General features: G+C 36.2%; 53 protein-coding genes, 2 pseudogenes and 1 riboswitch (1 of these 56 running past the window's edge). Of the genes and pseudogenes, 42 read left to right on the forward strand and 13 right to left on the reverse strand.

All coding sequences use genetic code 11. From position 1 onward, the window contains the following. Nucleotides 1-1,375: 1,375 nt before the first annotated feature. The 5 genes from OWO01_RS06135 to OWO01_RS06155 all read left to right on the forward strand — a co-directional run bounded on the left by OWO01_RS06135 (nucleotide 1,376) and on the right by OWO01_RS06155 (nucleotide 7,639). Nucleotides 1,376-1,525 carry a hypothetical protein gene (locus tag OWO01_RS06135; RefSeq protein WP_268779556.1) on the forward strand — a complete coding sequence of 50 codons (150 nt, stop codon included), beginning with the start codon at nucleotides 1,376-1,378 and terminating at the stop codon, nucleotides 1,523-1,525. A 264-nt stretch (nucleotides 1,526-1,789) separates the two neighbouring features. Next, nucleotides 1,790-2,851, forward strand: a complete 1,062-nt coding sequence (locus OWO01_RS06140; protein ID WP_268779557.1) for a site-2 protease family protein — start codon at nucleotides 1,790-1,792, stop codon at nucleotides 2,849-2,851. 311 nt (nucleotides 2,852-3,162) lie between these two features. Beyond that, nucleotides 3,163-4,659: a hypothetical protein gene (locus tag OWO01_RS06145; RefSeq protein WP_268779558.1), complete on the forward strand. Its 1,497-nt coding sequence runs from the start codon at nucleotides 3,163-3,165 to the stop codon at nucleotides 4,657-4,659. Then, complete coding sequence (locus OWO01_RS06150) at nucleotides 4,646-5,308, forward strand: ATP-binding cassette domain-containing protein (RefSeq protein ID WP_268779559.1); 663 nt, start codon at nucleotides 4,646-4,648, stop codon at nucleotides 5,306-5,308. Before OWO01_RS06145 ends, OWO01_RS06150 begins: the two co-directional genes overlap by 14 nt. 1,764 nt (nucleotides 5,309-7,072) lie before the next feature. Further along, nucleotides 7,073-7,639 (forward strand): DUF6944 family repetitive protein, encoded by a 567-nt coding sequence (locus tag OWO01_RS06155; RefSeq protein ID WP_268779560.1) that lies wholly within the window; start codon nucleotides 7,073-7,075, stop codon nucleotides 7,637-7,639. Between the two features lie 107 nt (nucleotides 7,640-7,746). Here the strand turns inward: OWO01_RS06155 and OWO01_RS06160 are convergent, their stop codons facing one another. Together OWO01_RS06160 and OWO01_RS06165 are read right to left on the reverse strand one after the other, a co-directional pair. Beyond that, nucleotides 7,747-8,643, reverse strand: coding sequence for a manganese catalase family protein (locus OWO01_RS06160; protein ID WP_268779561.1), 897 nt, complete (start codon nucleotides 8,641-8,643; stop codon nucleotides 7,747-7,749). Nucleotides 8,644-8,656: 13 nt separating this feature from the next. Then, nucleotides 8,657-8,875: a YuzF family protein gene (locus tag OWO01_RS06165; protein ID WP_268779562.1), complete on the reverse strand. Its 219-nt coding sequence runs from the start codon at nucleotides 8,873-8,875 to the stop codon at nucleotides 8,657-8,659. Nucleotides 8,876-9,109: 234 nt separating this feature from the next. Here OWO01_RS06165 and OWO01_RS06170 point away from each other — a divergent pair, with 234 nt between their 5' ends. The 16 genes and pseudogenes from OWO01_RS06170 (at nucleotide 9,110) to OWO01_RS06240 (ending at nucleotide 22,015) form a co-directional block, all read left to right on the forward strand. Next, entirely contained in the window at nucleotides 9,110-10,003 is an 894-nt protein-coding gene (locus OWO01_RS06170; RefSeq protein ID WP_268779563.1) for a patatin-like phospholipase family protein, read from the forward strand. Between the two features lie 104 nt (nucleotides 10,004-10,107). Further along, nucleotides 10,108-10,299, forward strand: a complete 192-nt coding sequence (locus OWO01_RS06175; RefSeq protein WP_268779564.1) for a YwbE family protein — start codon at nucleotides 10,108-10,110, stop codon at nucleotides 10,297-10,299. A 211-nt stretch (nucleotides 10,300-10,510) separates the two neighbouring features. Continuing rightward, entirely contained in the window at nucleotides 10,511-11,971 is a 1,461-nt protein-coding gene (locus tag OWO01_RS06180) for a menaquinone biosynthesis decarboxylase (RefSeq protein WP_268779565.1), read from the forward strand. Then, nucleotides 11,922-12,815: a UbiA-like polyprenyltransferase gene (locus OWO01_RS06185; RefSeq protein WP_268779566.1), complete on the forward strand. Its 894-nt coding sequence runs from the start codon at nucleotides 11,922-11,924 to the stop codon at nucleotides 12,813-12,815. Before OWO01_RS06180 ends, OWO01_RS06185 begins: the two co-directional genes overlap by 50 nt. A gap of 9 nt (nucleotides 12,816-12,824) precedes the next feature. Continuing rightward, nucleotides 12,825-12,878 (forward strand): annotated as a pseudogene (locus OWO01_RS16135) (hypothetical protein); the annotation flags it as partial. Beyond that, nucleotides 12,859-13,422: pseudogene (locus OWO01_RS06190) on the forward strand (UbiX family flavin prenyltransferase); the annotation flags it as partial. The pseudogenes OWO01_RS16135 and OWO01_RS06190, both read left to right, overlap by 20 nt. Further along, on the forward strand, nucleotides 13,423-14,352 hold the full coding sequence (locus OWO01_RS06195) for an ABC transporter substrate-binding protein (RefSeq protein ID WP_268779568.1): 930 nt from the start codon (nucleotides 13,423-13,425) through the stop codon (nucleotides 14,350-14,352). Nucleotides 14,353-14,476: 124 nt separating this feature from the next. Continuing rightward, entirely contained in the window at nucleotides 14,477-14,638 is a 162-nt protein-coding gene (locus OWO01_RS06200) for a YfhD family protein (RefSeq protein WP_268779569.1), read from the forward strand. 129 nt (nucleotides 14,639-14,767) lie between these two features. Next, nucleotides 14,768-15,526 carry a class I SAM-dependent methyltransferase gene (locus tag OWO01_RS06205; protein WP_268779570.1) on the forward strand — a complete coding sequence of 253 codons (759 nt, stop codon included), beginning with the start codon at nucleotides 14,768-14,770 and terminating at the stop codon, nucleotides 15,524-15,526. Beyond that, nucleotides 15,519-16,013, forward strand: a complete 495-nt coding sequence (locus OWO01_RS06210; RefSeq protein ID WP_268779571.1) for a DinB family protein — start codon at nucleotides 15,519-15,521, stop codon at nucleotides 16,011-16,013. Before OWO01_RS06205 ends, OWO01_RS06210 begins: the two co-directional genes overlap by 8 nt. Nucleotides 16,014-16,133: 120 nt before the next feature. Further along, nucleotides 16,134-16,343 carry a hypothetical protein gene (locus OWO01_RS06215; RefSeq protein WP_268779572.1) on the forward strand — a complete coding sequence of 70 codons (210 nt, stop codon included), beginning with the start codon at nucleotides 16,134-16,136 and terminating at the stop codon, nucleotides 16,341-16,343. A 90-nt stretch (nucleotides 16,344-16,433) separates the two neighbouring features. Then, nucleotides 16,434-16,898 carry a hypothetical protein gene (locus OWO01_RS06220; protein WP_268779573.1) on the forward strand — a complete coding sequence of 155 codons (465 nt, stop codon included), beginning with the start codon at nucleotides 16,434-16,436 and terminating at the stop codon, nucleotides 16,896-16,898. 18 nt (nucleotides 16,899-16,916) lie between these two features. Next, on the forward strand, nucleotides 16,917-17,771 hold the full coding sequence (locus OWO01_RS16060) for a S66 family peptidase (RefSeq protein ID WP_268779574.1): 855 nt from the start codon (nucleotides 16,917-16,919) through the stop codon (nucleotides 17,769-17,771). A 153-nt stretch (nucleotides 17,772-17,924) separates the two neighbouring features. Further along, a complete protein-coding gene (locus OWO01_RS06230) occupies nucleotides 17,925-18,380 on the forward strand; it encodes a MarR family winged helix-turn-helix transcriptional regulator (protein ID WP_268779575.1) in 456 nt (151 codons plus the stop codon). A gap of 1 nt (nucleotide 18,381) precedes the next feature. Then, nucleotides 18,382-20,121, forward strand: coding sequence for an ABC transporter ATP-binding protein (locus tag OWO01_RS06235; protein ID WP_268779576.1), 1,740 nt, complete (start codon nucleotides 18,382-18,384; stop codon nucleotides 20,119-20,121). Continuing rightward, a complete protein-coding gene (locus tag OWO01_RS06240) occupies nucleotides 20,114-22,015 on the forward strand; it encodes an ABC transporter ATP-binding protein (RefSeq protein ID WP_268779577.1) in 1,902 nt (633 codons plus the stop codon). Before OWO01_RS06235 ends, OWO01_RS06240 begins: the two co-directional genes overlap by 8 nt. Before the next feature lie 149 nt (nucleotides 22,016-22,164). Here OWO01_RS06240 and OWO01_RS06245 read toward each other — a convergent pair whose 3' ends face one another. Further along, nucleotides 22,165-22,680, reverse strand: coding sequence for a YobA family protein (locus OWO01_RS06245; protein WP_268779578.1), 516 nt, complete (start codon nucleotides 22,678-22,680; stop codon nucleotides 22,165-22,167). A gap of 212 nt (nucleotides 22,681-22,892) precedes the next feature. Between OWO01_RS06245 and OWO01_RS06250 the strand changes: the two genes are divergently transcribed. From OWO01_RS06250 to OWO01_RS06270, 5 genes are read left to right on the forward strand one after another with little or no spacing between them, the layout of a single operon-like run. After that, the gene (locus OWO01_RS06250; protein ID WP_268779579.1) at nucleotides 22,893-23,819 is read left to right on the forward strand and encodes a hypothetical protein; all 927 of its coding nucleotides are present in this window, start codon (nucleotides 22,893-22,895) and stop codon (nucleotides 23,817-23,819) included. A 14-nt stretch (nucleotides 23,820-23,833) separates the two neighbouring features. After that, on the forward strand, nucleotides 23,834-24,493 hold the full coding sequence (locus tag OWO01_RS06255) for a DUF4129 domain-containing protein (RefSeq protein ID WP_268779580.1): 660 nt from the start codon (nucleotides 23,834-23,836) through the stop codon (nucleotides 24,491-24,493). Nucleotides 24,494-24,498: 5 nt separating this feature from the next. Next, a complete protein-coding gene (locus OWO01_RS06260) occupies nucleotides 24,499-25,614 on the forward strand; it encodes a DUF4350 domain-containing protein (protein WP_268779581.1) in 1,116 nt (371 codons plus the stop codon). Beyond that, on the forward strand, nucleotides 25,611-26,540 hold the full coding sequence (locus tag OWO01_RS06265; RefSeq protein WP_268779582.1) for an AAA family ATPase: 930 nt from the start codon (nucleotides 25,611-25,613) through the stop codon (nucleotides 26,538-26,540). The genes OWO01_RS06260 and OWO01_RS06265 overlap by 4 nt, the downstream gene beginning before the upstream one ends. Then, entirely contained in the window at nucleotides 26,494-27,849 is a 1,356-nt protein-coding gene (locus tag OWO01_RS06270) for a DUF58 domain-containing protein (RefSeq protein WP_268779649.1), read from the forward strand. Before OWO01_RS06265 ends, OWO01_RS06270 begins: the two co-directional genes overlap by 47 nt. Here the strand turns inward: OWO01_RS06270 and OWO01_RS06275 are convergent. After that, complete coding sequence (locus OWO01_RS06275; protein WP_268779583.1) at nucleotides 27,800-28,816, reverse strand: stage II sporulation protein M; 1,017 nt, start codon at nucleotides 28,814-28,816, stop codon at nucleotides 27,800-27,802. The two genes, OWO01_RS06270 and OWO01_RS06275, sit on opposite strands and share 50 nt — an antisense overlap. Nucleotides 28,817-28,893: 77 nt before the next feature. Between OWO01_RS06275 and OWO01_RS06280 the strand changes: the two genes are divergently transcribed. Beyond that, a complete protein-coding gene (locus tag OWO01_RS06280) occupies nucleotides 28,894-29,697 on the forward strand; it encodes an RDD family protein (RefSeq protein ID WP_268779584.1) in 804 nt (267 codons plus the stop codon). Between the two features lie 142 nt (nucleotides 29,698-29,839). On the opposite strand, the gene OWO01_RS06285 is transcribed toward OWO01_RS06280, so the two are convergent. Together OWO01_RS06285 and OWO01_RS06290 are read right to left on the reverse strand one after the other, a co-directional pair. After that, nucleotides 29,840-31,201 carry a PFL family protein gene (locus OWO01_RS06285; protein ID WP_268779585.1) on the reverse strand — a complete coding sequence of 454 codons (1,362 nt, stop codon included), beginning with the start codon at nucleotides 31,199-31,201 and terminating at the stop codon, nucleotides 29,840-29,842. Between the two features lie 15 nt (nucleotides 31,202-31,216). Then, entirely contained in the window at nucleotides 31,217-31,489 is a 273-nt protein-coding gene (locus tag OWO01_RS06290; RefSeq protein WP_268779586.1) for an ACT domain-containing protein, read from the reverse strand. 100 nt (nucleotides 31,490-31,589) lie between these two features. Continuing rightward, nucleotides 31,590-31,665: riboswitch (glycine riboswitch) on the reverse strand. A gap of 990 nt (nucleotides 31,666-32,655) precedes the next feature. Here OWO01_RS06290 and gndA point away from each other — a divergent pair. After that, nucleotides 32,656-34,074 (forward strand): NADP-dependent phosphogluconate dehydrogenase, encoded by a 1,419-nt coding sequence (gene gndA, locus OWO01_RS06295; RefSeq protein ID WP_268779587.1) that lies wholly within the window; start codon nucleotides 32,656-32,658, stop codon nucleotides 34,072-34,074. 573 nt (nucleotides 34,075-34,647) lie between these two features. Here the strand turns inward: gndA and zwf are convergent. Beyond that, nucleotides 34,648-36,123: a glucose-6-phosphate dehydrogenase gene (zwf, locus tag OWO01_RS06300; protein WP_268779588.1), complete on the reverse strand. Its 1,476-nt coding sequence runs from the start codon at nucleotides 36,121-36,123 to the stop codon at nucleotides 34,648-34,650. A gap of 203 nt (nucleotides 36,124-36,326) precedes the next feature. On the opposite strand from zwf, the gene OWO01_RS06305 reads away from it, so the two are divergent. The 3 genes from OWO01_RS06305 to OWO01_RS06315 all read left to right on the forward strand — a co-directional run bounded on the left by OWO01_RS06305 (nucleotide 36,327) and on the right by OWO01_RS06315 (nucleotide 37,910). Further along, on the forward strand, nucleotides 36,327-37,094 hold the full coding sequence (locus OWO01_RS06305) for a TIGR01457 family HAD-type hydrolase (RefSeq protein ID WP_268779589.1): 768 nt from the start codon (nucleotides 36,327-36,329) through the stop codon (nucleotides 37,092-37,094). Nucleotides 37,095-37,112: 18 nt separating this feature from the next. Beyond that, on the forward strand, nucleotides 37,113-37,346 hold the full coding sequence (locus tag OWO01_RS06310) for a YdbC family protein (RefSeq protein ID WP_268779590.1): 234 nt from the start codon (nucleotides 37,113-37,115) through the stop codon (nucleotides 37,344-37,346). A gap of 72 nt (nucleotides 37,347-37,418) precedes the next feature. Continuing rightward, complete coding sequence (locus OWO01_RS06315; RefSeq protein ID WP_268779591.1) at nucleotides 37,419-37,910, forward strand: PTS sugar transporter subunit IIA; 492 nt, start codon at nucleotides 37,419-37,421, stop codon at nucleotides 37,908-37,910. A 64-nt stretch (nucleotides 37,911-37,974) separates the two neighbouring features. On the opposite strand, the gene mreBH is transcribed toward OWO01_RS06315, so the two are convergent. After that, nucleotides 37,975-38,991: a rod-share determining protein MreBH gene (mreBH, locus tag OWO01_RS06320; protein ID WP_268779592.1), complete on the reverse strand. Its 1,017-nt coding sequence runs from the start codon at nucleotides 38,989-38,991 to the stop codon at nucleotides 37,975-37,977. 322 nt (nucleotides 38,992-39,313) lie between these two features. Here mreBH and OWO01_RS06325 point away from each other — a divergent pair, with 322 nt between their 5' ends. The 5 genes from OWO01_RS06325 to OWO01_RS06345 all read left to right on the forward strand — a co-directional run bounded on the left by OWO01_RS06325 (nucleotide 39,314) and on the right by OWO01_RS06345 (nucleotide 44,373). After that, nucleotides 39,314-40,036: a lysophospholipid acyltransferase family protein gene (locus OWO01_RS06325; protein ID WP_268779593.1), complete on the forward strand. Its 723-nt coding sequence runs from the start codon at nucleotides 39,314-39,316 to the stop codon at nucleotides 40,034-40,036. Nucleotides 40,037-40,161: 125 nt separating this feature from the next. Continuing rightward, entirely contained in the window at nucleotides 40,162-42,330 is a 2,169-nt protein-coding gene (locus OWO01_RS06330) for a sensor domain-containing protein (protein ID WP_268779594.1), read from the forward strand. A gap of 309 nt (nucleotides 42,331-42,639) precedes the next feature. Next, nucleotides 42,640-43,125, forward strand: coding sequence for a low molecular weight protein-tyrosine-phosphatase (locus OWO01_RS06335; RefSeq protein WP_268779595.1), 486 nt, complete (start codon nucleotides 42,640-42,642; stop codon nucleotides 43,123-43,125). A gap of 4 nt (nucleotides 43,126-43,129) precedes the next feature. After that, on the forward strand, nucleotides 43,130-43,423 hold the full coding sequence (locus OWO01_RS06340) for a hypothetical protein (RefSeq protein WP_268779596.1): 294 nt from the start codon (nucleotides 43,130-43,132) through the stop codon (nucleotides 43,421-43,423). 110 nt (nucleotides 43,424-43,533) lie between these two features. Beyond that, nucleotides 43,534-44,373 (forward strand): YihY/virulence factor BrkB family protein, encoded by an 840-nt coding sequence (locus tag OWO01_RS06345; protein WP_268779597.1) that lies wholly within the window; start codon nucleotides 43,534-43,536, stop codon nucleotides 44,371-44,373. 314 nt (nucleotides 44,374-44,687) lie between these two features. Here the strand turns inward: OWO01_RS06345 and OWO01_RS06350 are convergent, their stop codons facing one another. Next, nucleotides 44,688-46,631 (reverse strand): heavy metal translocating P-type ATPase, encoded by a 1,944-nt coding sequence (locus tag OWO01_RS06350; RefSeq protein WP_268779598.1) that lies wholly within the window; start codon nucleotides 46,629-46,631, stop codon nucleotides 44,688-44,690. A 307-nt stretch (nucleotides 46,632-46,938) separates the two neighbouring features. On the opposite strand from OWO01_RS06350, the gene OWO01_RS06355 reads away from it, so the two are divergent. Beyond that, complete coding sequence (locus tag OWO01_RS06355) at nucleotides 46,939-47,838, forward strand: transporter substrate-binding domain-containing protein (protein ID WP_268779599.1); 900 nt, start codon at nucleotides 46,939-46,941, stop codon at nucleotides 47,836-47,838. Between the two features lie 18 nt (nucleotides 47,839-47,856). Continuing rightward, the gene (locus OWO01_RS06360; protein WP_268779600.1) at nucleotides 47,857-48,522 is read left to right on the forward strand and encodes an amino acid ABC transporter permease; all 666 of its coding nucleotides are present in this window, start codon (nucleotides 47,857-47,859) and stop codon (nucleotides 48,520-48,522) included. Between the two features lie 347 nt (nucleotides 48,523-48,869). On the opposite strand, the gene OWO01_RS06365 is transcribed toward OWO01_RS06360, so the two are convergent. Continuing rightward, on the reverse strand, nucleotides 48,870-50,048 hold the full coding sequence (locus OWO01_RS06365) for an MFS transporter (RefSeq protein ID WP_268779601.1): 1,179 nt from the start codon (nucleotides 50,046-50,048) through the stop codon (nucleotides 48,870-48,872). A 252-nt stretch (nucleotides 50,049-50,300) separates the two neighbouring features. Between OWO01_RS06365 and OWO01_RS06370 the strand changes: the two genes are divergently transcribed. After that, entirely contained in the window at nucleotides 50,301-51,092 is a 792-nt protein-coding gene (locus tag OWO01_RS06370) for a YfkD family protein (protein WP_268779602.1), read from the forward strand. 106 nt (nucleotides 51,093-51,198) lie between these two features. Here the strand turns inward: OWO01_RS06370 and OWO01_RS06375 are convergent, their stop codons facing one another. Beyond that, on the reverse strand, nucleotides 51,199-52,068 hold the full coding sequence (locus OWO01_RS06375) for a mechanosensitive ion channel family protein (protein WP_268779603.1): 870 nt from the start codon (nucleotides 52,066-52,068) through the stop codon (nucleotides 51,199-51,201). A 199-nt stretch (nucleotides 52,069-52,267) separates the two neighbouring features. On the opposite strand from OWO01_RS06375, the gene OWO01_RS06380 reads away from it, so the two are divergent. The 3 genes from OWO01_RS06380 to pdaA all read left to right on the forward strand — a co-directional run bounded on the left by OWO01_RS06380 (nucleotide 52,268) and on the right by pdaA (nucleotide 54,674). Then, nucleotides 52,268-52,423, forward strand: coding sequence for an SE1561 family protein (locus OWO01_RS06380; protein ID WP_268779604.1), 156 nt, complete (start codon nucleotides 52,268-52,270; stop codon nucleotides 52,421-52,423). Nucleotides 52,424-52,537: 114 nt separating this feature from the next. Continuing rightward, nucleotides 52,538-53,833 (forward strand): Na+/H+ antiporter family protein, encoded by a 1,296-nt coding sequence (locus OWO01_RS06385; RefSeq protein WP_268779650.1) that lies wholly within the window; start codon nucleotides 52,538-52,540, stop codon nucleotides 53,831-53,833. Between the two features lie 58 nt (nucleotides 53,834-53,891). Then, the gene (pdaA, locus tag OWO01_RS06390) at nucleotides 53,892-54,674 is read left to right on the forward strand and encodes a delta-lactam-biosynthetic de-N-acetylase (RefSeq protein ID WP_268779605.1); all 783 of its coding nucleotides are present in this window, start codon (nucleotides 53,892-53,894) and stop codon (nucleotides 54,672-54,674) included. A 133-nt stretch (nucleotides 54,675-54,807) separates the two neighbouring features. On the opposite strand, the gene OWO01_RS06395 is transcribed toward pdaA, so the two are convergent. After that, nucleotides 54,808-56,916: an RNA degradosome polyphosphate kinase gene (locus OWO01_RS06395; RefSeq protein ID WP_268779606.1), complete on the reverse strand. Its 2,109-nt coding sequence runs from the start codon at nucleotides 56,914-56,916 to the stop codon at nucleotides 54,808-54,810. Between the two features lie 67 nt (nucleotides 56,917-56,983). Next, nucleotides 56,984-57,671, reverse strand: the final stretch of a protein-coding gene (locus OWO01_RS06400; protein WP_268779607.1) for a Ppx/GppA family phosphatase. The gene runs 842 nt beyond the window's last position; 688 of the gene's 1,530 nt are visible here — the last part of the coding sequence; its start codon lies beyond the right edge, outside the window — the gene reads right to left on this strand; the stop codon is at nucleotides 56,984-56,986.

The following is a 57,671-nucleotide window of genomic DNA, read 5'->3' on the forward strand; positions in this document are numbered from 1 at the left end:
CTAGTGAAAAGCCTCTTAGGTGTCCAAATCCATCTACTTGAGCAGGTGGTCGTTTAAAGGGTATATTAATAGCTTTTCTGAGTTAATAACGTATCCTCTTTTAACAATCTTTTCTTATAGTACGTGCTTTAATGATTTTGAGAAGTTATTAGTCAAAAAGCATGTAGAATATCAACTGATGAAAATTACGAAATTGTAAAAAGTATATTATTCTACTTAAAGAAAGAGGGAAATTAATAATTATTGCTGCTCATGGATTATCTAAAGGAGAGTATAATTTATTTGATGAAATCATTACGTTAAGCAATGGGACAGTATAAGATATTACTTTATTAAACAATACAAATGATGATTGATGAAAGAAGGATCTAGGTGTATGCATGACAAATTTAAGCGTTTGAAATTTTACCAAAAGTTAATCTGTATCATTTATTTAGCCGGGTTCATCTATATGTTAGGAGTTATAGAATTGTAATGCTGATATTATTATACACACTTATATATATTGTTAGCATTCAAGTATTAGGGGGTGAAAATTTTTACTTAGATGGAGTTTGGTTTATTCCTATAGCGATTCGGGCGTTCAATGGATTAAGCTTTAATCCATTGAATTTTGTAAATTTTTTCTACCGAAATTTTTCAATGAATAATCTGCTTGAGTTATTAGCTGCTAGTCTATCGATTCTCTATTTTTACATTTTTAAAGGTTATATTAACAGCTTTCCTGAGTTAATAACGTATCCTATTTTAACATTCTTTTTTTATAGTACGTGCTTTATTGATATAGAGGAGGTATTAGTGAAAAAGCATGTAAATATAAAGAATAGTTTTAAAAAAGAATAAGGGATTCGCTTTACTAAAAACAAAAAGCATATAGAGTATCAACTATTCGTAAAGACCGTAAAAACGATTTGGTTGGTATTGTATAGTAGAAGGTTCCATCATTTGATGAAACAAATATTAAGTTTGCATGCCTTTTATATGCATGTTTATATAAGAAGTGTAGAGAAGTTTCTCAATTGAAGTAAACACGCCAGTGCCATTTTACATCTTAACTATGAACGTGTAACTGATTATTATGGTCTTGCTTTTCACAAAAAAATTTTGCACATATTCAAGATAATGGAATAATGGGCAGGGTGGTGAATATCATAAAAGGCAGAATATAATACTATATGTAGTATTACTAATTATCAATTTTATCGTATATATCTCGCTAAGGAGTCTATCAGATATCATAAGAGGTTTTATTTTTGTTAGTGGACTGAGTGTTATCGTATATATTCATAGTAAGTTTTCCAGTAAAGAAAAGACTTAGCAAGTGATGAATTGAACATCTCCTACCATTGCTAATTGTAAAGGGTCAGCCCTTACGGTGGACAAATTGAGACGTTTGTCTTTAATAGCTAAAGCAACTGCAGATGTAGGATTAATATATATTGGTAATGGCCGATATGCAGAAGCTGGTTGGGGAAATGCATTCGATTTTGCAGGATCACAAATATATCAAAGGCCAACTTGGTAAATGAGGGGGCTTAAATGAAAAGAGCTACTGTTTTAAATGTTGGAATGGAATACTAATTTTATAGGTATATTGGCATTGTTTATTCATGAAAATAATAGATTTTTAAATGGGTAACTACTGCTGCTATTGCGTTAAAAGCCAACCCTTTTACAGTTGGTTAGGTGCAAGTTTAAAACATTTATAGGGGAGATTATCATAAAAAAAATTTCAGCAATTAAGGATGTTTTTATTTTAGTTTTACCAATTTTAATTGGTGGCTCTGCTATGTATTACATATTGGAAATGCGGTCCGACTATTCTTTAATTGGAACAATAGAAATAATTTTAAGTTTAATTGCTTGTTACTATATTACAATTTTCATTCATGAATTAGGACATATAATTGGATTTAAAGTTTACGGTTACCAAATAATTTTAGCCGCTGTGGGTCCTATTATCTATACAAACTATAAAAAGAAAATTATAAAGTTTAAAATAAGCAATTTTTTAATTGGAGGGGGTATAGTACCAAAAATCAGTAAAATAGAAAATGAATATGAACTAAAAAAGTTTATTAGATCTTATCAGTTATCTTTAGTATTGGGTCCTATCATGAATTTAATATTAGTATTTTTGTGTATATTATTATTTAAAGCTGAAATAATTAATGAATATCCTCTTTTCCTAATTATAACAAGTCTCCTATTGTTTATATATAGCTTTGTTAAAGCGATGGGAGTAGAGGGGGATATATATATTTATTGGAAACATAAAGCGGATAATAATCTTGCCCTTTACGGTATATTTGAATTTAGCTTGTTAAACGACACATGTAACACCTTTTTGGAAAATAAAATCAAAAAAATAATCTCTATAAATAGTATGGATGATCTAAATTATAAAACGATAACTCTGATAGGGGAATATATTGACTACTGTACGGTCAATTCAAAGAAAGCACCTATTCAAATTGATGTAATTATTGAAACGTGGATAAAAAAATATAACCCTTTAATTAACGATAAGTTCAAATTTAACAGAGAGCATATGATCATTTTGTGTAAACTTATGAAAAATAAAATCGTAACAAACAGTGATATAGGATTTTATAAAAAATTTTATGAGAAGCATATACAAGATTATGAGTCAAATCATGCGTTATTACAATTTTACAAAAATAAAACAGATTTTATTTTACAATTAAGTGAAAGTAATAATTACTTAAAAGATGTTCAAATATTTTATAATGAAATGATATTGGAATACTTAATTGGTAAGCATACCTATATAAATAGGTTGCTTGAGTTTGATGAAAAAGCACAACAACCCTTAAGAATGAAGGAATGAAAGAGATGAGAAAAAAAGGATAATAGTTTTCTTTGTAGCACTATTTATAGTAGCGTAGCTTGGTCATACTGTACTGGGGTAACTAAAATTGTTGGTAAAGTTACACCCGGAATTGGTAGGCTAGCTTCAATGATCAGTGGTCCGATTGGTATAGTGTTAGGTGCAGCGGCTGGTTTAGGTACTGCAGCTTTAATTAGATGGATGAGTACAATACAAGATTTTCTTGATTATGGTATTATTTAACTAGTAAATATAGAAGTACAATAATCGGTATGATGATTATTGTACTTCTATAAATAGGGAGGAAAGAAATGCTGAATCGCGTGTTAACTATGGAGTTGGGGAATGACAAAGGTCTACGATCAACAAGAAACTTACTAAAGCTGTTTTATACATTTATTTTACCAAATATAACAGCTATTCAGTTCGCCTATGTCATTCATTCGATTCCTTTTATTGATCATAAGTTAATGTTAATTTTTGTGTTGTATCTGAATTTGTTAGTCATCACCATTATTCAATACAGTGCACAGAAGAAAATTTTTAGTAGCTTGGAAAAAGAAGTACTTTTAAAATTTATTCCTAATAAAACAAAGCTATTTATTAAGTATCGCCTCTTTTTCTTAATTATCAAATTCAATTTGCCCATGCTATTATTTAGTTCTTTTTATTTCGAAACTTTCATCCGTGCCCACACTCTATTGTTCACTGTATTTGCGTTATTTTCTATTCTAGTTATCATGATTTTTCAAATGTATCTAGCGATTATCATTCGTTATTGGACGAATACAATGCGAGCAGTTTATCTTCAAGGCTTGCAGATCCTCATTTTTCTTTTGTTCGTTGTGCTTCTTTCGGGAGTATCTTTTACACCCGTATTATTTTTAGCAATGCTTGATAGATACTGGGGAGAAACAATATCCACACTATTTTACATAAATGCTTTACCGATTATTATAACCGTGGCATTGCTTGCTTTTATTAGTATTAGCTTGATCATCCTTGCCAAGCAAATAAATATGCGTGTATTAGTCCTTAATCGAAACCTTAGTTTTAACCTAAATACAGCTACGTTGGAAAAAATTCAAGCAAAAGTATATGGACTTGACTTATCGAGGCTCCAAAAATTATTGTTCGTTAAGGATATTAAATATGTTTTTAGAAATAGCAAGGTGCAAATTACACTCATGGGAGTGTATCATCTCATATTGCTGTTTTCTATCATCTTTTTCTTTTTGGATATATCTGAAAATGAAATGGGTATTTTTATGGCGAAGTTTTATTTAGCTTTGACAATTGGACAGCTAATCTTGAGTTATATATTAGGTGTTAGCTTTAATGATGTTCTTGACTTTAAGAATGACCTCAGTGTAGTGGGTAATTATCATATAAAATTATCAGAAACTAATCTGATCAGGGAAAAAATAAAAATATTAAGGGCCTTTGTTTTTCCTAAATTAACGATAACTCATATTATCTTTATTCTAACGCTATTGTTATTAAATCAGTACATGCTGGCGCTAGTCTACCTTTTAAATTACTTGATTTGTTTTTGGGGAAGAAAAGCACTAGAACTTTTCAGAGTCAAGACTGCTAATCAATTAAATAGTGAGCGTGGGTTTTTAGAGTTTGTTAATTTCATCATTATAATGGTAATTGCATTTCTATTAATGCAGTTACTAAATAGTTCTGATGATAACATATATTTTTTCCAACTACTGTCATTAGGTTCGGTTTTGATCCTTTACTTTTATCATTTATTTGTATTTAAAAAGAAGAAGGAAGTGAACGTGCATGTGGGAAGTTAACCAATTGACTTTTGCTTATGATGATAAGAAGACTGTGCTTGATCAGGTTTCATTTAAGATAGAGACTGGTAAGATCTATTGTTTGTTAGGTGTTAATGGTTCTGGTAAGACAACGTTATTTAATTGTTTGAGTGGATTCCTAAAGAGTAATTATTCATTAGATAAATATTTTATTGATAACAAATTGCTTTATATTCAAGATGAGATGCACTTTTATAAAAATCTCTCTGGTCTAGAATTTACTGAGCTTATTTTTTCTTTGAAGGATAAAAAATTCGATTTAGCTGAATTTGATCGGTTGTTGTCTAAACTAAAGATGAATGATTATAAGAACGAGCGGATTTCTGCTTATTCACTAGGGACGAAGCAGAAACTAGTGTTAATAATCGGAATTTTATTAAATTATCAATATATTATTATGGATGAGCCATTTGCGGCGATTGATTTTATAGCAGCAGAAGTAATTAACGACGTTCTGAAAGAGTTGAAAGAGCAAGGAAAAGCTATCATTGTTTCTACACATCAATTGGATATTGCTCAAGAACTAGCGGATGAGATTTTATTTTTAAACGATGGAAAGGTAAACCAAATCATAAATAACTTTCAAACACCAAGGGAATTGAAAAATTATATAAGATTATATATTTAGTTTAGTATTTTTCCTGTTCATTACTGTGGAATAGTTAAGTGAAAAATTTGGCCATTGAGATATCGGCATTAGGGTCAGAGTGTTCGGATGAGCATAGCAGAGAAGGACATGAGTTGTACCCCGTAAGTTGATGATTCATAGAAAAGAGACTTTTCAAAGTTCAAAAAATTAGTGAAAAGCCTCTTTAACTATTAAAATTAAAATGGCATTGACAGCAAGCTCCTAAACCGCGAAACCAAGACCAAGTAGGATCTATTATAAATATAGTCATATCCTGATACCAGGAAAGCATAGAATTAGCTGGAGATAGGAGGGGTATTTTGGGATTTATATTAGGGAATATGCTAATTTTATTAATAGTGTTATTTTTGTATGCAATTTTAGATAATGTAGCAAAAGGAATTTTCACACGAGGTATATTCAAGTATATTACAATGATACTATTAATAATTTTTGCTGTACTTGCTTCACAAAAATATACTAATTTTTGAAAATTAAATATGAATTATAAAGAAAAAGTTTCTGTTTTTTAAGGGAGATCCAGAAACTATGAATGGTAGAATTATTCGTAGCTTAGGGATATGAATTGATATTAAACTTTTTATAATTATTTTACAATATGTGTAAACGTCGCATCGAGTCAAGTGATTTTAATAAAAGTGTGGAGTTTATGTTATTTACAACAGCAACCATTCAGTTAGAGACAGCCCAACTAATAAGTAATCTGATGATGTCATTGATCTCGTCCGTTCCATGCCAGAAGAAGCATGTATCGTTTAGCAAGAGAAATCTCTATTTAGAGTGGATACATAATCTATTAAACTTGAAATCTAGTTAATATTACAGCCAATGGATTTTAATAAAAAAAATTAGGAGTGAGAAAAATGGAAATGGTATCACCAGTAAGTTATAAATCTAAGTCTCGGAGTATGTTTGGGTTTGATGCTCAACTAGTCGGAAAAGGATGAAGAAATTAGTTGAATCGTCATGGTTTTATTTTATTTTAGGGTTCTTTCTATTAATTGCTGACAATATATTTATACCTGAGAGCCATCATTGGAATAGTGATTATCCTATAATGGTTTTGATTATCAGTTACGGTACCCTTATCTTATCGATACCCTTATTTTATCTATCTTTTAAAGTGGATTGTGAGAAAAAAGGATCGAAAAGTATTCTACCTGCTACATTTGGCAGGAAAATATTATATATATTCCTCTTTGTTTGCTTTGGAGTTCTTTTGAATTTCATACTAGTTTTTTTATCCCGGAGCAACCGTCCGTAAGACTCCCACTTCAAAACAAGGAGAATACCAAGTTGTTTAAGTGGGAGTAACGGACGCTAGCACCCCGAATGGTTCAATTAACAATCAGTGGGGGAATACCTAAAACCCCCACTGATTGAAGTTTCACTTTATTCAAGTAAGTAACTTAAAGTTTTAGATATGAAGGGAAGCCCCCCATCGCGACAAACAAATTAAGAATTTAATCTTTTGTATGAAAGACGAATAGTGAGTTACTATGATAAACAATAGTAGCTCTTTTTTTTCTTTAAAGTGCAGAGCCTCTTTCTGGGCATTACGGTAAGAAAGTGCGGCCGAGCATAGGTCGTAACATATAATGGGTGGATTCTTGTTGTGTAAGTAATAACAATCGTTGAATAATCTAACGTCATGTTGTCTAGGTTTCCAGTATCTGTGCATATGACTTCGCATTTTCTTAGTGATTGAATAGAATAGTTATAGGAACAGAGGTGGTGAGTTAGATGACGGATAACGAACGGCTTCTACTTGGGTCGTGGATTGATGCAATTGGTACAGATATCTCCGCCATTGCAGAAATTCGAAATTTAGCGGGTATCAATACGATTAATAATAAACTTGTCGCCATTGGTGAAGGATTGCAAGCGGTTGGCTCTTTCTTAATTGGTACCGTTACAACGGATGATCCACTAAATTTTGCGGGGAACTGGATTGATGGAATTGGTGCTGCAACAAGTTCCTACGGTGCCTATCTTCAATTTTTGGATGAAGAAGATGGAGAGGATAATGTTCGAATTGAGATTTTAGGTGACTCATTTCAGTCGATCGGATCTGCGATTAGCGCATATGCGGATCACCGAATCGGGGAACGAGATTATGCGCTTGGTAATGTGTTACAAAGTTTAGGTGCTGGATTAGAAGCGATTGGCGCTTTATTTGAACTGAATGGTCAAGAAAGAATAGGACAATGGATTGGGACGAAAGGTGCAATTGTTCAGTCTATGGGTTCTAACTATAACGCGATCGTTACTACCAAAGAAATCATGGAAGAAGAAAGGGGAAATCCGTAACAGATACAGAATTTGTCTCATGACGAAAAAAAGAGATGGAATGCATCCATCTCAGTGAGTGTTTAAACATACATTTGTAGAAAAATCTTGCCTTTAGAATTTTCCCTTTATATATTTTCCATTAGACGTTTAGCGATTCGTTCATAATCATCCCGGTCGATACCAGGAGCGAACTGTTCCGGTAATTCTTCGAGGTTAGGAATAGGAGCCCCCTTTGGAGATCCTTCTTTTACAATTAATTTCGCTCCACTCTCTGGATTTTGTCCTTTCCAAATTTGTCTAATATCGACATAGTCTCCAACATCATTCCACGTATATAAAACATTACTCAATCCTTGTTCCTCGAATTTTTTCGCATGATCGAATTTGGTATTTGATAGATCTGGCACGGGTACTAGCTTCTTCACATCAACCCCAGTCGCTATTTCTAGTGCCTTTGCGTACGCTAATACGTGTGTTCCCCCTCGGACCAATAAGTATCCGATCATTTCACGAGCAGTCTCGTGCTCGGTCATTTCATAAACACGCATTTTATGTGTACGAGCACCTATTTCTAAGAAAAAGTTATGAAGTAAATCTAACACTAAGTTACCACTACTAAAAACATTATCTCCACGCCAAGCATTTCCCATCGAATCTCCAGCCAATGCTGTTTGGGCAGTGGCGATAAATTGATAAGTATTTCTAGCATCTTTTCCTTCTCGTAAAGGGGTTACATCTGGATCTCCAGTATAAAAAGTGTTGTCTTTGGATAATAAATTGATGGCATTGCTAACTAATTCTACATGACCAAATTCTTCTGCTGTTATACTTGCAACAAGATCATAGAACGGTTTTAGTTTATCTTTTCGGCGAAAGTTAAAGGATTGAAACATGTAATTGTTTAATGTGGACATCTCACCAAATTTACCGCCCAGCAGTTCTTGAACGGCGGCAGCGGCATTTGGATCGCCATGTTCTGGAATTGGTAAAGGGATAAGCATGCGGTTTTCCCGTTTGAACATTACAAAATCCTCCTTATTTTCTTGGAATCACCCAAACAATTTGTTCTGTACGAATAAAGTAAGGAGAACCTCCCGATTCAACGATAATATGGTCTGGCATAACCGTTGTTAAATGTCCTGTTACGGTTCCTTTTGTTGTTTGAACAACGATTGTAGCTTGGAGAAGCCCTTGTAACGATTGATACAGATACGTATCAATCGAACTTACAAAAGATGGTGTCTGATGACTCATGATGTTGTATCCTCCTTTGTTAGTGACCTAAACAGTTCATTGTATGTAAATCATCTGTGAAATATGTAGGAAATCACAATAGCTCTCTGAATACAAAGACTTCTAAGTTGTTTTGATGGCATAGAGGAATCAAGTCAGTTATAATAATATTGGCAAACGATATCCATATAATTGGTGTAATTAGCAACTTATCTCATGATGACATTATATTCTAAAAGTTTGGAAGGTGTTTCGATGGAAAAAGTTGGTTTAGTATTAGAAGGTGGAGGTATGCGAGGAGTATATACTTCAGGTGTATTGGATTATTTTATGGAGCAAGACTTATATTTTCCTTATATTATCGGTGTCTCTGCAGGAGCTTGTAATGCCCTTTCTTACTTATCACGTCAAGTCGGTAGAAGTAGAGAAGTAAATGTTAATTATGCAAGCGACAAGAGGTATATCAATTATCGAAATCTATTAAAAGGCAAAGGAATCTTTAATATGGATTTTCTATTTAATGATATTCCTAATCGTCTCGTTCCATTTGATTATGAAGCGTTTCATGCAGCCCAAGAAAGATTAGTGATTCCTACAACAGATTGCCAAACTGGACAGGCTCACTATTTTGAAAAAGAAGATAGAAGTGAAAAGGTAATTTCAGCGGTAAAAGCATCAAGTAGCCTACCGCTCGTTGGGAAAATGGTTGAACTGGATGGGAAAGAGCTTTTAGACGGTGGAATAGCTGATCCTATTCCCATTAAGAAATCTGTAGAAGATGGCAACGAAAAGCACGTGATTATTTTAACGAGACCAAAAGGATATCAGAAAAAACCTTTTCGGGCTAAGGTTACAGCTAATCTCGTTTATTCGAATCATAAGAATTTGGTGAGCGCATTAGACAAACGACATGAAATATATAATCAGTCATTACAATATATTGAAGAGTTAGAGGCCGCTGGAAAAGCTTATGTGATTCGTCCGCAGGAAAACGAGGTAGTAAAACGAACGGAAAAAGACCCAGAAAAACTGCAAGAACTTTATTTGAGAGGGTATAATGCTGCTATCTCACACGCGGATTCTTTAAAGCGTTGGCTTTATAAAAATGCTGCGAAAGATACTCAAGCTAAAGTTGAGACTATTTACTAAATTATTTTTGAAAGAGCAGATGAGTTGGATCGATGATAACCAGATTATCGGGTATAATTGAAAAGGAAGGGTAGCTCGTTTTTGAAAGAACTGGGGGTAAAGTAGTGGACGGAACAAAGAGAAGCCAAATCAACATAGGAAGCAAGGTACTTGTTGTCCAAAAACAACATCAACGAACGGGTGAGTTAACCGAAGGGGTAGTGAAGCGTATATTGACGAACTCGGCACAACATCCTCATGGAATTAAAGTAATGTTGGAAAACGACATTGTTGGTCGTGTGAAAGAAGTAAAATAGTAGGTTTTAAAAGCGATGATCTCGTATAGATTATCGCTTTTTATATTTATTTTTTCCAAAAAAGACTCTGGTTTTAATTAGCCGAATACTCCCAATAATTGAAGGATCATTTTTAGAAAATAACAATATTGTCATTAAATTAACTAAAAAAACCAAATATATATGATAAAATGTAAAAAAAGTAAGATTCATCAAAAGGAGGAGAAGGTTATTGAGTTATAAAGATCTGCAAGATTTTATTTTGACCTTAGAGAAAAAGAATGAATTAGTTCGAATTAAAACAGAAGTAGATTCGGAGTTGGAAATAACAGAAATTACCGATCGGATCTCTAAATTGTATGGTCCGGCAATGTTGTTTGAAAATGTCAAAGGATCTGAGTTTCCAGTTCTTATCAATGCGATGGGATCTTATGAAAGAATGAGTATGGCGTTAGGTGTAGAAGCGTTAGACGATATTGCAGATGGAATTGGTGAATTTATCGATATGTCCAACTATCTAGGGCTAATGAAAAAAATCAAATCGCTTCCACGCTTGAGTCGGCTGGCAAGTGTTTTCCCTCTAAAAGTTCCTACAAAGGGCGATTGTCAGGAAGTCATTGATCGTGATCCTGATCTATCTAAGTTACCGATTTTGAAATGTTGGCCAGGCGATGCAGGGAGATTTATTACATTGCCGTTAGTTATGACGAAAGATCCGGAGACTGGAATTCAAAATACAGGAATGTATCGTCTGCAAATTTTTGATAAAAAAACAACGGGAATGCATTGGCACTTACATAAAGATGGTCGGGAGATTTATGAGAAGTATCGGGAACGTGGTGGGAAAATGCCCGTATCTATTGCTTTAGGTTGTGATCCTGCTATTACCTATGCGGCTACTGCGCCATTACCGAAGATGATTGACGAAATGATGTTTGCAGGGTATTTACGAAAAAAACCAGTTAAACTTGTGAAGTCGATAACAAACGATATTTATGTGCCCGCTAATGCGGAGTTCATTATTGAAGGCTATGTAGACGTGAATGAGCCGCTAAGAACAGAGGGTCCTTTTGGTGATCATACAGGATATTACTCTTTAGCAGATCTTTATCCTTCTTTTCATGTGAAATGCATCACAAGTAAAAAGAACCCAGTATACCCAACAACGATTGTTGGGAAACCACCAATGGAAGATTGTTACATGGGAAAAGCGACAGAAAGAATTTTTTTACCTTTATTGAAAATGCAGTTTCCTGAGATTGTTGATCATCATTTTCCTTTAGAAGGTGTTTTTCATAATTGTGTGATTGTTTCAATTAAAAAACGTTATCCAGGTCATGCAAAGAAAATTATGAATTCTCTCTGGGGATTCGGTCAAATGATGTATACGAAGATGATTATTGTTGTTGATGAACAGATAAAACCGAGTGATGTGTCGACGGTTGCGTGGAAAGTTTTTAACAATATTGATGCAAAGAGAGATATCGTTATCTCAGAAGGCCCATTAGATGCACTAGATCATGCCTCGAATCTGCCTCATCTGGGACATCGCCTTGGTATTGATGCAACGAAAAAATGGCCAAGCGAAGGTTATACAAGAGATTGGCCAGACGATATTGAAATGTCAGAGGATGTGAAAAACCTTGTTACAAGCAGATGGAGTGAGTACGGCTTGGATAAATTTACGAAATAAAATGAAAGATTACGGAGCATTAGTCATGTTTTCTCACACGATTTTTTCTTTATCATTTGCGATTATATCGATGTTGCTAGCGAATAATGGCATCCCAGGTTTTTATACTGTATTTTGGATTTTAGTCGCTTTTTTAGCAGCACGAACTGGTGCGAACGCTTTAAATCGTGTAATTGATGCAGAGATTGATGCAAAAAATCCACGAACAGCAACTAGACAATTACCACAAGGATTGTTAAATAAAAAGGAAGTACTATTATTCGCTATTTGCTGCTTTGGTATTATGTTATTTGCAGCAGCGATGTTAAACCCACTATGTTTATACCTTTCACCGATAGCGTTATTTTTTATGGTGATTTATTCGTATACAAAGCGTTTCACTTTTCTCTGTCATATTATTTTAGGAATTAGTTGTGCGGCGGCTCCGGTGGGTGCGTGGATTGCTGTTACAGGAGAAATGACTTGGGTAGCTTTTTTTATGGGAGCCGCAAACACAGCCTGGGTTGCAGGTTTTGATACGATTTATGGAGCGCAAGATTATCAATTTGATCGTGAAAATGGATTGCATTCTATCCCAGCTACTTTTGGTTTGCGATATGGGCTGTATATAGCAGGATTGCTTCATATAGCTACAATTGTATTTCTTGTATTTGTTGGGATGTTAAGTGAGCAGATTCACTTGTTTTATTATATTGGGCTTGGGGTTGTTACCATCTTATTTTTTATTCAGCATAGCCTCGTTTCACCCTCAAACTTAAAGAATGTGAGTATAGCTTCTTATAGTATAAATCAGCTGGTTAGTGTGATTTTCTTATTCTTTGGTTTGATCGACATTATTTGGTAAAAGAATTTTTTGTTAATTAGGAGCGTTTTTTATGAAAAAAGTTGTTGTAGGTATTACAGGAGCGAGTGGGAGCATTTATGCAAAAACACTGATAGATGAATTACTAAAACACGAAATACATACCCATGTTATTTTTACTGAAACAGGAAAAAAAGTGATGGAATATGAAACAGAATCATTGGTAGATTCGTGGATTGAATCATTAGAAAAAAATTTTCGGCATTTTACACTGGAAGATAATAATAATCTTTTTTCTGGTGTTGCTAGTGGTTCCTATTCTTTTGATGCAGCAATAATTCTACCTTGTTCAATGGGGACGTTGGCGGAAATTAGTCAAGGATTAGCAAAAAATCTTTTGTGTCGTGTTGCAGATGTGGCAATGAAAGAAAATCGTAAATTAGTGATTGTGCCTAGAGAGACACCGTTAAACGCGATCCATTTAGAGAATATGTTAAAACTATCTCGACTAGGAGTATCCATTTTACCGGCAATGCCAGGTTTTTATCATCGACCTACCTCGATGGAAGACCTCATTGATTTTGTTGTAGGGAAAATTTTTGATCATATTGGCATTGAAAATAATTTATTTGATAGGTGGGGAAATTAGATGAAAAGATATTTATTTTTATTTTTTTGTAGCATATTATTGGTTGCTTGCAATACAGATCCAGCTGCTTCTACAGAAGCGTTGCAAGAGTTGAATTTTGGTGCAATTGGTTCTGTGGATGTTTTACCAATTGTAATCGCAGAAGAAAATGGTTATTTTTCTGATGAGAATCTTATTGTAAATTTTGAGAGCTTTACAAGCGCAAATGATCGAGATGCTGCATTTATTAGTGGTAATTTAGATGGGATTGTAGGCGATGTAGTTGCGATAAGTCTTTATCAGAATGGCGGAACAGATGTGAAAATTACTGGTATTACTGATGGGGACTTTACATTAGTTGCTAGACAAAATGCAGGAATTGATCAAGTTGAAGATCTAGTTGCTCAACAAATTGCTATTTCGAATAATACATTAATTGAGTATTCTTTGGACAAAATTATCGAAAAATATAATGTATCAGAAGATGCAATTATCAAGACAATCGTTCCAGCTTTACCTGTACGTTTAGAAATGTTACGGAATGATCAAGTAGATGCGGCATTATTACCAGAACCATTCTCAACTTTAGCAATTAATGAAGGTGCTGTGGTGCTGGGTAGTGCTAATGAGGAAGGGTATAATCCGTCTGTGTCAGCATTTTTACAAGAAGCTATTGAAAAGAAACCGGAAGAAATAAAAAGTTTTTATCGTGCTTACAATAAAGCGGTTGATTTTCTAAACCAGGCTTCCATTGATGAGTTTGAAGGTCTAATCATCGAAACAGTAGGCTATCCAGAAGATATGAGAGGTTCAATCGAATTACCGACATTCAGGAAGAACGCCTTACCATCTGATAAGGAAGTTCAAGATGTAATTGATTGGGTTAACCAAAAAGAATTGATTGATAAAGAATTGACGCCAAATGATTTGATGGATGACATAGGGATTTAACAAGGAACTACTAAGATAATAAAAAGAAGTGAATAAAAAGTACCTTTGAATTGGTATAATCGGTTTCTTATAATATTCCACAATAAATCCATACTATAACCAAACAAATGAAAGAGGTGATAGTATGGATAGAAAAGCTCAAAATCGAAATGTAAACATAGCCAACAATCGAGTTAGTGACGGGCGCGATGTGGAATTTTCTGAAGAATTAGCAGATCATGAAGATATAGAAGCACAAGCAAGAGCTAAGGCCGCAGATAGACGAGCACATCAAAGAGAAGAGTAAAAGAAGAAGGCACTTATCATTTTCGATTTGTGCCTTCTTCTTTTTGGATACTTGATTACTGTTGTTAAATTTTACTAACAAGTTATAATAAATACATAGAATATGTAAAGGTGTGTGATGGAAGTGGTTATGGATTGGAAAAAAATTTGGTTAAAAGAAGAACAACAACCTTTTGAGGGATGGGATTTTGAATATCTCAATGGGCGTTGGGAAAGTGAACCATTGCCCTGGGATTATCGAAAAATAGTCAAGGATCACTTAAAGCCAACAGATTTTCTGCTCGACATGGGAACAGGTGGGGGAGAGATGCTCTTATCTTTTCAACACCCATACCAGCAAACCAGCGCGACAGAAGGCTATCTACCAAACTATCAACTTTGTTTAAAAACATTAAGTGAGCTTGGGATAAATGTGAAATTTGTTGCTGAAGATGACCAATTAGATTTTCCTGATCAAAGTTTTGACCTAGTTATGAATCGTCATGAATCATTCGATGCAGCAGAAGTGTGGCGTGTATTGAAACCGAATGGGATATTTATTACTCAACAAGTTGGTGGATCAAATAATCGCGATTTAGCAAGAAAACTAATAGGAGATGAAAATTTAGATTTTAAGCATGATTTACAAGAAAATATAGCGTTATTGAAGAAAGAAAGTTTTCATATTCTTCAGCGACAAGAAGCATATCCTATCTTGAAATTTTATGATGTTGGTGCGCTGGTATATTTTGCAAAAATTATTCAGTGGGAATTTCCCAACTTTAGTGTGGAAGATAATTTTGCTCAGTTACTTGCATGCCAGCAAGAAGTAGATCAGAATGGATTTGTAAGCAGTACAGAACATCGATTTATTATCGTTGCAAAAAAAGGAGGAATGAAAGATGAGTGAATATAGAAATTTACTGATATCATTCGAAACATTTATTCCTTGGCTAGAAAATTTAAACGACGTTGAAGAAACTTTGTTTTTCAAACCGGTCAAAGAAGGGAAATGGTCAACAGCAGAAATTATAGCACATATTATGTTTTGGGATAAATATATTATGCAAGAGGTAATTCCGCAAATGCACGAAGGTGCTGAGGTGTTGACAGAGGAAGATTTTCAAGTGATCAATGAACAAGCAGCTAATTATGTGAAATCATCGAATAAGAACAAAAATCAATTAATCGATGAATGTATTGTTGCGCGAGGTGAACTCATGTCTTTCCTGAAGAATAAGTCAGAAGAAGATTTCTTTTCGCGTTTTACATTGAATGGTGAAACAGTTGATCAGTATACCGGCTACCCGCATACTCTATTTAATTATATCGCTTGTTTTGTTTGGCATGATAATCATCATAAAGAACAGGTGGAGAAGTTCTTAGCAGCTAGTTGATTCGGAATATATGGTGAGAAGATAGGTGGAAATCCGGAGATTGCGTATACATCCAGAAAGTCGCGAGCAAATCATGGAGAATGCGAATAAATCAGAAAAGATGCGAATAAATCAGAAAAGATGCGAATAAATCGCGGAGAATGCGAACAAATCAGAAAAGATGCGAATAAATCGCGGAGAATGCGAACAAATCAGAAAAGATGCGAACAAATCCCGGAGAATGCGAACAAATCAGAAAAGATGCGAACAAATCGCGGAGAATGCGAACAAATCAGAAAAGATGCGAACAAATCGCGGAGAATGCGAACAAATCAGAAAAGATGCGAATAAATCGCGGAGAATGCGAACAAATCAGGAAAGATGCGAACAAATCATGGAGAATGCGAACAAATCGGAAAAGATGCGAACAAATCGCGGAGAATGCGAACAAATCAGAAAAGATGCGAACAAATCATGGAGAATGCGAACAAATCAGAAAAGATGCGAACAAATCGCGGAGAATGCGAACAAATCAGAAAAGATGCGAACAAATCATGGAGAATGCGAACAAATCAGAAAAGATGCGAACAAATCGCAGAGAATGCGAACAAATCAGAAAAGATGCGAATAAATCGCGGAGAATGCGAACAAATCAGGAAAGATGCGAACAAATCGCGGAGAATGCGAACAAATCAGAAAAGATGCGAACAAATCGCGGAGAATGCGAACAAATCAGAAAAGATGCGAACAAATCGCGGAGAATGCGAACAAATCAGAAAAGATGCGAATAAATCGCGGAGAATGCGAACAAATCAGGAAAGATGCGAACAAATCCCGGAGAATGCGAATAAACCGGAAAAGATGCGAACAAATCCCGGAACACGCAATCACACCAAAAAATTTTAATCAAAGGAGGCGTTTCTAGTGCTAAACCCTGGTGATACGATTGGGATTATTGCTTGTTCAGATGGAAGGCCGTTATCGATGAAGAGTAAAATCGACATGTTAACAAGAGTGTTAACAGGCTTTGGTTTATCGGTTTTGCAAGCAGACACCATTTATCAAAAAAACAATACACTCTTTAGTGGATCACCAAAAGAACGTGGACGGGCATTAATGGAACTGTTCACCAACCCGAAAGTAAAAGCGATCTTTGATATTTCAGGTGGAGATAGCGCGAATCTAGTACTTCCAGAGCTAGATTATCAACAAATTAAACAGAACCCCAAACCTTTTTTTGGTCATAGCGATTTATCAGTGATATTAAATACCTTATATACAAAAGCTGACTTGCCTACTTACCATTATCAAATCCTTCATCTGGTAGGGACCAATGCCGAAGAACAACAGGAACGATTTCAAAATCTTATCACCCAAAACCACCCTAACAATCTAACGTTTGATTATCATTGGATCCGTGGGCAACAAATGGGTGGAGTAGTAATTGGTGGTAATATTCGCTGTTTTTTAAAATTAGCTGGGACAACTTATCTGCCGAACCCGGCAGGTAAAATTCTGTTTTTAGAAAGTCTGGGCGGGGATGTGAATCGGGTTGCTTCACTACTAGCCCAACTTGATCAAATCGGTTATCTTAATCAATGTACGGGTATTCTATTGGGTACCTTTACTGAGCTGGAGAAAAAGAATGAATTGGTTGCACTGACTGATATCGTTAAAGAAGTGACAAATAAATATCAAATGCCTATCGCTAAAACGCAAGACCTTGGCCACGGACCAAACAGTCATTGCATCCCAATTGGAAAAAGAATAGAATTTTAAACGAAAATAGTGCCCAACAAACACTTATTTGTTGGGCTTTTTCCCGTGCGAAAATCCCTCCAGTAATCAAATTTCCTCAAAACAATTGACAAGTAACACAAGAAAAACGATAATATATAGCATGCTATATAATCCGTGTTTGGAGGTGTTTGGATGACGGATGATATTATCTTACTCATTCGATTTTTGTATTTTGCACTAGATCGAGAAAAGAATCTATATTTTGAACAACATAACTTAACCGCATCTCAAGTAGATGTACTGTTTTTTGTTGCTGGTAGTAAAATTCATAACAAAGAAGTAAATCAACGCGATATTGAAACACATCTTCACTTAACGAACCCCACGGTGACCGGGATTTTAAAACGTTTGGAAGAAAAAGAGTTTATTTCCCGTGTGAAAAGTGAAGCGGATGGTCGGAATAAATTAATCCAACTAACCACGCAAAGTGAAGCATTGCTTGACCAGTTTATGCAGTATAAAAACAAAATTGAATCGATGCTTCTCTCTGATATGAATGAAGAAGATATCACACAGTTACGTTCGTTGTTAAAGAAAGCTCTACATAATATGCAATGTAACGATAAAAATAAAAAGGGAGGTTACTAGAATGATGAAAAAACTAGCTCCATACGTTGGAGAACATAGGCTTTATGCTATTCTAACACCATTAATGATTATTGGTGAAGTTGCTCTTGAATTAATGATTCCACTAATGATGGCTGGCATTGTTGATTTTGGTATTCAAGGAGATGGTGGAATAGCCTATACAGTTCGAATGGGAGTTTTGATGATTCTTATGTCGATCGTCGCCTTAATCTTTGGGGCGTTGGGTGGTAAATTCGCAGCAATGGCTGGAATGGGATTTGCTAAAAATCTTCGAGAAGGGTTATTCGACAAAGTGCAGGAATTTTCTTTTGGAAATGTTGATAAATTTACGACTGCATCGTTAGTTACTCGCTTAACCACCGATGTTACCAATACACAAAATGCATTTATGATGATCTTACGGATGGCAATTCGTGCACCGATCATGTTAATTGGTGCAACAATCATGGCTATTGCGATCAATCCACAATTGTCGTTGATCTTCTTGATTGCCATACCAGTATTATCAATCACACTATACTTAATTGGAAGCAAGGCACACCCCCGTTTTCTAGAATTGCTAGAACGTTATGATAAGTTAAATGCGAAAGTACAAGATTTCATTGTTAACATTCGCGTAGTCAAAGCTTTTGTTCGGGAAAAACATGAAGAAGATAAGTTCGTAGAAAGTGCAGAAAGTGTTCGAAAAGCACAAGTGAATGCGGAAAAACTAATCATTCTCAATATGCCAATTATGCAGTTTACGATTTTCTCTAGCATTATCGCAATTCTTTGGTTTGGTGGAAACATGGTTATTGATGGCACCTTCTATATCGGTCAGTTATCTAGTTTTATCATGTACATTATGCAAGTATTGATCTCCTTAATGTTAATCTCAATGATTTTTATTATGGTCATTATCTCAAGAGCTTCCGTTACACGTATTGTTGAAGTATTGGATGAAAAACCTTTGTTAGATGATGAGGATGGCAATCAAGAATTGGAACTACAAGATGGCAGCATCGTCTTTGAAGATGTTGATTTTAGTTACAATGAAGATCCAGACAATTTAGTGTTGAAAAATATTAATCTCAAAATCTACTCGGGAGAAACAATTGGAATTATTGGGGGAACTGGTTCTGCTAAAACAACTTTAGTGCAACTAATTCCACGCCTTTATGATGTCTTGCACGGGAAAGTAGCTGTTGGCGGGCACCATGTGCAAGAGTATAAATTAGAAACATTGCGTGATCAAGTTGCAATGGTATTACAAAACAATGTCTTATTTACTGGTACGATTAAAGAGAACTTGAAATGGGGAAATCAACACGCCACAGATCAGGAAGTTGAAGAGGCTGCCCAAGCTGCACAGGCACATCAATTTATTCAATCTTTTCCAAATGGTTATGAGACTGTTTTAGGTCAAGGTGGTGTTAACGTCTCTGGTGGTCAAAAGCAACGTTTGTGTATTGCGAGAGCATTATTAAAGAAACCGAAAATTGTTATTTTAGATGATTCCACAAGTGCGGTCGATACAGCAACAGATACGGCAATTCGTACTGCTTTTAAAGAAAAACTGCAAGATGTTACTACACTAATCATCGCGCAACGCATTACATCTGTGTCCGATGCCGATCGGATTATTGTTCTTGATGATGGAAAAATCAATGGATTTGATACACATGAAAATCTATTGAAATCCAATCAAATTTATCAAGAAATCCATCAATCACAAGGGAAAGGGGTGAACATTAATGAGTAAACCAAAACCGATCATGCGAGGACAAATGCCAATGGCTAAGCCGAATAATCTAGGAAACACGGTGAAACGTGTAGGTAGTTATATGAAGGAATACAAATGGTTACTAGTCATTGTGTTCATTGCTATTATCAGTAGTGCTTTAGCTAATGTTATTGGAATCTCTTTTTTACAAGTGATCATTGATGATTATCTAGAACCATTAATTGGAAATTATAATGAAACATTGATGCGAGGATTTGTAACAGTCATCGGGGTGATGGCACTTATCTATTTCACGGGTGCTTTGTCAACCTATATTTTTCAACGGGTAATGTTACATGTTTCAACGAAAACATTATACAAGATTCGAATAGATCTATTTACCAAAATGGAAGCTTTACCGATTAAGTATTATGACACGAATACACACGGGGATCTGATGAGTCATTACACAAATGATATTGATACATTGCGTGAGGTTTTGTCTAATGGTGTAGCGAACTTTATCTCAGCTATGATTACTGTCGTCGGTGTGTTTGCAATGATGATCTATTTTAGTTGGGAACTAACAATCATTGTTCTACTCATGTTGTTTTTGATGCTGTTTGCGGTAGCGACTATTGGTGGAAAAAGTGCAGGATATTTTGTTCAGCAACAGCAGCACCTTGGGAAAGTGAATGGTTATATAGAAGAAATGATTGAAGGACAAAAAGTAATCAAAGTTTTTTCACGGCAAGAACAAGTAGTAGAAGACTTTAAAGTATACAATGAAGAATTGCGTGAGAATGCGACAAAAGCAAATACTTTTGCTAACATACTAATGCCTGTAATGGGGAATTTATCGTATATCCTTTATGCAATTGTTGCGATGACAGGAGGGGTATTTGCGATTTATGAGCGACTTACGTTAGGTACAGTTGTCGCATTTTTACAATTTACGAGAACATTCTCGCAACCAATTGCCCAGCTTTCTCAACAATTAAATGCTGTGTTAACAGCACTTGCGGGTGCGGAGCGGATATTTAAAGTAATTGATCATGATCCTGAAGAAGATGAAGGTCATATAACCCTTGTACCCGTTCAAGTAGATGATCACGGGGAGATAACTGAAGTTACTGAATCCACAGGGGTTTTTGCTTGGAAAGAATTAAAACAAGATGATACTCCAACATATACTCTCGTACGTGGGAACGTAGTATTTAATGAAGTGGTATTTGGTTATGAGCCAGATGAAACGGTACTGAAAGGTATTTCCTTATATGCAAAACCAGGACAAAAAATTGCCTTTGTCGGATCAACAGGTGCAGGAAAAACTACGATTACAAATCTGATTAATCGATTTTACGACGTACCAGCAGGAAATATTAGTTACGATGGCATTGAAATCAATAAAATTAAGAAATCAGATTTACGTCGTTCGTTATCCATGGTATTGCAAGATACTCATCTATTCACAGGAACGGTGATGGAAAATATTCGCTATGGACGTTTAGACGCTACAGATGAAGAGGTATACGCTGCAGCTCAGTTAGCCAATGCTGATTCATTCATTCAACTCTTACCTGAAGGATACGAGACCGTATTAACATCAGATGGAGGAAATTTATCACAAGGACAGCGTCAATTATTAGCGATTGCTCGTGCTGCTATTGCGGATGCACCAGTCTTAATTTTAGATGAAGCAACGTCTTCTATTGATACGCGTACGGAGGCTTTGATTCAAAAGGGAATGGATCGTTTGATGAAAGGAAAGACATCTTTTATTATTGCCCATCGGCTATCAACGGTTCGAAATGCGGATGCCATTATGGTGTTAGAACAAGGTGAGATCATTGAACGGGGAAATCATGATCAGTTAATTGAAGAGAAAGGAAAGTACTATCAACTATCAGCTGGAATGTTTGAGTTATCTTAGTGTTCAAACAGTCATCATATGATAAGTAGATCATTTCCGGTTCTCAATAAGAGGAAGGATTGCTCTTCCTTTTAAAAACTAGGGCAACTCGATCTCATATACTCTAAAATAAAAAACTTGTTATGTCAGTCTACATAACAAGTTTTTTATTAGATTTCTTCTTGGATTTCATGACTGAAAACCTCTTCACTCCAGATGTCTTTTAGCTCAACCAGCCAAGTTGCGGTATGTTCGATAAAGTCGATCGAACGAACAGCAAAATCCTGACTCGGATGATTTGATTGTTGATCTAAAGCTTTTTTAAGAGCATCTGTTTTAGAGTATGTTGCACCTGAAGGGGCTGTAGCATCAATGATTTCATATTTTTTTACGGAAGATTGGGCGGGATATGATTCTTGGAGGGAATCGTACCATACGCTTACCTTGTCACCCAATTCAACTGTATCAGGTGCATTAGAAAACCAAATCATTTGGTAAAATTCATTCACACCACCGTTATCACTTAAATCTTGGGCTTCACTACTAGTCACTAGCATTCTTGTGTCCGTGATATCAGTTACATAGCCGGTAATTCCAGGTTCACTATCTCGAAAACTACACCCGAACAGGAAAAAAATAAGGAAAAGAAAAAGAAGATTGCAGCGATACCATGAACGAGTTCGCATTTGTATTCACTCCTAATGGTTTCTTCAACTAATAAGACGATTCCCTTATCAATAAAGTTACAAACCTAGTGGAGAGGAAAATCAAAATATTGCTAAAACCAACTGCAAAACCATCCAATTAATGCTAAAATAGAAGAGAATAAATTGAACTTATACACAATAAAGTTGATAGAGAACTAAATTTGTGTAGTATTTCTGACAGGAGGACTATCATGAATAAGATTTTTGCACGACCAAAAAAGTTTGGGGAAATTTTAGATTTAACGTTCCAACTATGTAAGCAACATTTTTCAAGTTTATTTCTAATTTTATTTGTTTTTGTAGGACCACTTATTGTTATCCAAGCGGTTGTTCAATTGTTATCAGGGCGTAGTTTTGTTCGGGAGGTTGCTAGTGGAGAATCCTTTATCGAACAGTTTATCAATACATATGACCAGTCCGCGATTAATATGTCTGGCGCTGAAATAGGGGGAAATCTATTTATCGGTCTATTACAGATGCTTTTTTATCCTGTAGCAGTCGCTGCAATTATTTTGCTTGTTAAACGCGTCAAAGACCAAGATAGTTATACGGTGAAATCTTTAATTAAGCAAGCATTCTCCCGCTTTTGGCCATTGTTTTGGAGTACGGTATTGTTATCTATCATTTTTCTTGGTATTCTTTTCTTTCCATTGCTTATTGTTGGCGGGATCGGAGCTATAGTCACGATTGGATCTCCACCAGTTGGTATTTTATTTATCCTGTTATCCTTTATTGGTGTATTATTTGGTGTGGGGCTATTAATGTCGAGATGGAGCTTTTATCTACCATCATCACTATTTGACCGAATTGCACCAGGAATGACAAAAAGTTGGCAATTAACACAAGGTAGATCATGGATGACTTTTTGGCTTTACGTTACGCTTACCATTATCGTGGCATTTATTGGTTTAACGGTCGAATTTCTAGCGATGTTTTTAGGAACGAGTGTACTTTACCACATTATTGTAAATATTGTATCAATGTTTACGATGTTAATCTTTTTTGTTGGTTATGCAGTCATGTATTTTGATCTAGAAGTTCGTCAATCTGCGGATGACTTGAAAGATATGATTAGTGATTATCAGGTCGATGACAATCATGATGAAACAATCAGATAGGGTGAGTAATTACGATGGCTAATATAAAAGAAGCAGAACAAACATTAGCTGAAATATTAGCACAAAGAGAATACCAGATTTATTATGAGGACAACCGAAATATTCTGCAAATCTGGTGGGATCGTTTTTGGGAGTGGATTGGAGATTTGTTTTCTCGTTGGTTCCAGGCTTTTGAACCAACGAGCACGGTCAGTGATATGATCATTGCGATTCTCATACTTGTTGGTATTATTCTTGTGCTCGTATTACTTTTTTTATTAATAAGTAATGTGACCAAAAAAAGACGCTTACGTTCGCTACAACCTTTACAATCTAGTGTGCAGAGTAACTGGGGTAGCAAGCAACACCTAACGGAAGCTTCGCGTCTAGAGGAACAAGGTGATTATCAACACGCAACGCGACATCTCTTTTTGGCGTTGCTATTACGCTTGCATGAAGAAGAAAGGCTTGTTGCTCAAAAGTGGAAAACAAATTGGGAATACTATCAAGAGTTGTTTCGATCGAACCGTGAATATGCGGAAGATTTTTATCAATTTGCCTTCTTTTTTGAAGAAGTTACTTATGGAGAGAAACAAATCGATTCCAATGCCTATCAAGCTTATCAAACAAAAATAGTGCGATGGTTGGATGAAATAGATCAGTCAACTGCTAGTGATGAAAAGGTGGAGGGGTAGAAGCGATGAAACAGAAGAATACATGGTTGGCATTGCTTGCTGCACTCATTCTATTTATTCTAGCAAGCTACTTTTTGATTCGAGAAGAACCAGAACAATATCCCCCATATGTAGTAGAATCACCTGCGCCGATGGGGACAAAAGGATTTTATGAATGGTTGGACCAGACAGATGTTTCTGTTGGAAAATGGTCTGCACATCCTTCACAGTTAACCGATGAATACCAGAACGAATTGTTGGTGATGATTGAGCCACCGATTATATCGGAACAAGCAGAGGTGGATGCGTATTTTGATTATATTGCAGCAGGTAATACGGTATTCATTGCCAAACGTAATCCGACTGATTTATTACAAATAGAAACAGAGCACTTGGGTGGGATCTTTGAGAATCCGAATGTTATTCGTGGTAATGAAAACTTTGAAGTGATCAGTCACTCTCCTGTTCGCCTCCAACCAGAGCAAGGTGCTGTACTATTTGAAGATAATTACGGAGTTGTTGCATGGGAGCAAGATTATGGAGAGGGTAAACTGATTGTTGTCATCGAGCCTGATTGGTTTACGAATCAATTGATTTTGGAGCATGACCATCTGGCTGCTATTTTTTCGCTTGTTGATCTGGGAACATATCAAAGGATTTATTTTGATACATATAGTCATCAATCGCAACTTAATCGTTCGATATTTACTATCTATCCAGATTATTTACTTGTTTTCTCATTCGGTCTTTTATTTATTACGGTATTATTTTTATGGATGAAAGGAAAGCGTTTTGGTCCAGTTATCCAACCGAGAATAGAGACTGTTCGTTTTAGCGATGAACGATTAACAGCATTAGCTAATTGGTATTTGAGAGGGAGAAATTATCAGGAAGCTCTTAACATTCAGACCGAGTTCTTAAAGCAGGTGATTCATGAGAAATCAGGAGCACCAATGCGTGTCAGTTGGGAAGAACGCTTGCCTACACTGCAACGATTGTTGTCCAATCGATCAGAAAAATCAGTACGTGATTTTGTTGATGGATTAGAAAAGGTTTTACATTCAGATAAGGTATCCAAGCAGGCATTTGTTGCTTGGTCGAAACAGATAGAGCAAATTCGAAAAGAGGTGGAAAAAGGATGAGAGAACAATTAACATCCTTATTGGATCAATATGAAAAACAAATTATTGGACAAAAAAATAACTTACGGTTGTTGTTGACTGCTTTGTTAGCCGGAGGTCATGTATTAATAGAAGGCGTGCCAGGGACGGGAAAGACACAAATGGTGAAAACCTTAGCAACATTAGTGGGCGGCGTCTTTCAACGTGTGCAATTCACTCCAGATTTATTACCAAGTGATATTACGGGAAGCACGATTTACAATATGAAAGAAAGCAAGTTTCAAACATTGAAAGGTCCTATCTTTACGAATGTTTTATTGGCAGATGAGATTAATCGTACGCCTGCAAAAACACAAGCGGCTTTATTAGAAGCAATGGAAGAACAGCAAGTTACCATCCAAGGAGAAACATACCCATTACCGCGTTTGTTTTTCGTTGCAGCTACCCAAAACCCGATTGAATTTGAAGGTACGTACCCATTACCAGAAGCACAACAAGATCGTTTTTTATTTAAATTGTTGATTGACTTTCCGGAATTAGAGGCGGAAACGATTGTTCTTCAGCACGTACTTAAAGAGCAGTTAGCACCAGTTCAATTAACTGCACTATTTAATGAAGATACGTTACTCGAAGCCAAAAACGCTGTTCAAGAGGTAACCGTCCAAGATCAAATAGCGAAATATATCGTAGAGATAGTACGCAAAACCAGAAACCTTGATTCGATTCAATTTGGAGCAAGTACGCGAGCTGCCATTGCAATCGGTAAGACAGCGCAAGCATGGGCATATCTGGCTGGTAGAGATTATGTAACTCCAGACGATGTTAAGCTTGTTGCAAAACCATGTTTGAGACATCGTATTCAATTATCTCCGTATGCAGAATTGGAGGGAACAAACCTTGATGAAATTATTGCGACGTTGGTGGGGGCGGTTCCTGTTCCAAGATAGAGGTATCGCGCCTACTGCTAAATTGATTACGGTTATGGTTGTACTAACAGTCATGATGACGTCGATCACTTTTTTTCGCTTCTCATGGCTGTATGTTATTATCATTTTTCTCCTCGTATTGGGTGTCAGTTTCGTGGACCTTATTTTTTCACCAAAACGAACACAAATTGAGGTCAGTCGATCTGCCCCAGAAGATTTGGAGCGAAATGCGAAAGAGTCCGTTAGCCTTACTGTTCGCAATAATAGCAAATATCAATGTATTGTTCGATTTGCTGATGACGCGCCTTTGTCTTTTCAAGCGGTATTGCCTAGTAACCAACGAATAGAAGGTAATCAAATAACCAAGATTACTTATCCGATCGAAGCTCGGACGCGTGGGGATTTCCAACTTTCTAAAGTGTATCTTCGTTATCGAAGTCCTTTCGGTTTATGGGAAAAACAAAAAACATTTTCATGTGAAGCGGTAGTAAAAGTCATTCCGAACTTAGCGGAAACGAAGCAGTATTTGGAAAGTGCTCAGCAGTACTTACTTCATGAAGGGGTCAAAATTCGAAAACAACGTACTGGAATTGGAGAGTTTTCCAAAGTTCGTAATTATGTAGTTGGTGATGATCCGAGGAAAATTAACTGGCATCAATCGGCTAAGTTACAAGAAGTAATGACAAATGAGTATGAACCAGAGCATGGTAAATATATTACATTGTTGGTTGACTGTGGTCGGATGATGGGGGCTGAACTGAAAGAAGGAAATCGTTTAGAACGTTCGATCGAAGCGGCTATTACGGTTGCTGCAGCAGCACTAAAAAATGGTGATTTTGTATCCGTGATTGTTTTCTCAAAAGAAATAAAAGCTTATGTTCCTCCAGGAAAAGGACTAACACATCTTGATGTGATTTTACAAAATATCTATTCAGTACAAGTGGATACGGATGAATCAAATTACCAAGCGGCATTACAATATGCACAGTCGGTGCAAAATAAACGCAGTCTAATCCTGCTCTTTAGTGATATTTATCAATTCATTCTCGAAGACCAAGCACTATTTTTCATGAAACGTGTGCAGCGAAAACATTTATTCGTACTGATTGGTATTGAGGATGAGATGCTACAAGCCAAAGTGAAGGTAATGCCACATACCTCTATTGCAGCCATGCATAAAACGATCGCACAAAAACAAATGCAATGGAAAAAACAGCAAATGTTTAAATGGAAAAACCAGGGCCTCGTTATGTTAGAAGCCCCGGAAGATCGCTTAGCTGTTACTGCTGTGTCTCATTATATGAAGGAATTAAATCGTGGTGCCCTTTAACTTCCTGTTTTTGTAATAGATACTTACCAAATAACATATACACGATAAAAGCAATGAAGGTTAGCAATGCTACAGCATATTTTATTTCTAATGACAAGTCAGCTGGTGTGATGAACCCTTCGATTACACCAGCAATGATGAAAATGGGGATTGTACCTAATAGCAATTGTACGGATCTTAATGTGTGCCTCTTTAATTGATATTTTCTCGATAGATTACCAGGAACGAATAACTTGTAACCCATTAATAAACCAGCACCACCAGCAATAAAGATAGCAATTAATTCAATGATCCCGTGTGGAACAATGTATGCCCAAAATACATAAGAATTCCCGGAACTCCAAAACAAACCGGCTAATGCACCAACGATAATGCCGTTATAGATGAGTATATAAACAGTCAGGATACCAAAGAAAAGTCCACCAGCAAATGCGAGGATAGCCACTTGAATATTATTTGTCATAATTTGAGCAGACATTAGGGATGCATCGATGTTTCCTGCATGAGCATTGGCTTCAAGGTCACCGGGATCCATAATGGATTGAGCCATATCTGCTGGCAATATGGAATAAAGTTGTAACGGTTCATCTGCGACAACTAAGAAACTGGCCAAACCACCCAAGAAGAAGAGGAACATGGCAATAAGAATACCTTTCCATTGTTCCAGTAGAAGCCCGATAAATTTAGTAGAAAAAAAGTATCGTACTTGTTTCCAGGAAGAATGCTCTGTTTGGTATAAGATATTGTGTGCTTTACTAACTAATTGATTTAAATATTGCGTTACTTCTTGATTAGGGAAATAGGTTTGGCTGTATGAAAGATTTTGGGCAGCCTTTTGATATAGAATATCAAATTGATCAATATTAGTTGTTGTTAGTTGGGAACGCTTTTTACTTAACACACGTGCTTGTTCTTCAAGAGCCTTCCAATCACCACGGTGTTGTTGAATAAATTGTTTCATGTTCATTTTTATCACCTATTTGTAAAGTTATGTTAAATTAATTATAACTGTTTTCCAATGGATTGAACAGGGGGGATGTAAAAATGTTAGAAGAACAGGTTGATATAAAAACACCAGAGTATGTTTCATTAAAATTTTCATTAGCAGGCCTCGGAAGTAGAGCAGCGGCTTTTGTTATTGATCAATTAGTGATTGGTTTGTTAAATGTCATACTTTATTTTGGGTTATTTTTTTCGTTAACATCGTCTATAGAATTTTTTGCGACGGATAATTTTTTACTATTAATTGCTGTTGTAATCATTTTAACATTTGTGATTGAATGGACTTATTTTATTGTTCAAGAATTTTTCTGGAGTGGGAGAACGATCGGAAAACGAATCATTGGTATTCGAACGATTCAAGAAAATGGTCAACGAATTACTTTATTAGCGAGCGTAATTCGCAATTTGGTTCGGATTATTGATAGTTTACCAACAGGTTATCTTATCGGTATTATTATGATTTTTTTCCATTCTCAGCACAAACGACTAGGAGATTTAGCTGCTGGAACGATTGTTGTTCATGAAAGTCATTTTTCAAAAAAGAAAAATAAGCAAACACCTATAGAAAAGATCATCGCAGATAGAGGGTGGTCAAAAGAATCTACTACTTTTGAAGAATGGCAAGTTCAAGCGATTAACCAACAAGATTGGGAATTGTTACAGAAATTCTGTGAGCGATACCCTGATTTGCCACTTCACGAAAAGAGTCATCTAACCAAAAAGGTTGCAGAAATCATTTTTCCGAAAATAGGATTACCGGTCCATCAATACCACACTTCTGAAATGGAAAAAACGTTGTTTATTTATTATTTGTATAGCAAGGAAGAATGGGATTTTCAGCTTTAGTTTAGAATGTAGAAGAGTTCGGTGGAAATAAAAAAATCAGAAGAAACGAAAAACGCACAGATTCTGTGCGTTTTGTTCGATCTGAAAATGTACTTCACATGTAATCGTCGTGCGAATAATCTTGTTATACTCCTTCAAAGCATTAGTTAATTAATGCTTGAAGTGGTGCTGGAATTCTTCCACCACGTTTAATCATTTTTTCGGAACTGAACGGTTTTACCCCGATAATTGGGGCACGACCGAGCAACCCGCCAAACTCAACGATATCGCCTTCTTCTTTTCCAATCACCGGAATGACCCGGACAGCTGTTGTTTTTTTGTTAATCATACCAATCGCCGCTTCGTCAGCAATAATTGCTGCTAACGTTTCTGGAGATGCTTCACCAGAAAGAGCGATCATATCTAGTCCAACAGAGCAGACACAAGTCATTGCTTCTAATTTATCCAGAGTCAATGAGCCATCTTCAATTCCACGGATCATTCCATTATCTTCACTTACAGGGATAAATGCTCCGCTTAAGCCACCAACATAGGAACTGGCCATGGCGCCACCTTTTTTCACCGCATCATTCATAAGTGCAAGAGCCGCAATCGTACCGTGTGTACCGACACTTTCTAGACCGATCTCCTCCAGAATTTCAGCAACACTATCATTCATTGCATTGGTTGGAGCAAGGGAAAGATCCATGATACCGAATGGTACATCTAATCGTTCCGCTACAACGCGACCTAATAATTCGCCAGCACGAGTGATTTTGAATGCAGTTTTCTTAATGACATCCGCTACTTCGCCTAGATCTGCTTCTGGATAGCGTTTTAGAGCATTGAGAACAACACCGGGCCCACTTACCCCAACACTTAAAACAGCTTCCCCTTCACCAGCCCCATGAAAAGCACCAGCCATGAATGGGTTGTCTTCAACTGGATTGCAAAAGGCAACAAATTTTGCACAACCAATACTATTATTATCCTTTGTTAACTCAGCAGTATCTTTAATAATTTGACCAAGCTGTCTGACAGCATCCATGTTTATTCCTGTACGGGTTGTTCCGATTGAAACAGAACCACAGACACGATTGGTTATACTTAGTGCTTTTGGAAGAGCATTAAGCAATGTTTGATCGCCTTTGGTAATTCCTTTATGTACCAGTGCGGAAAACCCTCCAATAAAATCGACACCAGTCGTATTCGCAGCTTCATCTAGAACTTGTGCTAATTCTACCGCTTGGTCTACCGTTGCATTGCCCAAGATTTCAGCAATCGGAGTAATGCTAATGCGTTTATTAATAATAGGAATCCCATATTCTTTTTCCACTTGTTCAGCAACTGGTTTTAATTTAGCAGCATATGTGGTGATTTTTTGATAAACATTCTCTTTCACTTTCTCAAAATCTCCGTCAGCACAATCAAGTAAGCTAATTCCCATGGTTACAGTACGTATATCTAAGCTTTCCATCTGTACCATTCGAATCGTTTCTTGGATTTCAGTAAAAGCTATCGGCATCTCATTTCCCTCCTTTTAAACACGGTGCATTGCTTGAAAGACATCTTCCAATTGAATGCTGATCGTTAGTCCAAGTTCTTTTTCTACAGACTCAAACGCATGAAGTAAATCATCAATTTTATCCTGTTCCGCTAAATCCACTAACATGATCATCGTAAAGAAATCTTGTAGAATGGTCTGACTGATATCTTGAACATTCATTTGATATTTTGCTAAAACATTTGTTACTCTTGCAATAATGCCAACTTGATCTTTCCCAACTACAGTTACTACTGCGCGCTTTTGCATCCTCATCACCTCAACAAATTTTTGTATTTACACAATAAAAAAAGATCGGGAATATTCCTCCCAACCTCAGTGACAACCACATATTTGTATTTTCCCATGTCGATTGTCTTCTGTCCTGTTACCTGAGATTGTGAATCCTTCGGTGTCGTTTACACGAGCTCTCCAGAAGTTGCTCCTGTTATAGTGTAACCCATAACACTCATTGCATCCTATTAAACTAATAGAGGTTGTTCAAAAAGTCATCAAATGATAAGCGGCGCATCTCTTCGTTGGCTCGTTTTTCTGGTCCTTATGTAGGGAAAGCCTACATTCCGGTCCTCAAAACTTCGCCGCCTTGATCTGCTGGCTTCTAATACGTCGACTTTTTGAACACGCACTAATAAAGAAATCGTAACAGTTTCTGACCAAATCGTCAATAAGTTATTGCCTCTTCTAATTGGAAAGAGGCATCTTTCTTTTGAAAGATGCCTCTAATGGAACTTGCCATACTTCACAAGTGTAAAAGATTAAATTTATGGCCATTTCTATATTTTTATCAAATATACTAGGCCTGCTTATTCAGCTAATGATTTAATTGCCGCGGTATGTTCCACCTGGACGTTTTTAACCTAAACGATGTAAGCCCTACCTCTCCTACATCCTTACGACTCCAAAGTCGATCCAGTGTGAATAAGTCTTTCTATTTGTAGCTATTGTGTTCCATGCAATATTTACTTCAAAAACATTGGCAGATGCCAGATTTTACCCTTGCTTCTTTGGCGAAGCTTTACAGTTTATTATATAACAGTATGATACGTATGTCAACATATTCTCCATAGTGTTTAATTTACATACATAAGTGAATAGAAATGATGGAATTTTCTAAAATTTCATTGCAACAGAAACAATCTTGTTATAAGTTTATAGATGGGACAATAAAGTGAAACTTCAATCAGTGGGGGTTTTTAGGTATCCCCCCACTGATTGTTAGTTGAACCAATCGGGGTGCTAGCGTCCGTTACTCCCACTTAAACAATTTTGATTTTCTTGTTGTTATGAAGTGGGAGTCTTACGGACGGTTGCTCCGGGATAATATCATGCGTTTCTCAGTGTAGGAAAGTTGCGTCATGACATTTTTCCACGTATGATAGGAGTAGAATTACATAGATAAAGGAGCTAAAAAACGAATGGTAAAACAACAATTTGGTGTTATTGGTTTGGCTGTTATGGGGAAAAACCTTGCGATGAATGTAGAGAGTAGAGGTTATTCCGTAGCAGTTTTTAACCGAACGTATAAAAAAACAGAGGATTTCCTTGCCAACGAAGCAAAAGGAAAGAACTTTTTTGGAGCAAAAACGATTGAAGAATTTGTGGATTCATTAGAAAAACCACGTAAAATTATGTTAATGGTTCAAGCGGGACCAGCAACAGATGCAACAATTGAAACATTAAAACCTTTGTTAGATGATGAAGATATCCTGATTGATGGCGGTAATACGTTCTTCAAAGATACAATCAGACGCAACCAAGAATTGGATGCATCTGGCATTCACTTCATCGGTACCGGTGTATCTGGTGGGGAAGAAGGAGCTTTAAAAGGTCCGTCAATTATGCCAGGTGGACAAAAAGAAGCATATGATCGTGTTGCACCAATTTTCGAAGCTATTTCAGCAAAAGTTAATGGTGAGCCTTGTGTTACTTACATTGGACCGAATGGTGCAGGTCATTACGTAAAAATGGTACACAACGGAATTGAATATGGAGACATGCAGTTAATTTGTGAGTCTTATTTTATGTTAAAAAATATTTTAGGTTTATCAGCAGAAGAATTGCATGAAGTTTTTGCCGAGTGGAATAAAGGAGAATTAGACAGTTATTTAATTGAAATCACTGCGGATATTTTCACGAAAAAAGACCCTGAAACAGGAAAGCCAATGGTAGATGTAATTCTAGATACGGCTGGTCAAAAAGGAACAGGTAAATGGACGAGTCAAAGTTCATTAGATCTAGGTGTTCCGCTTCCTGTTGTGACCGAATCTGTATTTGCTCGCTTCATTTCAGCTATGAAAGATGAGCGTGTAAAAGCAAGCAAGATTTTAGCTGGACCATCAGCTCAAGATACTCCTTATGATGGAGATAAAGACGAATTAATCGAAGCGATTCGTCAAGCGTTGTATATGAGTAAGATTACTTCATATGCACAAGGATTTGCGCAAATGCGTGCAGCTTCTGAAGAAAACAATTGGGATTTAAACTATGGAGAGATTTCAATGATCTTCCGTGGAGGATGTATTATTCGTGCGCAATTCTTACAAAAAATTAAGGAAGCGTATGACCGTGAACCAGAATTAGCTAACTTGATGTTAGATCAGTACTTCAAAGGTATTGTAGAAAAATATCAAACTTCATTACGCAAAGTGTTAGCGATTGCCATGGAACGTGGAATTCCTGTACCAGGCTTTGCAAGTGCGTTAGCTTATTATGATAGCTACCGAACAGAAACACTTCCAGCTAATCTTCTTCAGGCACAACGTGATTACTTTGGTGCTCACACGTATCAAAGGGTGGATAAAGAAGGTACTTTCCATACAGAGTGGATGGAATAATGAGGAAACAGCAATGCTAGTAGCTAGCATTGCTGTTTTTTAGTTTTATACCTATGAAAAAGTGCATGGGTATACTGCTGAATAGTGAAAGGTGGATGGAAAGATTGCGAAATTCGCATGCAAATTCGGAAATTCGCACGCAAATCCCAAAATCTCCACGCAAATCGAAACGAACAAGAGTCCTGCCTTTATAAGATAATGAAATTTAAAAAATCCAGTACCGTAACTATACAGGTACTGGATTTTTGTTCTGGAGTATTTTCCCCTAAGACTCAAACTTTAAAATATCAAATGACAAAAGTTGTTTAAGAATGAGTAAAGGACGCTAACACTCCGAAAGCTTCAGAGTCTTTAGAGCTATCCTTGAGACGGAAACAATTATCCCGGAGCAACCGTCCGTAAGACTCCCACTTCAAAACATCGAGATTATCAAAGTTGTTTAAGTGGGAGTAACGGACGCTAGCACCCCGAATGGTTCAACTTACAATCAGAGGGGGAAGATCGAAAACCCCCACTGATTGAAGTTTCACTTTATTAAAATCCCCCACAGATTTCACTATGTTAGTATGAAAATCAATCGATGTCCCACCAATGGAATCCGTCTGCTGCTAGTAGTTCATCCGCGGCTTTTGGTCCATTTGTTCCGGAAGCATAGTTAGGGAAATCAGCTTTTTTCGCTGCCCATGCTTTGGAAATTTGATCGACAAAATTCCATGAAAGAGAGACTTCCTCTGAATGGACAAAGCTAGTTGAGTCGCCATTTAGACAATCATTTAATAATACTTCATAAGCTTCAGGACTTTCCACTTCTTCTGCTATTGATTTATCATAATGCATCGTAATTGGGGTACTCAATGTTTCATAGTCTGTTTTTTTCGCATTTAAATGCATCGTAATTCCTTCATCAGGCTGTACCCGGATAACGAGTAAGTTTGGATCAATAACATTGCCTTTATCTTTGTAAAGATTGATTGGTAAGTCCTTAAATTGTACAACGATTTCTGTTGACTTTTTCGCCATACGCTTTCCGGTTCGGATGTAAAAAGGCACTCCAGCCCAACGGAAATTATCAATCATAAATTTACCTGCAACAAAGGTTTCTGTATTGGAATTTTCTGCTACCCCATTACTTGAACGATAACTATCTACTTGCACTCCATTCATTTTGCCATCACCATACTGTCCACGAACAAAATATTGATCTACATTTGACTCGTCTAATGGACGTAAACTTCGAAGAACTTTTGCTTTTTCATATCGCACTTCGTCAGGATGTAGTTTTGCTGGAGGTTCCATTGCAAGTAAGGAAATCATTTGGAGGATATGATTTTGAACCATGTCACGTAAGGCGCCAGACTCATCGTAATAACGGCCACGTTCCTCAACTCCCAAAATTTCACTTGATGTTATTTGCACGTTTGCAATGTATTGATTGTTCCATAACGGTTCAAACATTGCATTAGCAAAACGAACAATTTCGATATTTTGGATCATTTGCTTACCGAGGTAATGGTCAATTCGATAAATTTGTTCTTCCGAAAACGTTTGACCAATTTGTTCATTTAATTGCTGTGCAGTATCGAAATTACGACCGAATGGTTTTTCGATTACCAGACGTGACCACCCTTTATTGTCGGTCAACCCTTGTGACTTAAGATTCGCTGCAATTGGACCAAAGAAATTTGGAGCCATTGCCATATAAAAGAGACGATTTCCTCCCGCATCATGTATTTTATCTAATTTTGTAATAAAAGCATCAAGATCATGATAATGAGACAAGTGCTGTGCATCAAATGGATTGTAATGGAAATGACTCGCGAATTCTTCGTGATCGATCAAATCGTCTTTAAAGACCGCGATGGAATCCTTCACATTATTTCGAAACTCTTCATTGGTTAATGGTCGTCTTGCTACACCGACAACCGCAAAGTTGCCAGATAGTTTACCGTTTCGATATAATCGATACAATGATGGATATAACTTTCGGTTAGCTAAGTCTCCCGTAGCACCGAAAATAACAATAATCGCTTTTGGTGTATTCCGTGTCATTTTCTTTTACTACCTCTCTTTAATCTAATTTTAAACGCGTCAATATTTCTACCTATAATACAATAACATGTTGCCACGCTTTGATAAACTATTTTACATTTTACACATTTAAAAGTTATAATTTCATTTAGTTTCGTATGTACTATAATATCATGTATTCAGAAAATAACAAATAGTTATACAATTAACATGGGAGGAAAAGGATGAAAAAATATCAAGGTTTTTTAATTGATTTAGATGGTACCGTTTATAAGGGAACAGAAAGAATTGAGGCTGCTATCTCCTTTGTAAAAGAATTAAAGAAAAGAGGTTTGCCTTATTTATTTTTAACCAATAATTCGACCAAACATCCGAGCGAAGTAGCGAAAAAGTTACGTGGCATGGATGTACCGGCAGAAACGGAGAATGTTTATACAACAAGTATGGCGACCGCAAATTATCTTGCTGAACATAAACCAAAGGCTCGCGTATATGCAATTGGGGAAGACGGTTTATTATCTGCATTAAAAGAGAAGGGATTCATTCTTACAGACGAGAATGTAGATTTTGTAGTGATGGGTTTGGATCGAGAAATTACATACGAAAAATTAACGATTGGGGCATTAGCGATCCGAAATGGTGCTACATTTATTGCGACAAATGCTGATGTAGCCTTGCCGACAGAAAGAGGTTTTTTGCCAGGATCGGGTTCGCTTATTTCTGTGTTAACCGTTACAACTGGTGTGAAACCACAATTTATTGGGAAGCCTGAAGCGATTATCGTAGAGCAAGCACTTGATGTGTTAGGGACATCGAAAGAAGAAACGCTTATGGTGGGGGACAATTATGATACCGATATTTTAGCAGGGATCCATGCAGGAATTGACTCGTTACTTGTTTATTCGGGAGTCACCACAAAGAAGCATTTAGAGACGGTATCAAAAAAACCAACCTACACAATTGATACCTTAGCCGATTGGAAATTACAGTAATCATAAAGGAGAATGGATATGGCTGACATCAAATATGAGATTGTAGAAAATATTGGAGTTATTTCTGAATTACCGAAAGGGTGGACAAAAGAGTTGAACCTCATCTCATGGAACAATCGTGAGCCTAAATATGACCTGCGAGATTGGTCGCCTAATCATGAAAAGATGGGTAAAGGTATCACACTCACTTTAGAAGAGCTAAAAAGCATACAAACATTGTTAACAGAAAAAGGTATTTCGCGTTCATCATGATTATTTGCTTTTATCTTGTGGAGAATAGGGTATAAGATAATGAAAAAGATAAACAGCTAGGAGGAAAATTTTATGTTAAAGAAACTTTTTGGAAAAAAAGAAGAAAAAGTAGAGAAAGAGATTATTCTTGCACCAGTAACGGGAGAATTAGTAGATATTACAGAAGTACCTGATCCGACATTCTCGAAAAAAATGATGGGAGACGGTATTGCCATAAAACCGTCAAAGGGAGAATTTGTTGCTCCTGTAAGTGGTGAAATAGTGAATTTATTTCCAACTAAGCATGCGATTGGGATTAAATCGAAAGCAGGTGTGGAATATTTATTGCACATTGGTTTAGAAACGGTCACGCTTGAAGGAGAGGGATTTGAGGCGCATGTGAAGCAAGGAGATAAGGTAACAGCAGGAGATTTATTAGTTACAGCAGACTTGAAACTCATCGAAGAAAAAGTAAAAACCATTACTCCTTTCGTTATTACGAGCGAAATAGAAGGGGTAGATATCGCAACGAATCAGCAGGTTGTTCAAGGTCAAACAGAAATTATGACCGTTCATGTTAAATGAAATGGAACATCACATGAAAAGTAAATAAAAAACGCACTTAAGAAAAAATGTGTAAACCATCCGCTTATGAGCGATTGGCTTGCACATTTTTCTTTTTCGATAATTGTTTAACAGATTCGCCTGTACCAATTGCGATTGCTAATAATGGATCATTGGCTATGTGGACAGGAACGTCAATTTCTTGAACGAGCCAGGTTTGCAGTCCTTTTAATAATGCACCCCCACCAGCAAGTGTTACCCCTTGATCAACAATATCTCCACTTAACTCAGGAGGACAATTTTCTAACGTTGCATGTATCGTCGTGAGAATAGCTTCTAATGGTTCGCGTAAGGCCTGTTGGATATCCGTAGATGTTACGGTAATCTCTTTAGGTAATCCACTTACAAGATCCCTTCCACTAACTTTCATCGATAGCTCCTCATGTTCAATCAGTGCATACCCAATTTCCATTTTTATTTTTTCAGCAGTTTGCTCCCCAATTAACATATTAAATTTCTTCCGAATGAAATGAACGATTTCTGTATCCATTCGATCACCAGCAATACGGATGGATTGCGCATTAACAATCCCGCCATAAGATATAATAGCTACTTCACTTGTTCCTCCACCAATATCCACGATTACTGTCGAGACTGGTTGGTCAATTGGTAATCCTGCACCAATCGCTGCTGCAATGGGTTCTTCGATCAGATGTACACCTTTTGCACCAAAGTTTTTCACAGCATTTTCGATTGCTCGCTTCTCCACTGCAGTACTTCCTGAAGGCGTACATACCACTACCGTTGGCTTTCTTAAGGATATTCCTAATTGCTTACTAACTTTGCTCAAGATCTCTTTTAACATTTGTGTTGCGACATCATAATCCGCAATGACCCCTTCATGTAGCGGTCGGATCGTAGCAATATTTTTTGGTGTCTTTCCGATCATTTGTTTTGCGTCTTTCCCTACAGCTACTACTTGTTTTGTTTTTATGTCAATCGCAACAACTGAAGGTTCGTTGAAGACGATCCCTTTCTGTTTCGTATACACAAGGATATTCGCTGTACCTAAATCAATCCCAATCGCTGCATTTCCAATCATAGTGATGTCCCCCGATGAAGTAATATATTTCGCGCCCTGTAGAAACACGGAGCATAACAGTATTATCTAACTTATTTTTTTTCAACGTTTTATAGTATAGCATGATTATTTATGTTCAGCTTTATTTTTTTTCCAAACAAGAGGAAGGCTTTTTCTTTAGTATTTGATAGATTTAATTTCTTCATACATACACTTTCAATACCGTGGTAATTCTTTCATCATTTAACTTTTATTCTTTTGTGAAGAGTTCTCGCCAGTTGTTTCTAAATCTTATATAATGAGATAGTATGGTTAAAGTGTGAGGAGCTATAGGAGGAAAAAAATGAAGACAGCTATGATTTATTTATACTCAGCTATATTAGTGATTGGAAGTGTTCCAAAGTTAAGAAGAGCAAAAAAAATCCCTGAATCTGTACCGTATATGGAAAAAGCAAATCAAATTTTTCATACACCAGCAACTGTTTCAAAGAAAGTGGTTAAAAAGACCAAGACAAATGTAACTGTTGTTGGAAAAGAAAAATTAATAAAGGAACCCGTATTATTTGTTTGTAATCATCAAGGGATTTTTGACATTCTCATCCTATTAGGTTATTTAGATAAACCAATTGGATTTATTGCTAAGAAAGAAATAAAAAAAATTCCTATCATTAGTAAGTGGATGGAAGAGTTAAAATGTGTATTTATCGACCGTTCCAACCGGCGAGCTGCCATCAAGGTAATTGATGATGGTGTAGAAAGTTTAGAAGCAGGCCAGTCAATGGTTATTTTTCCTGAAGGGACAAGGAGTAAGAGTTCAACTGTAAATGAATTTAAATCAGGAAGTTTGCGTTTAGGAACACGTGCATCTGTACCGATTATTCCGATTACGATCAATGGAACGTATCGGATGTTAGAAGAAGATAAGGGAAAAGTTAAGGGTGCGAATATCCAGCTGACAATTGGAGATCCTATCTATCCGGATCAATACAAAGAAATGAAACATAATCACTTAGCTAAATATCTTCAAGATATCATTGAGCAAACGATTGAACAAAGCGGCGAATGATAACATTTTTTTACAAAAAAGTACAAGGCTATTTCAAATTGAATAAAATAGTAACTTTTTTTTCTACCTTTTTTTCTGTATAATGATAATACGTTATGTAAACAAAATAGATAAAAGGTGAAAATATGACACTTAATCCAGTAAAACGCGTATTAGAATATAACAAGCTTGAAGAAATACTAGAGCAAGTGCATGAAAATTTAACCCCAAGCACCAAAGAAGAGGTTGCTAAAGAAATCTTTTCATACATGGAAACCTGTAAGCAAAAGAATGATCAATTAAACCTCGCAGTAAGTAACGCTTTTCAATTATTAATGATGGATCAGGACGGCTATATCATTTATATTGATCCAGATTTTTGTGAAAAATTAGGTTATGAAGAAGAAGAACTACTACATCATCATTATCGAATCCTTCACGCGGGAGTCCATGATGCTCTGTTTTATGAAGATATGTGGACGGCGATTGGAAAAGGAGAGGTGTGGGAGGGAGATATCTGTACAGAATCAAAGCATGGCGAAATGATTTGGTTTCGTACAAAGATCTTGCCAATCATAGATCAAGAGAATAACCAGGCTAAGTTCATTACCTTTCGTACCGAGATAAGTGATGTAAAACATGAAGATAAGCGGTTGGTTGAAGCGTTAACGGATGATTATCGAAAAGTTTTTCGTCAACTGATGAATTTAATTTTTCGAGTACAAAAAAACAGAGAAACTGGTGCTTATCGTTTTCGCATGATTGAAGGTAAGTTAGCGAAAAAGATGAAAATTCTGACTCATAATACATATGAACAATCTTTAGAGTCTGTATTTGGGAATATCGAACAACAGCACATTATTGCACATTTCGATCAGGTGTATACAGGGGAAGAAGTAACATTTAAACACCGACATGGAAGAATGTACTTGTATACCATGCTCTCGCCGATTATTGAAAATGGTGAGGTGATTGAAGTAGTAGGCTCTTCCATTGATATTACTTCCCTGCAAAAAGCAGAAGAACAAGTGAAACAGCTAGCGTTTTATGATCCGCTAACTAATTTACCAAATCGCAGTAAGTTGCGGGAAGATTTAAAAGCTCATTTAGGAGAAAGTTCACAAGGGAATTTTTCGCTACTCTATTGTGATATAGATCGCTTAAAATATATTAATGACACGTTGGGTGAATTTATCGGTGATCAAGTGATTCAAATTATTGCGGAACGCTTAGAAACTGTTATTGGTAATTATGGACATTTGTACCGATTTGGTGGAGATGAATTTGTAATACTACTTGATGGACCACAAGCAACTATTTTAGAAATCAGTGATAATCTACTAGCCAAGATAAAACAACCAATTAATCTTCATGGGAACGAGTTTTTTGTAACTTCTTCAATAGGTGGAAGTTGTTATGGAGAAGATGCATTTAACGAAGAAGAATTGTTAAATCATGCGAGTATTGCTGTTCACTATTGTAAAGTAAGTGGTCGTAACAATAAATTGTTTTATACTCCAGATATGAATGACATATACAATGATGTTTTATTATTAGAAGGTGATATACGAAAGGCGTTATATCACGACGAGTTTGAATTATTTTACCAACCACAGATTAATGTAGAGAACGGAGAAGTTATCGGTTTGGAGGCGTTAATTCGTTGGAATCATCCGAAAAAAGGGAACATACCACCAAGTAAATTTATTCCTGTAGCAGAAGAAAGTGGATTGATCAATCAAATTGGTAAGTGGGTGATTAATGAAGCATGCATGCAACACGTGGAATGGGTGAATCAGGGGCATGACCCAATTCGTATCGCTGTTAATATTTCAGCAATTGAGTTGCAACAATTTGATTTTGCTGATCAGGTTACTCGAATCATCGAAGAAACGAAGATGGATCCAACATATTTAGAAATTGAAATTACAGAAAACAGTGTCATGCAAAACACAGAAGATTGTATTAGAACGATGAACACGCTAAGGGATATGGGTGTATCATTATCTATTGATGACTTCGGAACAGGTTATTCATCTTTTGGTTATTTACGAAAATTCCCGATAAATTACTTGAAAATTGATCAATCATTTATCCGTAACGCTTTAAGTGAACCAAGTGATGCTGAAATTGTAAAAGCAATGATTCAACTTGGGCATACCTTTGGTTTAAAAGTTGTTGCTGAGGGTGTAGAAGAACAAAATATTTTAGCTTTATTGCGAGAGCAGAAATGTGATTATTATCAAGGATATTTTTTCAGTAAACCAGTTCCAGCATGTGATCTAGAATCGGTAGTGTACGGAAAAATGTCATAAAAGGAAATTTCAATTCGTAGGGAATTTAGCTTTTTCCTGCTGATTGTTGATCTTAAAAGATGAGCTGAAGACGCCTTTGGAACTTTCGGTGAGCTACTGTTTGTTACCCTTCAATTAATCATCTTGTGTTTTGTTATTATTTTGTAGTAGGAGTTTTACAGACGCTGCTCTGGGACGAATCTTGAAAATGACTTTCTTCAACTTTAATTAGTGAAGAAGGTCATTTTTGTATGATCAGAACGTGCTATTTTTCTTTGAGCAGGAATTTCAGTATAATTGGTGTAAATAGAATAGATAGGTGGTATAAAAATGATAAAGGTTTTGTTTGTTTGCTTAGGAAATATTTGTCGGTCACCGATGGCGGAAGCTTTTTTTCGAGACTTAGTGAAGAGAGAGGGGTTGGAAGATCAATTCATCATAGATTCGGGTGGTATGGGGTCTTGGCATACAGGTAAGCCGCCTCACGAAGGAACGAGAAACATTTTAAAAGAAAGAAATATTTCTTACCAGGGTATGAAGGCTCGCCAAGTATCACTAGAAGATTTTGATCAATTTGATTATATTGTCGCTATGGATGACCATAATATCAATGACTTGAAAAGTCTAAAAGACGCTCCTGAGGGTGTTGAGATCATGAAATTGATGGAAGTTGTTGAGAATTCTTCTGAAGAAAATGTCCCGGATCCTTATTACACAGGTGATTTTAATCAGACTGCGATGCTAGTAGACCAAGGTTGTAAGGCATTGTTGGAAAAAATAAAAAAAGAAAAACAATTAGTTAAATCAAGGATGTGAATTCATGAAAAAATCGTTGTTATGTAAAGGTATGTTTATTGGTGCATGTGTTGGTGGTTTGTTAACATTGCTAGATCGTAATACAAGAACAGAAACAGTAAGACAAGTGAAAAACGCAAAAAGCAAAGTGCAATCTTATGTAAAACATCCAGCATCCGTTATAATGGACTGTTATCAAGGTTACGAATCACTTTCCAATGTCGTGACGAATAGCTTGGATTTAACGATTGATTTAGTGACAAACTTTCAATCGATATTAAAAGAGGTGGAACAAAAAATCGATTCAGACGTTAGTTAAAAAAGGTGGATGAAGCCACGAGTATGCTCCAACTTTAATACGGTTGTTTTTATTTGATACGTTAAACGGTGGGATTACACTAGGCATGAATAAAGCGGAGGGGGGAGAAAATGAAACTGTACCCTATGATTTCAATAGGAAAAAAATTTGTCGATCGGTTTAATGATAATGAAGTGACTGGCCAATCTGCCCGATTGGCGTATTTCTTTTTACTATCGCTATTTCCGTTACTGATTTTTTTAGTTACTTTATTAGGTTATCTCCCGATTGATTATCAAGATGTAATGGATTTCATGGCTACTTATATCCCGGGAGAAGATACATTAGGCATTATTGAGAATAATTTAGATCAAGTGGTAGATAATCGTAGTGGAAGCTTGCTATCTATTGGTATTTTAGGTACGTTATGGTCTGCTTCTAATGGAATAAATGCCATTATGCGTTCGTTTAATAAGGCGTATAAAGTGGAAGAAGATCGTTCTTTTATTGTATCGCGCTTGATTGCTATTTTATTATTATTTGCAATGCTTATCGTAATTGTCGTAGCATTGTTGTTGCCCGTTTTCGGCCGAATGATCGGTGTCTATATCTTTTCTTTATTTGGAGTCACAGATGAGTTTGTACAGGTCTGGAATATGTTACGTTGGATCATATCTTCTTCAATCTTTTTTATTGTGTTTTTGGCTTTATATAAATTAGCACCAAATAAAAAGGTTTACTTTAGAGATGCTGTGTTCGGTGCAATCTTTACAACAGTCGGGTGGCAACTAGTATCGTTAGGTTTTTCTTTTTATGTGAACGAGTTGGGGAATTATTCTGCAACATACGGTAGTCTTGGTGGGATTATCGTGTTAATGATTTGGTTCTATATCACTGGTATGATCATTATAACAGGTGGAGAGATTAATGCTTTTATTGCAGAAAGACGAATGAAGAAAAAGAAGAGCTGACTTTTAAGGGATTTCAGCTCTTCTTTTTTGTTTTATCCCGAAGCAACCGTCCGTAAGACTCCCACTTCAAAATAATGAGAATATCAAGTTGTTTAAGTGGGAGTAACGGACGCTAGCACCAAAGGCCTTTAGGTCATCCTTTAGGGCTAACAATCAGTGGGGGAATACCTAAAAACCCCCACTGATTGAAGTTTCACTTTATTAGAAAGTGTCACGCCATAACGTGACATGATAAGCGTTCGCTTGTCACCATCAGACCTTAGAAAATATAGCTTCTATTGTATTTTAAAATACATGCGTGGTTTCCCGGTAGGTCATTTTAATAAACGAAGACCATTCAATATTACGAGAATGGTGCTTCCTTCGTGAGCGATGACACCGAGTGGTAAATTAATTAATTGAAAGAAATTCGATAGGATTAAAACGGAAATTACACTGACGGAAAAAAATATATTTTGTTTTACAACACGATTCATCTTTTTTGATAATTTCAAAGAATAACTGATTTTTTGAAGTTTGTTTTTAATTAAGATGATATCTGCAGTTTCTAAGGCAACATCAGTACCTGCACCCATCGCAATGCCAATATCAGCTGTTGCTAAAGCGGGGGCATCGTTTATGCCATCTCCTACCATCATAATTTTTCCGTATTGTTTCTTTAAACGTTTAATTTCAGAAACTTTTTTGTCTGGCATGCAACTCGCGACATACGTATCAATGCTTGATTCTTTTGCAATCGCTTGAGCGGTTGTCTCGTTATCCCCGGTCAACATAATGGTTCTGATTCCTTCATCCTTAAATTGTTGGATTGCTTTCATTGTATCTGACCGAATGGAATCCTTTAGCGCTAGTAAGGCAACTACTTCTTCATTTTTTGTAACATATACAAGTGTTTTGGCTTCCATTGCTAAACGGTTCGCTTCCGCTTGATACCAGTATGTCTGATGAGTGTTTTCCTGTAAAAATTTATTATTTCCGACAGTCCATTTATCCTCTCCTATGGTTGCGCTAATCCCTTTTCCAGTTTCTTCTTCCATTGTATTCACGGCTTTTGTAAGCACATTATTTTTTTTGGCATAAGCAACAATCGCCTCCGCAAGAGGGTGAGAAGATCCTTTTTCAATCGATGCAATGACACGTAAAATAGCAGTTTCTTCTTCTTGATTTAGAACAATAAAATCCGTTACTTCTGGAGTTCCATTTGTTAATGTTCCGGTTTTGTCAAAAGCAATCGCTTTGATGCTACTTAGGTTTTCTACATGTTCACCACTTTTAAATAGAATACCGTTTCTGGCGCCTTTTGAAATGGCTGATAACGTTGCTGGTGAAATCGATGCTACCAAAGCACATGGTGATGCTACTACTAGTAAAATCATCGCATGATAAATCGTATCTGACCAACTCCAATGAAATAGAAAGGGTGGGAGCAACAGCATGAGTATTACGAATAACAATACTACTTTTACATATACTGCTTCGAAACGCTCGATAAATAATTGGGCATGTGATTTTTCATTTTGCGCCGTTTGTACAAGTTTCATTATTTTTTGGACAAAAGAGTCTTTTGTTTCTTTCGTTACTTTTACTGTTAAACTGCCATTTCGATTCATTGTGCCCGTATAAACCTCTGTGTCGGCTAGTTTTGAAACAGGTAAAGATTCGCCAGTTAAAGCACTTTCATCAACAGATGATTTTCCATGTACAACGATGCCGTCAGCGGGGATGCGCTCCCCTGGTTTGATTAAAATGAAATCACCAATCATTAATTCATCAACTAACACGTTTTCTTCTTTGTTATTTTTTACCCGCAGAGCGGTTTCGGGTTGTAAATGAATAAGAGCAGACAATTCTTTTTCACTTTTTTGCATCGTATAGGTTTCAAGTGCACCTGATAGGGCGAAAATGAAAATAAGCACAGCACCTTCTGACCAATATCCGATCGAAGCAGATCCAATTGCGGCGAAAATCATCAACAACTCAACATTTAGTTGCTTTGTTTTTATCGTGGCTAATACTCCTTCTTTTGCTTTTGCATAGCCGCCAATAACAAACGCGATCATATGGATGGTGGCCCATCCCCAACCTGATGAAGAGAATTGACTTTGAAAGAGCCAGACGAACAATAGAATGCCACCACTTAGTAGTGCTGCAATAAGTTCACTGTGTTTGCGAAGGGTTTCGATTTTTCCTAATTCTAATTGATCTAATTGAGAATGATTCTGTTTCTTATTTGTAATAATTTCAGAATGACAACTCATTTTTAGCCTCCTTATTTTCTAATTGATAATAGAAATCAGTTGAAAAATGGTTAAAACACTGTTGTTATAGGTTTTTAAACTTAAAGGTTAATATTTTAGTTTAAAATAATTATAAATTAATAGTATCATATGAATTATTATTAGTAAATGTTAAAATATCCATAAGGAAAAATGATAATATGAACTTTTATTGTGATACAGAGTGTTTATTTTTTTAGAACAGATTTCAAATTACTTGATTTAATAAAGGTAAACTGTTATATTTCTATTAGAAAAAATATTAGAACAATAAAGTGGGGGGATTTAGATGTTAAAGAAAATTTTATTTATGCTACTATTTGCGGGTGTTTTTATAATTAGTGCCTGCGGAACAGCTGATACTCAAGAAGAACAAGAATTAGGTGAAGAAAATGTTGTCCAGTCCGATGAAGAAGAAAATGCAGATGGATCAGATTTATGGAGTGAAATCGAGGAGTCTGGTGAGATTACGGCTGCCACATCAGGTACATTGATTGCTGCTTCTTATTATAATGACGATGATGAACTAACTGGATATGATGTAGAAGTGATGAAGGAAATTGCTAACCGTTTAGGAGTAGAGGTTAGTTTTGAAATCATGGGTATCGATAGCATGTTATCTGCAATTAATAGCGGTAGAGTTGACTTGGCGGTAAATGATATTGAGATAACAGATGGAAGAAAAGAACAATTTAATTTCTCTGACCCATACAAATATTCGTTTTCAACAATGGTTGTTCGAAAGGATGATTATTCTGGTATTCACAGTTTAGAAGATTTAGCAGGTAAGAAAGCCGGTGGGGGAGCGACCACTATTTATAGTCAGATCGCTGAACATTATGGTGCAGAAATTGTTACCTATGGAAATGCAAATAATGAAGCGTATTTACGAGATGTTCACAATGGTAATACGGATGTTATCGTAAATGACTATTACTTATCTACGTTTGGGGTTGGAGCTTTCCCTGACTTTGACATCATGATTCATCCGGAATTACAGTTCCATCCGACACAACAAGGAGTAATCATGCCAAAAGGTGAAGACAGACTAACAGAGATAATTAATCAAACGTTAGCTGAAATGCGTGAAGATGGTACGTTATCGGAACTTGCTACAAGATTTTATGGGGAAGATGCATCTGAACCATTTGAAGGGGAAATTGAAGAAATCACAGATCTTGATTTGTAAAAAAAGGGGAGAGTGTGTATGCTGGGCTTTTTTGATGTTGAACTAGCGATCGAGAACCTACCATTAATTTTAACAGGTTTGCCAATGACGATAATGGTATCTTTTCTTGCTATGGGGATTGGTCTTGTCTTAGGGTTACTCATCGCATTAGCAAGGAACGCAAATTTTCGTCTTTTACGCTGGCCAGCTCGGGTTTATATTTCCTTTATGCGAGGAACACCAATCTTAGTATTTTTATATATTTTATACTTTGGATTACCATACGCCGGAGTTAACTTTTCAGGTTTTCAAGCAGCGGTAATTGGCTTTGGTTTAAATAGTGCAGCATACATCGCAGAAGTGAATCGTTCTTCTTTAAATAGTGTAGATCATGGTCAATGGGAATCAGCATATTCCTTAGGTTTGTCTTATCGCCAAGCCTTAACAGGAATTATCCTGCCGCAGTCTGCTCGAATTGCTATTCCTCCATTAACGAATATATTTCTTGATCTTGTCAAAGCAACTTCTTTAGCAGCTGTAATTACTGTGCCTGAATTGTTGCAAAAAGCACAAATTGCAGGGGGAAGGTCATTTGATATGTTTACGATGTACATTGTTGTGGCATTGATTTACTGGCCATTATGTATTGCAATATCGTATTTTCAAGAGCGATTAGAAAAACGGTATAGTCGTTATGTTAGTTAAGATAAGATAAACTGGGAAAACCACCTGATCCTTTTAAAGAATAATAAGAAGCTATATTTTGTAAAGGCTGATGGTGATAAGCTAACACTTGTCATGTCACGCTATTGTGTGACACTTTTCAATAAGTAAAACGACAGATGACCGTTCATGGTCATCTGTCGTTTTACTTATTGGAAAGCAACCATCAGACCCTACTGTTATAATAGAAAATCTTTTGCATCTATTTAAAGATAAAACAGCTAAAAATATCCCATAAAGCTAATTTTAAAAAATTTTCTTATCTTATAAAAATTGGCTCTATATTAGTGCTTTTAGAGTTTTAGGTTAACTCCCTTGTTTTTTCTTAACTATCCAAACTGTTGTCTTACACCCGGGTTTTCATTCTTCAGTGCAAAAGTCACTGCTATGATAAGAAGAAAAATAGCAAGAATATAGAAAAAAGAGGCATTTGGAAAAAGATCAATAAATATCCCACCAAAATAGGGACCAACAATGCTTCCTAAACTAAAAGAAATCCCACACATAATATTTCCAGCAGGAAGTAATTGTTTTGGCAACAAGTCTGCCATAAATGACACTCCTAAAGAATAAAGAGAACCTAACAGCATCCCCGTTGCAGCAAAGGTAATAAATAAGGCGGGAACAGAATGTTCAAATTGCGCACCAATAAAAAAGATGATTGTTCCTGCTCCGGTTACAAACGTGAGGATTTTCCTTCGACCAATCTTATCCCCCAAAACCCCTAATGGTACGGTAGTAAGCAAGGTGGCGATAGAAAAAAACGGGATAACCATTGAGATTAATTCGACATCATGTCCAAGTCGTAATCCATGGATGGGAAAAATACCGTGTAACAGTGCTTCGAGTAATCCATATGTAAATGGACCTAATAGAGCAATCCAAGCGATCCGGGTTGTTTCAATAAAACGCCCGACCGTTGAGGTTATTTGGATAGTTTGGACTTGCTCATCTGTTTGCACATGAGCGTTTCGAACAAACAGCATACCTAACCAGACGAGAAAGCAAAGCGTTGCTGCTATAAGAAATGGCAAACTTTCGTGAATGACAATGAATCTAGTCATGACAGGTCCAAGTGAAAATCCGAGACTAAAGAAAAGTCCGTATAATGCTATCGTGCGCCCTCTCTTTTTCGCATCTGTTGTGGAAGTGATCCACGTTTGTGTTGCAAAACTAAGCATATGATCACCAATTCCGATTAATAAACGAAGAATAAACCAAAACCAAAGTACTTGCCAAAGTGGAAAAAATATTAACGATAAGATAACTAACAACCCACCAGTTAAAATTATTGGTTTATAGCCGAATTTTTGCAAAGGTTTTTCCATAAAAGGAGAGGCAATAAGTACCCCAATATATAGTCCTGTTGCATGCAACCCATTTACAGATGATGACACACCATTTTGTTCTAAAATAATAGCTAGTAGAGGCAAGAGCATTCCTTGTGCAAACCCAGAAACGGTGACAAAACTAATCAGAATCCAGAATCTTATCTTTGATGAGACCATCCCTACAACTCCATCCTAAAAAAATAAAAACAATAAAACTACTGTAGTACTTATTTTGTGCAAATTCAAGAAGATACGTTACTTATTCTTACTGTACTATTTGAAACTGTTTGAAGTTTCATATAATCAAAAAGGGGGACTGTGAAATCTTTAGTCAAGTTAAATTAATGTATTAAAGATAAGTAACACTTTAATACATAATTATCATCAAAAGATAACAAACTATGGGAAAAAGAAAAGGATTGATTCTTAATGAAGAAGCGATTAGTTTTCTGTACCCTTATACTAGGTATTTTGTTCCTTCCCCTCACGTTATCAGCAGAAGAACTGGACTTTACCTTTTTGGATGCGGAATTACCAAATCATGTCCAATCGATTGAAGACCAGAATACTTTTTTTAACAGACAGAAGGATCAGGAATTTCCCGATCCCCAACCTGTTGTAGAGACTTTGATAAATTCTACTGATGTAGAGATTGAAAATCCATCTTTGATTGAATTATTAAATGAAACGAAATTTAATTCATCCCGACTTACATTTGGTTATTCAAGCGAAGTGTATTTAGGGCAGTGGCCGTTAGCATATCATCCTGATGATACGAGTGTTAACTGGCAATACCAAAAAATTAATTCAAATACTTTAGATAATCTGCAAGGAAACAGAGATTTACGATTGCATTATGATCAGCTTGAGGAAATGCATGTCCAGGGCGGTTTGCAAAATCAGGTAGAATCAACAGATCAAGTCATGGATATGATTTTATCAAAAGTGAACAATGATATAGACTTGCCGTTAGGTTATCGCGCGGTATTTGGAAAAAACACGAGAAAAAATACAGATTTCACTGTAGAGAAAAGTAAAGTTGGAAAATTAGATACCTATGCGGCAGCAGTTAATGCCCAAGGGAAGGTAACGTATGGACAAGTATATCTGAGATCATCAGGTAGAAAACAAGAACTAATCGTGAAAAATGTTACCGAGCAATCTGTAAAAGCTTGGATACCGGTACAAGATTATATTACCTTTTCTTTTTCCGATGAATAAATAAGATAAACCGGGAAAACAACCCGATCTTTTTTAAAAAATGGGAAGCAATAATTTGTAGTGGGCTTTCCAATAAGATAAGAAAAAACAATAGGGGATAGCACTCCTATTGTTTTTCGCGTGGTTCTGTATGCATTTCAACAAGTTGTTCCGCCATTTTAATTTTGTTATCAAACAAAAGTTGAGCGATAATTCGACGTGCTTGTCGTGAAGCTGGAAAAAAGACAAGGTCTTCGCATAATCCTGTAATTGTGTATTGGTATCCTTGAAACTGATTATTTAAGGAAGTTATTCCAAAAACAACAAAAGGTTCAATTGGCTCTCCGCTTAAGTCTTTCTTCAAGTAATCACCCAACTCGCTGTTGAGTTTAACACAGGCTTGTTCAAGAACAGAGAATACCTTATTAGGATCTTCATGAAAACTAACGGTGACACTTTCAACTACACGCATTTTATTCATATTAAAATTCTCGATTGTTCTTACTTGACCGTTATTAATTGTTACGAGCGTACCCGACCATTGACGAATTTTGATTACGCGAAAACCAATTTCTTCGACAGTACCTTCGTGTGTGCCGTTCGCATTCACCCAATCTCCTTGCTTCAGTTGTTTTTCATAAATCAAAAAAATACCAGCAAGTAAATCTTGGATAAGACTTTGAGCACCAAAACCAATGACAATACCCAATACCCCTGCACCGGCGAGCATGCTGCCAACTTCAATACCGAATAACCCCAGTGCAAAAAATAAAAAGGCAATGGTAGCTACGTACTTGATAATGGAATTAGTCATCGAGATAAGTGTCGCTTGTTCCTTTCCATTTACAATCTTAGAGCGTTGAAAGATGGAACGAACAGATTTTTGTAATATAATGGTGAGGGTAAATATGACAACCCCGCCAAGAATAATTTGAGTAAAGTTATTTTCTAAAATGTTTTTACCTATTTCTAGAAATCTTTCTAATGTGAATTCCATAAATTAAACCTCCAAAATATCAATCGGTACTTATTATAGCATGAAACTAACGTGTTTTCTGGACATTGGCTTATTTTTTTCGTACGATAAGTATGCTGGAGATTTCCTTGGCTATCGTGTAAGGGCAAAAAGTATCCACTTGCCTATCTAAGGTTTCAAGCATAAAATTCGAAAGTTTCAAGAATAAAGGAGTTATTCAATGGCGCATCAAGACGAGAAAATAACGCAATTAAAATCACAATTACAAAACTTTCTAGACCATTTGGACGAGTTAGATCCAAGTAAAACATCAGTAGAAGATATCGACCGACTAATACTTATGGTTGAAAACATGGAACAAGATTTACCACAGTAAAAACAGAGCTTGCGGAAAAAAATCAATCTGCTAAAAATTAGCGATTGATTTTTTTGTATTATCACTTTATTATGGTAAAGGAATAAAGAGAGAAGGGGGAATAGATAGAAAATGATGGAATGGGTTGCAATTATATCAGTTATTGTTTTATTAACTTTAAGTTTATGTAAAGTTCACGTTATTATTTCCATCCTGTTAGCAGGCCTTGTTGCAGGCCTATTGTCTGGTTTAAATCTAACAGAAGCAATGAAGCTAATCGTAGAAGGAATGGGTGGGCAATCAAATGCTGCACTAAGTTATATCGTTTTAGGAGCCTTTGCTGTTGCGATTTCCTATACAGGGATTACCCACATTCTTGTTCGCTATTTGATTCGTCTATTAAAAGAAAAACGAATAACGATTGTATTGGTTATCGCAGCAATCGCATCGTTATCACAAAATGCAGTACCAGTACATATAGCATTTATTCCTATTTTAATTCCACCGTTATTAAAATTATTTGATCAAATGAAATTAGATCGAAGAGCGGTTGCTAGCGCGTTAACTTTCGGTTTGAAAGCGCCTTATGTAATGATTCCAGCTGGATATGGTTTGATATTTCACCAAACCATTCAACGTGCTATGGAGGAAAACGGTACGATTGTTACGCTTAATGAAGTAGCACTGTCCTTGCTTATCCCAGGTTTAGGAATGGTGGTTGGTCTACTTATTGCTGTTTTTATAACATATCGGAAACCTCGGATTGCTGCGGTGGTGAGTTATGAAGAACCAACAGAAGAGGATGAGCTTTCATTTAACTATAAGCATGGATTAACCATTGTCGCTATTCTAGTAGCATTACTTGTTCAAGTGCTTGCAAACAATCTAATCATCGGCGCTTTATCTGGCTTACTTTTAATGTTTATTTTCTTTGTTGTTCCATTCAAAAAAGGAGATGAAGTAATTACAGAGGGAATTAAGATGATGGGGACAATTGCATTTGTCATGTTAATTGCTTCAGGTTTTGGTCACTTGTTACAAGAGACGGGAGCTATCGAAGCATTGATCAATCAGACATCTGCCTTCTTGAATATCCATAACGGTCTGATCGCAATTTCTTTATTGTTGGTTGGTTTGTTAATCACGATTGGTATTGGTTCCTCATTCGCGACGGTTCCTATTTTAGCAGCACTATATGTTCCGATTGGTTTAGCTGCAGGCTTTTCGCCAATGGCGATTGCTGCTTTAATTGGTACTGCAGGAGCACTTGGTGATGCTGGTTCTCCGGCAAGTGATAGTACACTCGGTCCAACCTCAGGGTTGAACGCAGACGGACAGCACAATCATATCTGGGATACATGTGTACCAACGTTTTTACATTTTAATATTCCGTTACTTATCTTCGGCTGGATTGCTGCATTAGTTTTATAAATCATGTATAGGTCACCCGTTTTTTCACATATTAAAAAGAAAAAACGGGTGATTTTTTATGTGGAAAATGTTAAAAGTTATGCTTGTACTTCTGCTTCTTGTTGCAGGCTTTCCTACTACAAGCAACGCCTATGGTTGGGGATTTAAAAAGGGAACAAATCATGAACCTCCTGAAGTCGGCAAGTATGGAACAATTCTTGAACAAAATGGTGGTTATTATATTGATAACTCGGGAGAAAAGGTTGTTTACCTTACTTTCGATAATGGTTATGAAGCGGGATATACCGAACCAATCTTAGATGTATTAAAAAAAGAAGAAGTACCAGCTACTTTTTTCCTTACCGGACATTATGTGCGAAGTGAGCCCGATTTGGTCAAGCGAATGGCAGAAGATGGACACATCATTGGAAATCATTCTTACCACCATCCGGATTTCACGAATATATCAAAAGAAGAGTTTAGAGAAGAACTGAAAACGTTAGATAGTGCGATTCATAAGATTACTGGTCAAGAGAAACTACAGTATGTTCGTCCTCCACGTGGGACATTTAATGAACAAACGATTCAGTGGGCGAATGAACTAGGATATATTCATGTTTTTTGGTCGCTTGCTTTTGTTGATTGGCATAGTGATAAAAAACAAGGGTGGGAATCAGCATACCGTCAAGTAATGGATCAGATTCATCCTGGAGCAATTATTTTGTTGCATACCGTTTCAGAGGATAACGCAGCTGCATTAGTGCACTTTATTACTGATTTGCGAAAACAGGGGTATACTTTTAAAAGTTTAGACGATCTCGTGATAAAAGATATCATGCCAAACCCGTTACTCGGTCTATAAAAACAACAAAAGGTTCAACGGATATAATTTTCCGTTGAACCTTTTTAAAAAAATAAGTTGACGTAGCGGGGCAGCAAGGTTTGTTCTATCTGAATAAGAAGAATCTTTTATGAACAGAGCCGATGGAAAAAATTCACTCTACCGAACCTTCTTCCTCGCTGACTCGTTGTTGTGTTAATTTGTATAAAGCAAACTGACTATTCATTTCTTTATCGTCCTTTGATCGTTTTGCGTATCGATAGCTGCCATCAGCTAGTTGCTCACGAGCTTTCACATTATCAGCTAGTGATAGCTCAAGGATTTGCTTTATTCTTTTTTGATGATTTTTTTGTAAAATAGGGAACAGCAGTTCAATTCGTTTCTTCATGTTACGCGTCATCATATCTGCAGACGCCAAAAAAATACGATCATCTCCATTGTGTTGAAAAAAATAAATTCTACTATGTTCTAGAAATCTTCCGACAATACTTCGAACAGTGATATTTTCACTCACGTTTGGTATTCCCGGTCTTAGACAACAAATTCCTCGAACGATTAAATCAATCTTCACCCCAGCTTGTGACGCCTGATACATTTTAGTAATGAGCTTTTTATCTGTTAAGGCGTTCATCTTCGCAATAATATAACCATTCCCAGTTTGTTGATGGCAATGAATTTCTTGATCAATATAATCGATAAATTGATCTTTCATATAATATGGTGCCATCGATAATACATGTAAAGATGGTTTTTTTGTATATCCACTTAAATAATTAAAAAATTTAATGGCATCCTTTGCATAATTGCGTCTAGTAGTGATCAAGGAAATATCAGTATAAAAAGCAGCTGTTTGATCATTGTAATTTCCGGTTCCGAGATGCACGTAGTGTTCAATATCTTTTTTGTTTTTACGGACAATAAGCAATATTTTACTGTGAGTTTTTAGTTCATTCATCCCATAGATAACATGACAACCTGCTTGTTCTAATTCTTTTGCCCAGTGCACATTTCGTTCCTCATCAAAGCGAGCCTTAAGTTCCACAAGAACCGTGACTTGTTTCCCATTTCTTGCGGCTAACTTTAAACTTTTGATAATCGGCGAATCTCCACTGACCCGATACAATGTTTGTTTAATGGCTAAAACGTCTGGATCGTTTGCTGCAGTATGGATTAAGTCTATAACAACCTGAAAAGATTCGTACGGGTGATGGAGCAAAATATCCTTTTTCGCTGCTTGATCAAAAAGGGGTTGGTTGAACTCCATATCTTTGGCGGGTTGAGGGATCATTGATGGATACACTAGTGATTCAAAGATTTGTTTTAACGATTTGTAGAGCTGAAAAAGAAAAGTAAGGTCTAGCGGTTCGTCAACAATATATAAATCCTCTTTCTTTAATTCTAATACTTCTAATAAAAAAGTTGTCATTTCTGGGTTTTGCTTACTTTTATTGATTTCGAGACGAACAGGAGTCCCCCATTCTCTTTTCTTCAACTCTTTTTCAACCTCTTTTAATAAATCACAAGCTCCTTCTTCATCGATCAAAAAATCAGCATTTCGTGTTACACGAAAAATGGTTGTTGACTTTACTTGATAACCTTTAAATAGTTTGTCGATGAAGTAGGCAATCAGTTCTTCTAATAAAATGTACTGATGTTTGTGCTCGTAAACGGTAATAAGTCGTCCTAACAATATAGGAACTTGAACGATTGCATGTGCAACATTCGTTGAATTTGTGGCATACTTTTCTGTTAATTCAACCGCGATATTGATCGATTGATTTTTCAGTACAGGGAATGGGTGATAAGCATCAATCGCTAATGGTGTCAGAGCAGGAAATACATATTTATCAAAATAACTTTCCATCTTTGTCAATTCTGATCGATTTAGTGTGTTCACCGATTGAATCTCGATTTGATGAATAGCTAACTCATCAACCAAGGATTGATAATATTTTTGTTGAACATCGATCATTTGATTAACATCCGTTGTGATTTTTTTTAGTTGTTCTTTTGGTGTCAATCCAGATTTATCATCTTGATGGTTATAACCAGCAAGCATTTGATCTTTAAGTCCAGCAACTCGTATCATAAAGAACTCATCTAAATTTGCAGAGAAAATAGCAAGGAAACGCAACCTTTCCAGTAGTGGGTTGGTTGGATCTACTGCTTCTTCTAGAACACGTTGGTTAAATTGTAACCAGCTTATTTCTCGATTGTTATAAAAGTTTGAATCATTAAACGATACTAAATGTTCAAACGACATTAATGACATCATCCTTTGCTCGTGAAAATAGTTTAATCGGCAAACTCCCGGTGAAGTAAAGTGAACATTAATTATGTTTGACAAAATCGAGAATTATATTTTTATTTAAGGCTTTTTCTAAATGTTTTTTTTGTTTTTCGCTTTGATAGGATTCGGACATATAGTTCTTGTTGCAAAATAAAGTGATCTGGACTGATTCGGAATGGTTCTTAACATCGAAATCTTTAACTACTTGTCTTTTGGTTGCATCAAAGCAATAAGTAAGTTTGAGTAAAGCTCCGAGTAACAAGTATTTATTTTGTTCGTGTTTGGTAAACCAATTCTTATATGGCTTGATAAACTGTTTAAAAGTCGTTTTGTTTTTAAACGAAGCGATCAGTGCAATTTTTAATCGATCTTCGTGCATCAAACCATCGATTGTACGATTGGAAAGCAAGTAGAAACTGTGTTGAGCGCTTGATTCTGCATCGATATACGCACCTAAGTGGAAGACATAACTAGCTCTTTTTAAAAGTTGCCAATCTTGCTTTGTCACGCCTTTAAGTCTTTCTCCAATTAAATGCTCAAATAGTTTGCGTGTTAAAAACTGCACGTGTAACATTTGCTTCGTGTTCAGATCATAGTCGGTTATTAATTCCTGGATACTGTCTTCCAATACGTTTGGTATTAACATATCGCTTTGTTCTGAAAAAAGAAATTGATAGTTTAAACCGTCCCGTAATCCTTTTTGACTTAAAATAAATCCCTCGGCATGC

It is taken from the genome of Natronobacillus azotifigens, from assembly GCF_026805325.1.
GTDB lineage: Bacteria > Bacillota > Bacilli > Bacillales > Amphibacillaceae > Natronobacillus > Natronobacillus azotifigens.

Excerpts from the sequence above, each read along its gene's own strand:
- OWO01_RS06145 (WP_268779558.1), top strand. The coding sequence starts at position 3,163 with ATGCTGAATCGCGTGTTAACTATGGAGTTGGGGAATGACAAAGGTCTA.
- OWO01_RS06260 (WP_268779581.1), top strand. The coding sequence starts at position 24,499 with ATGAAACAGAAGAATACATGGTTGGCATTGCTTGCTGCACTCATTCTA.
- OWO01_RS06335 (WP_268779595.1), top strand. The coding sequence starts at position 42,640 with ATGATAAAGGTTTTGTTTGTTTGCTTAGGAAATATTTGTCGGTCACCG.
- OWO01_RS06350 (WP_268779598.1), bottom strand. The coding sequence starts at position 46,631 with ATGAGTTGTCATTCTGAAATTATTACAAATAAGAAACAGAATCATTCT.
- OWO01_RS06230 (WP_268779575.1), top strand. The coding sequence starts at position 17,925 with ATGACGGATGATATTATCTTACTCATTCGATTTTTGTATTTTGCACTA.
- OWO01_RS06170 (WP_268779563.1), top strand. The coding sequence starts at position 9,110 with ATGGAAAAAGTTGGTTTAGTATTAGAAGGTGGAGGTATGCGAGGAGTA.
- OWO01_RS06310 (WP_268779590.1), top strand. The coding sequence starts at position 37,113 with ATGGCTGACATCAAATATGAGATTGTAGAAAATATTGGAGTTATTTCT.
- OWO01_RS06245 (WP_268779578.1), bottom strand. The coding sequence starts at position 22,680 with ATGCGAACTCGTTCATGGTATCGCTGCAATCTTCTTTTTCTTTTCCTT.
- gndA (WP_268779587.1), top strand. The coding sequence starts at position 32,656 with ATGGTAAAACAACAATTTGGTGTTATTGGTTTGGCTGTTATGGGGAAA.
- OWO01_RS06215 (WP_268779572.1), top strand. The coding sequence starts at position 16,134 with ATGCGAATAAATCGCGGAGAATGCGAACAAATCAGAAAAGATGCGAAT.
- OWO01_RS06330 (WP_268779594.1), top strand. The coding sequence starts at position 40,162 with ATGACACTTAATCCAGTAAAACGCGTATTAGAATATAACAAGCTTGAA.
- OWO01_RS06150 (WP_268779559.1), top strand. The coding sequence starts at position 4,646 with ATGTGGGAAGTTAACCAATTGACTTTTGCTTATGATGATAAGAAGACT.
- OWO01_RS06395 (WP_268779606.1), bottom strand. The coding sequence starts at position 56,916 with ATGTCGTTTGAACATTTAGTATCGTTTAATGATTCAAACTTTTATAAC.
- OWO01_RS06155 (WP_268779560.1), top strand. The coding sequence starts at position 7,073 with ATGACGGATAACGAACGGCTTCTACTTGGGTCGTGGATTGATGCAATT.
- OWO01_RS06340 (WP_268779596.1), top strand. The coding sequence starts at position 43,130 with ATGAAAAAATCGTTGTTATGTAAAGGTATGTTTATTGGTGCATGTGTT.
- pdaA (WP_268779605.1), top strand. The coding sequence starts at position 53,892 with ATGTGGAAAATGTTAAAAGTTATGCTTGTACTTCTGCTTCTTGTTGCA.
- OWO01_RS06205 (WP_268779570.1), top strand. The coding sequence starts at position 14,768 with ATGGATTGGAAAAAAATTTGGTTAAAAGAAGAACAACAACCTTTTGAG.
- OWO01_RS06360 (WP_268779600.1), top strand. The coding sequence starts at position 47,857 with ATGCTGGGCTTTTTTGATGTTGAACTAGCGATCGAGAACCTACCATTA.
- OWO01_RS06285 (WP_268779585.1), bottom strand. The coding sequence starts at position 31,201 with ATGCCGATAGCTTTTACTGAAATCCAAGAAACGATTCGAATGGTACAG.
- OWO01_RS06265 (WP_268779582.1), top strand. The coding sequence starts at position 25,611 with ATGAGAGAACAATTAACATCCTTATTGGATCAATATGAAAAACAAATT.
- OWO01_RS06255 (WP_268779580.1), top strand. The coding sequence starts at position 23,834 with ATGGCTAATATAAAAGAAGCAGAACAAACATTAGCTGAAATATTAGCA.
- OWO01_RS06235 (WP_268779576.1), top strand. The coding sequence starts at position 18,382 with ATGATGAAAAAACTAGCTCCATACGTTGGAGAACATAGGCTTTATGCT.
- OWO01_RS06165 (WP_268779562.1), bottom strand. The coding sequence starts at position 8,875 with ATGAGTCATCAGACACCATCTTTTGTAAGTTCGATTGATACGTATCTG.
- OWO01_RS06305 (WP_268779589.1), top strand. The coding sequence starts at position 36,327 with ATGAAAAAATATCAAGGTTTTTTAATTGATTTAGATGGTACCGTTTAT.
- OWO01_RS06160 (WP_268779561.1), bottom strand. The coding sequence starts at position 8,643 with ATGTTCAAACGGGAAAACCGCATGCTTATCCCTTTACCAATTCCAGAA.
- mreBH (WP_268779592.1), bottom strand. The coding sequence starts at position 38,991 with ATGATTGGAAATGCAGCGATTGGGATTGATTTAGGTACAGCGAATATC.
- OWO01_RS06315 (WP_268779591.1), top strand. The coding sequence starts at position 37,419 with ATGTTAAAGAAACTTTTTGGAAAAAAAGAAGAAAAAGTAGAGAAAGAG.
- OWO01_RS06355 (WP_268779599.1), top strand. The coding sequence starts at position 46,939 with ATGTTAAAGAAAATTTTATTTATGCTACTATTTGCGGGTGTTTTTATA.
- OWO01_RS06200 (WP_268779569.1), top strand. The coding sequence starts at position 14,477 with ATGGATAGAAAAGCTCAAAATCGAAATGTAAACATAGCCAACAATCGA.
- OWO01_RS06140 (WP_268779557.1), top strand. The coding sequence starts at position 1,790 with ATGTATTACATATTGGAAATGCGGTCCGACTATTCTTTAATTGGAACA.
- zwf (WP_268779588.1), bottom strand. The coding sequence starts at position 36,123 with ATGACACGGAATACACCAAAAGCGATTATTGTTATTTTCGGTGCTACG.
- OWO01_RS06365 (WP_268779601.1), bottom strand. The coding sequence starts at position 50,048 with ATGGTCTCATCAAAGATAAGATTCTGGATTCTGATTAGTTTTGTCACC.
- OWO01_RS06325 (WP_268779593.1), top strand. The coding sequence starts at position 39,314 with ATGAAGACAGCTATGATTTATTTATACTCAGCTATATTAGTGATTGGA.
- OWO01_RS06210 (WP_268779571.1), top strand. The coding sequence starts at position 15,519 with ATGAGTGAATATAGAAATTTACTGATATCATTCGAAACATTTATTCCT.
- OWO01_RS06275 (WP_268779583.1), bottom strand. The coding sequence starts at position 28,816 with ATGAACATGAAACAATTTATTCAACAACACCGTGGTGATTGGAAGGCT.
- OWO01_RS06195 (WP_268779568.1), top strand. The coding sequence starts at position 13,423 with ATGAAAAGATATTTATTTTTATTTTTTTGTAGCATATTATTGGTTGCT.
- OWO01_RS06380 (WP_268779604.1), top strand. The coding sequence starts at position 52,268 with ATGGCGCATCAAGACGAGAAAATAACGCAATTAAAATCACAATTACAA.
- OWO01_RS06280 (WP_268779584.1), top strand. The coding sequence starts at position 28,894 with ATGTTAGAAGAACAGGTTGATATAAAAACACCAGAGTATGTTTCATTA.
- OWO01_RS06220 (WP_268779573.1), top strand. The coding sequence starts at position 16,434 with ATGCGAACAAATCAGAAAAGATGCGAACAAATCATGGAGAATGCGAAC.
- OWO01_RS06375 (WP_268779603.1), bottom strand. The coding sequence starts at position 52,068 with ATGGAATTCACATTAGAAAGATTTCTAGAAATAGGTAAAAACATTTTA.
- OWO01_RS06270 (WP_268779649.1), top strand. The coding sequence starts at position 26,494 with ATGAAATTATTGCGACGTTGGTGGGGGCGGTTCCTGTTCCAAGATAGA.
- OWO01_RS06290 (WP_268779586.1), bottom strand. The coding sequence starts at position 31,489 with ATGCAAAAGCGCGCAGTAGTAACTGTAGTTGGGAAAGATCAAGTTGGC.
- OWO01_RS06250 (WP_268779579.1), top strand. The coding sequence starts at position 22,893 with ATGAATAAGATTTTTGCACGACCAAAAAAGTTTGGGGAAATTTTAGAT.
- OWO01_RS06385 (WP_268779650.1), top strand. The coding sequence starts at position 52,538 with ATGGAATGGGTTGCAATTATATCAGTTATTGTTTTATTAACTTTAAGT.
- OWO01_RS06240 (WP_268779577.1), top strand. The coding sequence starts at position 20,114 with ATGAGTAAACCAAAACCGATCATGCGAGGACAAATGCCAATGGCTAAG.
- OWO01_RS06370 (WP_268779602.1), top strand. The coding sequence starts at position 50,301 with ATGAAGAAGCGATTAGTTTTCTGTACCCTTATACTAGGTATTTTGTTC.
- OWO01_RS06345 (WP_268779597.1), top strand. The coding sequence starts at position 43,534 with ATGAAACTGTACCCTATGATTTCAATAGGAAAAAAATTTGTCGATCGG.